Below are 57671 nucleotides of genomic sequence, written 5' to 3' on the forward strand. Positions count from 1 at the left end.
CCAGGCGCGGCCGCTGCAGGCCCCGGAAGGCGAGCCGATGCCGAAGGTCGTCGCCCAGGCGGCGCTGGTCGCCGACGCGCTGGAGCGCCACGGCGGCGCCAACGACCAGGCGCGGCAGGCGGTGACCGGCCCGCTGCTGGACGACGTGGACCTGGACGCGCTGTTCGCCGCGCTGCCGGACGTGATCGAGGCCGATCGCGCGTTTACCGAGATGTTGAAGTAAGGGAAGCCGTGCCGCCACGTCGGTCACACCGCGCGGCGACATAGCGGGAAACTGCGTCTTTCCGATTCTGCCGCACCCTCATCCGGCGCTACGCGCCACCTTCTCCCGGTGGGAGAAGGGGTGGTTTGCGGTGTTTGCCACCGCGCGAGGGCGTCGGCGGCACCGTAGTGGCAGCGCGCGGCTTGCGCGCTTTCGGCGTCTTGGCGGTTGCCGTTTGTGTTGCGCCTTTCTTTTTTGTTGCCGGCGCTGGCGTCGTCGACTTCGCCTTGGTCGTGGCCGTCGTCTTACCCTTGCCCTTGGTCCGCGCTGCCGCCTTCTCCGCCCGCGACGGCGCGCCAGATGCGGAGGTGCGTGTGGTCTTCTTCGCCTTGGCGCCCTTCGTGTTTCCTTCAGCGCCCGCGTCACCGCGCTTCGGCTTCGCCGGCGACGCAGCTGCACCGCGGGCCGGCGCCGCGCCCAGAGCGACCCAGGTCGGCGCATGGTCGCTGGCATGCGGCAGGTCGCGCACCCAGCGGTCCACGCCGGCGTCGCGCAGGCGCGCGGCCAGCGGTGGATTCAGCAGCAGGTGGTCGATGCGCAGCCCGGCATCGCGCTGCCAGTGCTGGCGGAAATAATCCCAGAACGTGTACACGCGGCGCTCGCCGTGCACCTGGCGCAGGCTGTCGGTCCAGCCCTGCGCCAGCAGTTCTGCATAGGCCTGGCGGCTTTCCGGTTGCAGCAGCGCATCGCGCCGCCATGAGGCCGGGTTGTAGATGTCCGCATCGGTGGGCACCACGTTGAAGTCGCCGATCAAGGCGACCGGATGCGGCAGCGCCACCAGGTGCTGCGCATGCCGCTGCAGCCGCGCGAACCAGTCCAGCTTGTAGTCGAACTTCGGACCCGGGCGCGGATTGCCGTTGGGCAGGTACAGACAGCCGACCAGCACGCCGTGCGCCATCGCCTCGATGTAGCGGCTCTGGGTGTCGCGCGGATCGCCGGGCAGGCCGCGCCGGCTCTCGACCGGATCGCAGCCTCTGGCCAGCAGCGCCACGCCGTTCCAGCTCGACTGCCCCATCCACACCGCGCCGTAGCCGGCGGCATGCAGCTCGGCCAGCGGAAAGCCGGCATCCACGCTCTTGAGCTCCTGCAGCCCGACGATGTCCGGCGCCTCGCGCTGCAACCATTGCAGCAGTTGCGGCAAGCGGCTGCGGATGCCGTTGACGTTGTAGGTGGCGATCTTGAGCGTCTTCATCCGGCACGCCTGCAGAACCTTCCATCACCTTGGCCCCGCTACCCTCGCCGCATCGTGAAAACGGAGCCGCCGCATGACCCCGCTCGACAAACCCTTGCGCCGCGCACTGGAGATCGACGGCGTGCACTACACCCTGACCGTGGACCCGGACGGCCTGAAGCTCACCGAGAAAGGTCGTCGCAAGGGCCTGGACTTACGCTGGAGCGCGCTGGTCAGCGGCGACGCGGCATTGGCGACCGCGCTGCAGGCCTCATTGGCCGATCGCCCGGGCAAACGCTGAGCGGGAGCGCGGCCGGCGACATGCCCCGGCCACGCAGGCAGGCACGGCCACCGATGGTGCTATCGTCGCGCCATCGGCAACCAGCAGGGAGCGGGCGGATGCGCAAGCGCAGCGATGAGGCGTTCGAAAACGGGCAGACGCGCCCCCGGCACGCCCGATGGGGCATGGGCGCGCTGCTGCTCGCCCTGCTGCCGCTGGCGGCTTACGCCGCGCCGGACGTGCCGGACAGCCTGCGCGTGTCCAGTACCAACACCTACGCCGCGGGCACGCCCGAATGGCGCCAGGTGCGTGATTGGCTGGCGCAGCATCGGCCATCGGACGCCGGCCCGGCACGGGCCCAGAACCTGGAGCGACTCGGCCCGCTGGTGCTGACCTACGCACGTGCGCTGCACGGCGTGCCGACCCAGGCGCCGGTAGCGCTGCCGCTGCCCGACCAGGGCGCGCCCGGCGACAGCATCGCCATCGCCAGCTGCATCGACGGCCTGCGCCAATCGTGGATCTACGGCGTTGAGGAAGCATCCATGCATGACTGGACGCTGACGTCGTTCGCCATCTCACAGCGTGCGGACTGCACACAGGCGACAGCGCACGCTGAGCCGGCGACCTCAGCAGACTCTGCAGGCGCGGCATCGGCGCACCGCTAGTCACTTGCCATGGCTCGGTGAGCGCGGTTGACTCGCAGGAGCGGCTTCAGCCGCGACGAACGAAGCAGGCCAGCCATCCGTCCCTGGAAGCAGTCGGGACTGAAGTCCCTCCCACAGTGCCCCCAGCCAGCACATCGCCGGTTCCTGTGGAAGCGGCTTCAGCCGCGACGCGCGGAGCAGACAGCACGCCGGACCGCCAGCAGGTCGCCCGTGGATGCTGAAGTACACACGCCTCGGCTACCATCGCCGAGGGCGCGCCGCCGCGCGTGCCGACCGTGCCCTCACCTGCGACCCCGATGCCTTCCGCTTCGCCTCGACATGCTGCAGACGCCGCGATTGGCCGCGTGCGCGCCATCGTCCGACTCGCCGTCTGCATCGCGGCCAGCGTGCTGCTGATCCCGCCACAGTGGCTGCTGATGCGCGTCACCCGCGGCCGCGCCGCGTTCGTGCTGCCACGGCTGTGGTTCGGCTGCCTGCGGCGCGCGTTGGGCATTCGCGTCGAGGTGGTGGGCACGCCGCGCGACGCAGGCGGGACGCTGTTCGTCGGCAACCACATCTCCCACTTCGACATCGTGGTGCTGGGCAGCCTGCTGCGCGCGCGCTTCATTGCCAAGAACGATATGGAACGCTGGCCGGGCATGCGCCACATCGGCGCGCTGGCGCAGACCGTGTTCATCAGCCGGCGCCGCCAGGATGCGGCCGCGGTGGCCGCCGCCGTGGCGGCGCAACTGCGCCCGGATCACGACGTGGTGCTGTTCGCCGAGGGCACCACCTCTTCCGGCGAGCGTGTGGCGCCGTTCAAGTCCAGCCTGTTCTCGCTGTTCCTCAGTGCCGACCCGGGCGCGCGGCAGTGGACGCTGCAGCCGTTCACGCTGGAGGTGCGCAGCGTCGACGGGCACCCCATCGCGCAAGGCGGCGATCGCGATGCCTACGCTTTCTACGGCGAGATGCAGGCCGGTGCGCACGTCGCGCACTTCCTGCGCCTGTCCGGTGCGGTGGTCAGGGTGACCTTCCACGCACCGCTCGCGGTGGCGCCGGGCAGCGACCGCAAGGCGCTGGCTGCGCAGTTGCACGGCATCGTGGCGTCGGCGCTGCCCAGCGCGCCGACGGATGCCGCTGCGGCGGCCTAAACCGCCGCTGCACAACACTGAGCGCGCGCTCCGGCGACGCGCGATGACGCGTCAGTGCGCGGTGTCCGGCACCACCTGCTCCGGCAGGCGCACCACCGCGTACTGCTTGCGGAATTCCATGGCGCCCAGCGCCGGCCAGGTCTCGGCGTAACGGCGCAGGCAGGCCACGCCGTCGGGAAAGTCCTCGCCGTTGACCCGGCAATCGGCCGCGACCTCGCCGTCGGCGTCGCGCGAGGCGAACAGGCGGATCCCGAGCATGCGCTGATCCCGCTGCAGCAACGGCATCAAGGCGTCCAGGCTGTTGGTGAACAGGCAGCACGGGCAGAACGCGTGTTCGGTGTCCTCGCCCGCCGCGGCCCGCGCGGCGTCGCCATTCATGTGCGCCACCGGCCCCAGCACCACCGTGCGCCGCAGCGCCGACTCGGCCGTGGCCGAGGCGGGGAACTCCATCTGCAGCGTCATGCAGCGCGCATCGGCCGGCGCGGCCACCGCCTCCGACAGCGCCACCAGATCGGTGCGCGCCCACGTCGTGAAGCCCGAGGCCAGGCTCGCGTCGGTGTCCTCGCCGATGGAATGCTGGAACTCGACGATCCCGTCGGGGAACAGGGTGCGGTGATGCACGCGAATGCAGCTGGCCGTGCGCACGCCCTTGCGCAGCTCGGCCAGATCCACCAGTTCGGTGAGCAGTTGCAGGCCGTTGCCGAGCACGACCACCTCGTCGTGCAGGGTCGCCGCATGCCCCTCGCGCTGCAGCACCTGCAGCAACAGCTGCTGCAGAGTATGGCGCGGCTGCGCGTCGGGCGCGGGCTCCGGCCCTGCAGCCTCGTGGGCGGTATCGGCCCCGCGTGGCGAGGTGCGGGACAACAGGCGTCGCAGTCGATCGATCATCCTTGCTCCAGGGCGTCCAACGCGCCATTGGTCGCCGGAAGTATGCGCAGTCGCCCGCGGCCACGGCAACCGGCGACGCCACGCTGCCCCGGCGACCAGCGGGCCATGGGACGGCGCCAGGGGCCTGGGTGTCTCTCGCGTCGCACGCCAACCGCAGCACACCCACGGCCACCGCGCCGCCTCTCGCAGCGGCGGACGGCCCCGGTGCAGCGGCCATCGGCGCGCCGCACCGACACAGCGTCTGTCAGCGCCTGGCCGCCTCGCACAGCTTGCGGTTGAACCAGGTGGACTTGGCGATCGGCAGGTAGGCATCCCAGTCGCTGGGCGGCAGCATGGTGCTCTGCTTTTCCAGTTCCGCCTGGAACGAGGCCTCGTCGCGGCTGCGGCCGGCCAGGGTGCCGTCCAACGCCGCCAGGCATTCCTGCGGCCGGCCCAGGCGCAGCAACGTGATGGCGCGGTCGTTGGCGAAGCGGTCGCGATCGAGCCAGTTGAGGAAGCCGCCACACTCGCCTGCGAACGCCTGCATGCCGGCAAGCGCCTTGTCGTAGCGCTTGCCGCGATAGTCCTGCAGATACGCCTCGCGCCGCCGGCTGCTGGCCGCGGCGGTGCAGCCGGCCGGCAACTGCAGGTAGTCGCCCTCGAAGCTGGCGCGCATGCCGCAATAGTCGCGGCAGCTTTCCTCGGTCAGCGCGGCCACGTTGAACCCGCCTGGCACCGGCTTGAAGGCGAGCTTGCACGGCACGTCGCCGGCATCGTTCACCTCCGCCTTGTCGCCCTGCAGCGTGCCCGACAGCGAGCAGGTGTGGCCGTTGGCGCCGACCGACAACAGGTCGAACTGTCGTACGCCGCCCTTGTCGGTGACGCGCATGCTGCCCCAGCCTTCCTTGGTGCTGTATTCGCCGGGTGCGGGGCCGGCCGCCGCCGCGGCGAACGCCACCAGCCCCACCAGCATCGCGCTCCATCCGTATCGCCGTGCCATCGCCTGTTCCTGCCTTCGATCTGAGCCGGCAAGTGTGCGGCATCGCCGCGGCGACGGACCAGTCCCGATGTCGCATCCCGACAGCAACGGCCTATGCGACTCAGCGCAGCGGTACGCGCGAGCGGAACTCGGAAAGAAACAGGCCGCGGAGCCACCGGTGCGCCGCATCGTGCTCCAGGCGCGGATGCCACAACATCGATACGGTGATGGGCTCGGTGACCACCGGCAGCGCGAACGTGCAAGCAGGCTCGCGCAGCATGTCGGGCTGCGCCGCCATGAACGAGGCCGGCACCAATGCGATCAAGTCCGAGCCGCCCGGCTGGGTGCGCACCGACATGGGCGGGCCGCAGGCGCGCCTGTCCATCGACGACAGCATCCCGCCCCTGCTCGACACCATCGATGCCGCCCATGGCCGCGGTGGCCTGCACTACCTGGATTACCTGGGCCGCGTGGTGCCGTGGTAGAGGACGCCGCGTGATCGGCCGCAGGCCTGCATCGGCCAAGTCGTCCATCGATCGCGCTGCGCCCGCAACGACGCCCCGCGGCTCAGCCGGCGTCGGACAGCGCCAGGGCCAGCGCCGCATCCTCCGACAGCGGCCGTGACAGGAAATACCCCTGCACCAGATCGACCTGCAGCTCGCGCAGCGCGTCCAGTTCCTGCGCCGTCTCCACACCTTCGGCCACCACCCGCGTGCCGATCTCGTGGGCGAAGTTGGTCAGCCCCTTGGCCAGCGCGCGGCGGCTGCGGTCGGAATGGATGCACTGGGTGATGCTCATGTCGAGCTTGATGACGTCCGGCTGCAACTGCAGGATGTGGCGCATGCTGGCGTAGCCGGCGCCGGCATCGTCCACCGCCACCTGCGCGCCGCGCTCGCGCAGCGGCGCCAGCGCCTGCGCCAGCGCCTGGTAGTTGCGCACGATGGCGTGCTCGGTGATCTCCAGGATCAGGCGCGTCACCTCGGTGTCGTCGCCGAGCAGCCCCGCCAGGGACGCGGACATGATCAGTTCCGGCGACATGTTCACGCTGAGCCGGTACTGCGGCGGGAAGCGCCGCAGATACGCCAGCGCCTTGGCCAGCACGTGCAGCTCCAGGCGGATGCCGACGCCGGCCAGCTCGGCCTGCTGGAACCACTGCGCAGGCCCACGCTGCGGCACGACGTCGAAACGCGACAGGCACTCGAACCCATGCAGGCGCAGCCCCTGCAGCGCGAACACCGGCTGGAACACGATGCGCGGCGCACCCGCCGCCAGCGCGCCGTCGATCTCGTCGATCATCGCCTGCAGTTCCAGCTTGTGCGCCTCCACCTCGTGCAGGCGCAGCGCGAAGATCTCGGCGAACGCACGCAACATGCCGATGTCGCGCTCGCCCAGGTCGTGCCGCGGCAGGAAACTGAAACAGCACAACGTGCCGTAGATGCGCCCGCCCACCTGGATCGGCACGCTCATGTGCGCGCCGATCGGAATCTGCCACGTCGCCGGGATGCACTGCGCCGCCGGCACCAGGGAGGTATCCGGAATGAGCTGCGGCAACTCGCCGCGGACCACGCCCATGCAGTAGCCGTCGGCGAACGGCAGGATCTGGCCTTCGTGGATCGGCCCGTCGGGCGGCCCGTCCACGTGATCCAGCACGCGGTCGGTCTCCCGGAACCGCGAGAGGAACGCCACGTCCATGCCCAGGTGCAGGCGCACCACGCGCAGGCAGCGACGCAGTTCGCGGTCGCTGATCTCTCCCGACAGCAGCTCGAACAACGGATGAGGTTCTGGCAGATCCTCGGTCGACGCCATCCCGCTTCTCCCCTGAAAGCGTTGCGACCCGCGCGGCGCGCGCCGCACACGGCGCTGCGCCGTGACCGACGTGATCGAGCAGCGGGAACCCCGGACCTTCCCCCGTTTGTCCAGCGGGCGACACGTCCTTGTCATTCGACTGTAAGCCGTGGCGTACGGCGGCGAAAGCGCCGACGTGTTCAGGAATGTAGCTGTCTACGCCAGCGACCGCCTCGGTGAGTCCGCCGCCGCGAATTCAGCCAACGGGCGGGCGACCACCGGCACCGGAGTGATCAGGCATGGTGGCCGACGCCGTGTCGTCGATGGAATGGGCGGCCGGGCTCGCGCATGCCGACGCTTCGACCAGCCGGCGCACGCCCGCCTGCCGGCGCGCGCCCAGCGCATCAGACGTAGACCATCAATCCCAGCAAATCCAGCGCGGCATGCGCCACGATCGCCGGCCACAGCCGCCCGGTGCGCGCCACCCACCAGCCCAGGATCAGCCCTATCACCACGATGGCGATGGTGCCGACCGGCCCCTGATAGAGGTGGTACGACGCGCGGATCGCCACGCTCACGTTCACCGCGAACGCCGGGCTGTGCCGCCGCTCCAGCGCGCGGATCACGTAGGCGCAGACGAACACTTCCTCGAAGATCGGATTGAGCAGCGAGACCAGCACCACCACGCCCGCCGACAGCGGCCCGGCCACCATCGCGTCCATCGACGGATTCACCTCCGCCGCCACGCTGTCGTTCAACAGATTCAACGGATAGGTCGCCACCAGACAGGCGGCCAACAGCGCCAGGCCAACGCCGATGTCGCGCGCCTGCCACTGCAGCCCCAGCGCCTGCGGCGTCCAGCCGCGGAACCACAGCGTCGGCAGCAACAACGCCAGCACCAGCAGCTCGTAGAACACCATGCCCCACAGGTTCGCGTCGGAAAACGACGGCTCCACCACCGGCGCCAGCACCGCCAGCGCACTCCAATAGATCGGCAACCCGAATGCCACCGCCACCACCAGCAGCAACTCGCCCCAACCGCCTGAGGGTTCCCCACGTTCCCGCATCCACACTCCCCTGTCGTTCGCTGCGCGCCGGACCGGCGTCGCCGCCGCTTTCCACCAGGGGCGCACCGTAGCAGGGTGGCATGACCAAGGACATCGGTGGCGGCGTCACACGACGGCGTGCAGTTCAACCCGGCGCAGCGTGATGCGCGCGGCGCGACGCGCATACCAATCCAGTCAAGCTAGTACAGCGCGTCCCGGGTGCGCTGCGGCAACTCCCGGTCGTAGGTCTCGGCGTCGAACGCGCCATCGGCCAGGTGTGCGTGCATGGTGCCGGGGCTGGGCAGGCGATCGCGCGGCAGGTGCCGCGTCGGATCCCACAGCTGCGAGCGCACGAACGCCTTGGCACAATGGAAATACGCCGCTTCGATATGCACCACGATCACGCTGCGCGGCAAGCGCTCGCCGACCGCGAACCGCGCCAGCAGGTCCGGATCGACGCGGATCTCGGCGCGACCGTTCACGCGCAAGGTCTCTCCGATGCCGGGAATCAGGAACAACAGCGATAGCCGCGGATCCTGCAGCAGGTTGCGCAGGGTATCGACGCGGTTGTTGCCCGGCCGATCCGGCAGCGCCAGCGTGCGCGCATCCAGCACCTGCACAAATCCCGGCGCATCGCCGCGCGGCGAGCAGTCCAGCCCCTCGTCGCCGGCCGAGGCCAGCACCACGAACGGCGACGCGTGCACGAACGCTTGGTAGTCGGCGTTCAGGTGGTCGAGTTGCTTGCGCACCGCGCGCTCGACGGGTTGGCCATACAGGGCTTCGAGGGTGTCGAGATTGGTGACGCGATGCGGTTCGGGTGGCTCCTGCGGCGAGGTGGGCGATGCCGTCTCAATTGGCACGTCCGCCTTGGCTGCGCCGGTATTTGCGATCGCAGCAGCAAGCACGCTCTCATATAGGTGCAGACGCAGACGGAAATTAGCGCACAACCAGCTGACCATCCATAGCATGGCCGCGAACATCGCCAGAACTGACAACCACGCAGGCAAGGCCAGCAGATCGTGCCAGTTGCGCAAGACGACGAGCAGCGACAAGCACAGAGGTAGCAGCCCCAGCTTATCCATACCTCCGACAAACAGACCAAGCTTGGCAGCTAGACGTTCCTGTGCCATCTTCGCGTAACGCAATTGGTCCTCCAGCACGTCGCGTGGATACAAAAGCAACCACTGAACTAGCTGACGCAGTTCGCCGACATCATGATCGTGCTGCAAGATCCACTGCCGGCGAGAATTGGAGAACTCGCAAATGATCAGCCATACGGTGCGAATAAAATAAGGTGTAAAGGCGACTGTCAGCGCCAATCCCACCCGCGATAGGCTCACCATCCACAGCTGCGGCGCGAGCCAAATCAACAGCAGCGAAGGCAGCAGCGCGAGCATGGAACCCACCCAACCCACCGCATTGAGCACCCGCATCCAGCGCGGCGTCGACAACGCAGAGACTGGTTCTTCCGGCATAGCCTCGATCTTCTGCTCCAACAGCGCGAATGTCAGCGGAGGCATGATGGCATTCATGACAGCGATCTCGTAAGGTTGAACGTGAAACGCCGACTACTACAGCGTTACCACATCATTTTTGTTGTGCCGATGGAGTTCTACTGCGCAAGCAGACTTGTCCCGCATTAATATGTAGATATTGAATTTAACCTGGCGAATGAAATGCTTGAGCGAATCCGCGATCACTTGAGAGTTATTGCACCAGAAGTGGAGAAGGCACTACTTCCGGCAGCCAACGAACTAGAGATCAACGCACTAAAATCAGCGTTGGGGCGCCCATTGCCTGAGGATCTCGTGGCAGTCTATCGCGAAAGTGCAGGCTTGAATCCTGATGCCACAGCAAATTTCGCTCTAGGATTCTCTTTCATGGATGTGGCAACGGTGACTTTCGAGGTCGAAAGAATCTCCTGCAACGACGATGCAGGAGCTTCTGCCCAATTCGCGGACAAGGGAATCCGCCCTGTGCTGAAACTCGGAAAGGATCGCTTAGTGATTGGAAGCGACTTTTCCCATTGCCGCCTTTGTGTTGACCTGTCTCCTGAAGAGAACGGCACCTATGGCCAGGTCATATTTATAGATCAAGAATGGGGAATAGCCCTTCTATTAGCGCGTTCGATGAATGACTTTCTTCGAAAGTTCGAGCAGGACCTGTCCATGGGGAAATACAGTCTGGCGCAGGATGCTCTGGATGACGGCGTCCAGTGGCTAAGTGCGACAAGAGACATCGATGTTGGCAACTGGTACAACTCGCCAACTTGGTCGTATGTCGACCATCCCCACATTCGAAGGACATAGTTCAGCAACTTGCAGCGTTAGCAGATCGCCGTGCCAGTGTGGGTTTGACTCAAAGGGACTACTAACCAGCCACGCGGCCAAGGCTTTGAACTAGCGTGGATAGCCTGTCCGCTAGCAAAGGAGAGACGTAAGGCGATAGTTTCGGAGGGGAGGATAGCCACAAGGCGCTAGCTCCACCAAAGCCAAAAAAATACTATGTGTACCAGGGACTTGGGTCATATGTAGTCCCGGATTCTGATGGTGCATCATCAGTTCTGAGCCGTCAGGAGAGGATGCCCTATGGGAAGTTCTTCACGGTAGCGCCCGCACGACGCAGTGTCCTCGAGCTGAGCTCAAAGCGTCGAAAGAAATCACCGGGTCCCTTGCCGCCCGCCACGGCCTGAACCCCAAGACGGTGACCAGGTGGCGTAAGCGGACCACGACGACCGATGCGCCGATGGGACCTAAGTCTCCGAGGAGCACGTTGCTGACGCCGGCCGAAGAAGGCATCGTGGTGGTGGCCTTCTGGCAGGAAACGCTGCTGCCTCGACACTGTCTTGGGCTGCCCGCGAGAAGCCATCACCAACCTCAGCCGCAGCGCCCTTGCGTCGCTGTATTCAGCGGCACGACGTTTTTGGCTGCCGGCCCAGGAGACCAAGGCCCAACGCAAGCGGCTCAACACCTACGAGATCGGCTATGTCCACACCGACAGCCGCGAGCTGTCACCACACCGACGGCGAACTGGTGATGTTCTTCGCCATCGAGTTGGTGTCGAAGTTCACCTAGATCGAGTTCCAAGACTGGGCCGGGAAGACGGAGGTGCGACCTTCCTCAAGGCCGTGGCCGAGGTCTTCCCCTAGAAGATGCAGACCATGCTGACCGACGACGACATGGCCCTCGCCGACCTGCCCAAGAACCGCAGGACCCAGCCGCCGTTTCCTCAGCCCGCATATCTCCGACCGCATCTGCGTCGCCAACATCCACACACAGTAGCGCTCGGAGGAATCACCATTCCGGATGATAACGATCCTTGTACTCGTCCTGGATTAACCCACGGTTCACGTAACGATCATTAGCGGCCCCGAATTTCTCTTCCGCGAAGGACATAGCGCCTTCGATCGAATCAAATACCCATTCATCTCCAAATGGGAGGTCGGGATCTAACGCCTCAAACTCGTATACATCAATAAATTCTGGGTTTCCGCCATCAAACACCTCACAAAAACGGACTTTCCAGCCACCTGATCTATTCTTCTCAATAGAAATATAACGAATTACGAGTTGATTCATCTCGTGCCGCTCAGGCAACAACTGCTCAACCTCACGGCCAGCGGCGAGATTGGTTCTCACATCCAGATTGGTTAGGTAACGCATCTATCCTCCAAGAGGGGCAAATACCCGCTCGATCACAGAAGAGACAGCACCGCCTTACTTATCACTGGATCTACTCAGAAAAAACGGAATTTTTTCTGCGACGCAAATTTGATTGAGCGCCTTCTCAAGCTGTTCATATTTCTCTTGCTCCGCCATTAAAATTTCAATTCCTTGATCAATGCCTAGCTTTTTTGCGCATCAACAGAAAGCAAAAGCTCAAGACTCCCACCATCAAATGAGACTTTTCAATCCGCGATAGCATGACTCAGACTCACCTCCAATCTAAAGATGTGAATGATCCATTCAGATCTTATAAACCTCACCCTGCAACTCGCCGCCAGCATTTTTCGCAATATAAATGAATAAATAAAAGAAACAATATTCAGTAACTTGGTCGCACCTTTAAACGGAGCCCTAGTGCATTACTGGAATCACTGCAGCATTTACTTCGATAAACACGCGCAACAGCCAACTAATATCCTTAGCCTGAGACTATGCATCTAGACCATTTAATCCCCAGTGACTTGGATCACCTGATTGAACTGGATCATCCTGCCATTGAAATACTGGACAAATCTCATATTGCCCGGGTTCCTCAATCGTTAGATTTCCGCAGCATGGACATGGCATCGAGGAAAGTCCGATCTCAATTGCGTTCATTGCTCAACCTCTTCGCCCGACGCATAACGCCAAGGTCCTGACGTCTGGCCGTCATAGCGCCCTTCAATTCCCTCGAGCCATTTCTCTAGATCGTTGAGAAACCGAGCATGATCAAAGTCCTTGAACTTTCGTTTGTTCAACTGTTCTGACAGCTGCTGAAGAAGCTCACGAGAAACGTAGTGCATTTTCTCCTTCATCGAAAGCGGGACGATGATTGGCAGATCCAACATGACGTCGGTATAAAACTCCGCGCTTTTAGAAGAAAACCGAACTCTTCGTTTAAATTTTATGGACGGATCGCGGCACATGAAAAGTAGAGACACCGTGGTCACCTCACTGCCGTAAGATCGATGGATAAAATCCTCTGCATTGCGCGCATAGTGACTTTTGATCCTATCGATCCGCGCCTCCCAGTCGTAGTCGGCCGTAAAATCTAGCTTCATCGCAACCTACCTTCTGACCTTATTTCCTGGCGGGAGTTGACCATTCTGTAAATGGAAGTTATCGATCTTCATTTGCTCAAGCATCAGCGCTTGGGTCCTAGTGCCGTCAAACTCCTTCGCCATATCGACGCCACCGGTTCCAATGCCTTGCAGATATTGCTTAGGATACCTTTTATTCGGATTCTGAGTCGTACCAAATTTCCACACTTCACCTTCGGATAGCCAGACTTGCGAAGTTGGACTCTTACTCCCCCTCGTCATAACAGGATACCAGCCATCCGCTTTTGCTCGAAGCGAATATTGATAGACCTTCTTTGAGCCAGAGCCGTATCCCCCCCCTGGTGCCACAAGGCCCACACCGAATCCAATCGCAGCGATCACCTTGGCTTCGGTGGTTTCGCAGGGATCGAGTAGTGTTCTCCCCGTGTCGTATGCGTCGTACAGGGAAATTGCGACTTCAATTCCACCCCAGATCAGTGGAAGTAATACAAACCACGCAATGTGCCCCGAAGAATCGTTGTAGCTGATCGGGTTGCCCAGCGCGTAGGCATAGAAGTTCGCATCGCCGGAGGCGAAGCCGTAGGAGTCCTCGCTGATGAAGCGGCCCATGTCCGGGCTGTAGTAGCGCGCCCGATAGTAGTACAGCCCGCTTTGGTCCTGCTCTCTGCCGGTGTAGCGGTAAGGATTGGTGGACCCGCTTGGTGCGTTCTGCAATTGCCCGTAGGGCGTGTAGTCGTAGCGCTCGACAAGATCGCCGGACGCGTTGGTCAGCCCGCGCGTGCTGCCCAACTGGTCGGTCAGGTAGTAGGTTCGACCGCCGGCGCCGTTGCGAGCGAAACGTTGATCGACCCCGAGTCCGCTCAGGATCGGATTGGCGCTGTTGCCAACCGCTTCCTGCACCGCGTTCTGGCCGTCGTACAGGTACTGGGTGGCAACGCCTCCTTCGGTGCGTGCGACCCGCCGGCCGAGCGGGTCATAGCCGAATGCAGCGATGGTGGTAGTCCCTTCGCGGATTTCCACCAACTGGTTGCGAACGTTCCACACATAGCTGCGGGCCCCATCGCTGACGAGGTTGCCGTTGTCGTCGTAGGTCAGCGTGCGACCGTTGTGCGTCAGCTGGCGATTGGCGTCGTCGAAGCTACTTGTGCCCGTCGTCGCCATCGGCAAGACCTGGCTGGCAAAGCTGCCGCTCTGGCTGACGACCTGTCCGTTGCCGTCATAGTCGAAACCCAAGGCACCGATCGCCGGCTTGCTGGGTTTCTGCCAGGCCAGGCTGGTCAGCTGGTTGCCTTCATCGTAGCCGTGTACGGCCTCGACGCCATTGGGCAGCGTCAACGTCCCCAGACGGTCCACATCGTCGTAAGCGAACTGGACCCGCTCCATCCCTTGGTCCAGTTGCCGCAGGCGGTCGCCATCGTCATAGGTGTAGATGACCTGGGCCTGCGCGCCTGCACGCATTTCCTTGCGACGCCCGGCGCCATCGTAGGCGTACGCGACGGTTCCCTGCGGACCGGATTCGGCAATGACCGCGTCGAAGTCGTCGTAGTCCCAGTTCAGCGTGCCGACCGCGCCCGTGTCCGTCAGCGCCCGCAGACGATTGCCGGCGTCGTAGGTATAGGCGGCCTTGGTACCATCCTGGAAGGTGGTGGTCTTCGGTCGTCCCAACACGTCGTAGGTGTTGATGACGGTGCGCTGCATCCTGTCGACGTGGCTGGTGACGCGATCGGCCAGGTCGTATCCCCACTGCTCGACCTTTCCAGCCGCGTCGGTACGGGTCACCGGGCGGTCGCGGCTATCGTAGGTGTAGGTGATGCCATTGCCGTTGGGCAGCAGCACGGCGGCGACATTGCCGTTGGCATCGAAGCCATACTCCAATGCCGTGCCATGCGCGTCGATCAGCTTCTTGACCCGCCCCATCACGTCGTACTCGCGGCGGACGAGGTTGCCCTGCGGGTCCTCCGTTGCGATCACGCGTCCCAGCGAGTCGATGCGATAGTTGGTGCGACGCCCCAGGGGATCGGTGACCCCGACCAGGTCGAATCCGTCGTAGTGTAGCTGTAGTGTCCGTTGCAGCGGATCGGTGGCGCTGATCATCTGGCCAGCGGCATTGCAGCGATAGAGCGCGGTTCGATTGAGCGTATCGGTCACCGAGCTCAGGCAGCGGTTCTGGTAGCCCAGCCGCGTGACCCTGTTCAGTGGGTCGGTGATGGAGGTCAGGTCGCCATCGGCGTTGTACGTCATGCTGACGGTCCGGGCCTTCGCCGTGCCCGCCATCGCTACGATCTGTGTGGTCTGGCCGTCCGCGTTGTAGCTGTACTCGGTCTTTCGTCCCAGCGGGTCTGTACTGCGAATCAGCTGGCCGTTGCTGTTGCGCTCGTAGGTGAAGGTCTGCGCCTCCGCAGTCCCATACGCCAATGTCTCCGACACCGGGTAAGGCGTGCCATCGGCGAATACGATCCTGCGCTTGCTGCCATCGACCTCGGTCACCAGCGTGCCGGTCACCCCGTTGTCGACGTGGGCGTAGTCGATGCTGATCTCGCCACCATCGGCCTGGGTCTGCTTGATCACCCGCCCGGTCGAGACGCCATTGACCGTCTCGAAGTGGTTGAGCAGCAGGCGATGCCCGCGCTGGTTCGTGATCGACTCGATGCGGTGCTGAGCCAGGGTCCCGTTCTGAACACGCGTCTGGAATGCGTACTGACGGGACGTCGCATCCGGGTATGTTGTCTTCGAGAGTAAGCCGTTGCTGTCGTAGCTGTACGACCACTCGCGGCCGGTATGGTCGCGCAGGGTCTTGATGCGGTTGCTGCCGTCGTAGGCAATGGCGACGGAGCGGCCGCTGGGCGAGATGATCTCCGACACCAGGCCCGCGTTGTAGAGCAGCGACGTCCGGTTGCCGTGACGATCCTCGATCCAGCGCACGCGGATGTCGTTCCAACTGGAGAACTGCATCCGGGAACCGTCACGCAGGGTCAGCAGGAACGCACGCCCCCAGGGCTGGGTGGGATCCGAGTCGTAGACGGTCTTGATCAGCGCGCCGGCGAAGCGAGTGTTGGAGCCGGCTTGCCGCCACTCGCCCTGGTTGCCAGTGCCGGAAATCCTGTCGAACCGCAACGATGCGCCGTTGGGCTGCACCAGTTCCAGGACGTCGTAGTTGTCGGTGCTGGGGCGATTGAGGGTGTAGCCCCAGTTCCACGACATGCCAATGCCGAAGACGCCCCGCTTGAGGTCGTTGGGCCGATAGTTGCGCCCCACGGTGATGGGCACGATATCGTCGATGGAAAGATCGGTCTCGGCGTGGGTGAACTCGCCGGTCCTCAGGTCGATCGGATCGCCGGCGACGGCAGCATCGCCGCTGCAACCGCATTGCCCGGAGTTGTCCGCGGCCAGGTTGGGTTCGCTGGCGCCGTTTCCCCCAGGAACGCTGTACATGCCGCCCATGGTTTCGTGCAGGGCGACGCCCTGCTCCGGCACGAAATGGCGTCCGTCCTTTGAGACCGTGCCGCGCCCGTACACCCGCCAGCCATCGGTTGGATCGTAGATCCAGAAGTCGGCCTCGGTTCCCTTCTTGTAATTGTCGTAGTTCGGATAATAGACACGGATGCCGTTGCGCGCGTCGGGATCCAGCCCGCGTACCTGAGACGCGCCGGGCTCGACCGTGAACGCCATGGGATGGTTTTCCATCACCGGGAACGGCGCCCTGTTGACCGGCGTCGGCACGATCGCGATCTCGTTGACCAGCCGCCCCTTGCGGTCATGAATGACCGTGCCTTTGGGGATGTGCAGCTCCAGCCCCGGGATGTCCGGATGGCCGATGACCAGGTCCTGCTTCAGCGGGGACGCGATGCGTACCTTGTCCCGCGCGCTGATCTTGGGCAGGTGCATCAGGTACGGCAGTTCGTTGAGGCGACCGGGCTTGATATCCACGCCGACCACGAACTGCCCATACTGGTCGGCACCGACATTGGCGGTGCTGCCGTCGACGTACAGTTCCTGATGCCCCTTGGGCAGGTCGAACAGCGCGAACCAGCCATCGGCATTGGTGCGGGTCGTGATGCTGCCGATGCTGACCTCGACATTGGCGACCGGCATCTGGTCCACGCGGACCACGCGGCCGCGCAGCGCGGTCAGTTGGTAACGCGCGGCCATGACGGCCGAGTACTCGGCCCGCTCGACGCGCTGCTCATCGCTGTAGATGCGCCACCGGCTATCGGTGTTGTCACGGCCGGGGTACCAGATGCCGCTGTCGACAAAGCCGTGTGCCCGACAGGGCTGAGCGGCGCTTCCCGCCTGATCGCAGCCGCTCTGGTGACGCACATCCCCGGTGATGACACGCTCGCTCACTGGATCGAGAGCGGTGTCGGTGGCGTCGGTCGTGCTTCCCGCGGCGTCAAGGGCGGCGGTGCCGAAATCGATCGCCACCAGCGGCTGTTGCCTTCCCTCCCGGGTACGCACACCGTCAACCATGAGGGTGTAGTGGGAGGCGGGGAATAGCGACCGTTTCGGCGAGACGAACAGCAGGCGGCCGCCCTCGGCCGGCATGATCTCGACGGGCGCGACGCCGCCCGGGCCGATCAGGGTGACCGATGACGCGGACAGATCGGCCACGTTGACCGGTTGCGCGAAGCGCACCGACAGGCGCTGTGCGGGCAGCACGTCCTTGCTACCCTGGGCCGGGATCGAGCCTGCCAAGCCGGCCGGACGACGGTCATGCTGCGCAAGCGCATTGGAGAAACGCCCGTCGACCTGGCTGTAGACCAGATCCGTCTCCTGGCGTGTTCCGTGGCGATCGATGCCACCGGCGATGCGCACCTGTCCGTCGCTCTGCAGCAGTGCCGTATGCCCACGGCGCGCGACGCTGGTCTCGTCGGCAAGCGCCAACGCACGGTTGCTGCGCTCGTCCCAAAGTTCGGCAGGCATGCCCGCCGACGCGGTGTCGCCGCCGGCGAACAGGACGCTGCCATCCGTCAGCACCGTTGCGGTGTGGCCTGCACGCGCAGACAGGGTCAAATCGCTGGCGATCGAAAGCGTGTCCAGCGCAGGGTCGTACCAGAGTCCATCGCGTCGCAAGACACCGTTCCCATCGGTACCGCCCCAGATCAGCACACGGCCACTCGGCAGTAGCGTCAGGCTGGGGTTGATGCGCGCTTCCGGCAGGTCCAAGGCCTTCGAAGGCGCCTTGCTCGCATCCTCCTTTTGAAGCTGCGTGCCGGCGGCGTTCAGCCGCAGCCAGCGGCCATCCTTCAGCTGGGTGCGCTGCTCTCGTGGCGCCAATGGCCGCAGCACGTCGTCGACGGCACTGTCCACCGCGCTGGCCTGGGCGGACGGCAACAAGCCCCCGTCCAGGTGCCACAGCGAACCGGCCATCGACAACGCCCCCAGCAGCACGCCCATCGCAAAGAGCTTGGGGCGCATGCCACTGACTGCCTGGACCTTGGAGATTCCATTCTTCATAGTCGTGATCTCTTCGCTGACGGCGCTTAGGGCGAGGTCGAGACGGAAACGGTCGCGCTGGCCGACCGGCCAAAATCCGGATCGGCCAGAATCCAGTACGTTCCGGCTTCCGGCAGCGTCAGGTTCAAGCTGGCTGCTGTGGTTGGGTTGGTGGTGCCGATCGCGTAACCGCGACGCCGGTCACTGGGCTTGAATACGCGGTAGACGACGCGGCCACCCGCAGGTTGCGTGGCTTGCGCGGCAACCTGCAGGGTCACCTTCTCCCCTTGGGATCCGGCGAAGGTCAGCAAGCCATCCTGGCCACGGCGCGAGAGCTCAACGTGAGCCGCCACACCGCGTTGCAGGTCAGCTCGCATATTGGAGGACAACGTTGCAGTGAACTGCATGGTCTGTCCGTTCGTGTCAGGCTGCACCAAGATGCTGTAGTCGCCGGCAACGCTGTTGTAGAAATCGATGTCGCAGCCACCGTCACTCACATAGCAGTAGGACGTGTCGGCGACGCTGGTGCCATTGGGTGCATAGGCGTACACCCGCACGTAGCTGCCTTCGTTCAGGCTCAGGCCGCTGATGGCAAAGCCCAGGTGACTGCCGGCCGTCGCAGGGAACCGGAAGTGCGCCGATTGCCCTTGTTTGGTCGAGGCGAACTGAGTTGGCGAGCCATCCTGCACAAGCGGGTTCGCGCTCCCGGTGGACAAGGTCACCTGAGCGTTAGTGGTTGCGCCTGTGTCAGGGTCCACCCAAAGCCAGTAGGTCCCCGACTCCGGAAGGATCAGGTTGGTCGATCCCCCTGTCGTGGCTGCAATGACGTCGAGTTCGTAGGAGCGTCGGCGCTCACTGGGCTTGTAGATGCGATAGCGGACTGTCTTCGCCGCGGGAACGGTGGATTGGCCGGCGACAAGCAGTGCCACCGATTCCCCGGCATTGCCGGTGAAGGTCACGACCGCATCCTTGCCGCGACGATCCAGTTGCAGGTTCAGCGGCACGTCGCTTGCCAGTGCCGGGGCGGCGCTACTGCTCAAGCCAGCTTTGAATTGCATGGTCTGACCGGCTTCCGCGGCGGACACGATGATGCTGTATGTCCCGGCTACAGGGTTGTAGATATCGATGTCGCAACCACCGTCGGCCACATAACAATAGGATGTATCGGCGATGCTGTTCCCATTGGGTGCATATGCAGAGATCCGCACATGGTTGTTCGCGCTGACGGCCAGATCGCTGACAGCGAATCCCAGGTGTTGGCCTGCTGTCGCATTGAAGCGGAAATGCGCTGATTGTCCGGGCTGCGTGGAGGCGAACTGGGCCACCGCACCATCGCGCTCCATGCCACTGACGGTACCGGTGGACAAGGTGACGTGCGAGCGGCTGGTGGCGCCTTTGACCGGATCCGCCCAGATCCAATAGGTTCCCGTTTCCGGCAACACCATGTTCACCGATCCGCCTGTCTCGGCGTTGAAAGAGTAAATGTAGTAGCCGGACCGGCGATCGCCTGGCTTGAAGACCCGATAGGTCACCTGGCGATCTCCAGGCACGGTCGTCTGGCCAGCGACCAGGAAAGCGAGATTCTCGCCCTGGGTGCCGTTGAACGTCATCAAGCCATCCTGGCCGCGGCGCGTCAGATCGAGCACAGCCGGAACATCGCGCTCCAGGGCGACACCCGCGCTGGACGAGAGCGTCGCATTGAACTGCATCGCCTGATCGCCGTGCTCGGGCACGACCATGACGCTGTAGGTGCCGGTGACGGGGTTATAGATGTCGATGTCGCAGCCGCCATCGGCGACATAACAGTACGAGTCGTCCTGGATGTTGTTGCCATTCGGCGCATAGGCGTAAATGCGCACCAGCGTTCCACTGCTCACCACCAGGTCGCTCAGGCCGAAGCCGAGGTGCTGGCCGGCTGTTGCGTTGAAGCGGAAGTAGGCGGTCTGACCAGGCAGGACAGTCTCCACTCCTACCGAGCCGCCGTTCTGGTTCAGCCCGCCGGCTGTACCGCTGGAAAGCGTGATCTGTGCACTTACGGCAGCACCGTAGTCGGGATCGGCCCATATCCAGTAGGTACCGGTCTCGGGCAGCGACATATTGACCGCCCCCCCGTTCTGGGGAAAGACTTCGGCAACGTGGTAGCCACGCCGGCGTTCGCTCGGCTTGAAGATCCGGTAGCGCACCGTATTGCCAGCAGGAGCGCTTGCTTGACCGGCGATCTGCAAACCGACGGTGTCACCTTGATTACCGCTGAAGGTCAGCATTCCATCCTGGCCCCGCCGCGAAAGCTGCAGCATGGCGGGGGTGTCCAGCGCCAGCTCAGCGGGAGCACTGCTGGACAGCGTAGCGGTGAACTGTATGCGCTGCCCAGCCACCGATGGCACGACCACCACGCTATAGCTGCCGGCGACAGGGTTGTAGATATCCACGTCGCAGCCACCGCGCTCCACGTAGCAGTACGAGTCGTCCTCGATGCTGTTGCCGTTCGGCCCATAGGCGTAGATCCGCACATAGGTTCCGTCGGAGACGCTCAGGTCGCTGACCGCAAAGCCCATGTGCTGCCCGGCGATCGCGTTGAAACTATAGTGGGCCGTCTGCCCTGGTTGGTCGGCGGCGAATGCCACAGACGCGCCATCCCGCACCAATCCGCTGGTGGTTCCCGTGGACAAGGTGATCCTCGCCGCCGCGGCTGCGCCAAACTGAGGATCGGCATATACCCAATACTCGCCATTCTCCGGCAATCGAATGTTGAGGGCGCCGCCGGTCTCCGGCGCGATGCTCGCGATGTGATAGCTGCTGCGGCGTTCGCTGGGCTTGTAGACCCGGTAGGTCACGGTCCTACCCGCGGGCAGGCTCGACTGGCCGGCGATCTGCAGCGCCACCGTTTCGCCGGCGAGCCCATTGAAGGTCATCAGCGCGTCCTGGCCACGCCGGTCCAGGCTCAGATTGAAGGGAACATCGCGGGACAGCGTCGCGCGCAACGCAGAGGACAGCGTCGCCCTGAACTTCATCGTCTGCGTGCTGCTCACCGGCCGCATCACGATGCTGTAGGTACCGCTGACCGGGTTGTAGAGCTGGACGTCGCAGCCGCCGTTGCTCACGTAGCAGTACGTCTCGTTTCCAACGCTGGCGCCGCTCGGCGTATAGGCGTAGATGCGTACGTAAGTGCCACTGTTCACGCTCAAGTGGCTGATGCCGAACCCGAGATGTTTACCGGCAACCGCGTTGATGGCGAAGGACACGTCCTTGCCTGCGGCGCCCTCATACTCGCCGATGCTGCCATCCAGTTCCATTTGCCCCAGCACGCCCGCCTCGAGAGTCAGCGTCGCGGTCGTGGTCGCACCGTTCTCGGGGTCGACGAAGATCTGATAGGTCCCGGCGACGCTGGTGTCGATCAGCAGGGTCTTGTCGCCTGCGGCGTAGCCGGAAGTGACGGTCACACCATCAGGACGGAGTGCACGGAAGTACACGCCGGCGGCGGACGGCTGCGTGGTCTGGCCGGTGATCTTGAGTGCGACGACTTCATTTGCAGCGGCGGTGAATGCCAGGCGCGCATTTTTTCCATGGCGCGGCAAGTTCAGAGAGGTCGGGTTTGCCCTGGCCATGTTCATGGCGACATCACGGGAGACCGTGGCGTCGAACTGCATGGTCTGCGCCGGATCCAGCGGCACCACCTCCACGCCGTGCACGCCGCCCTCCAGCGAAGACAGATTGAGATCGCAGCCAGCATTTGCTGCATGGCAGGTGGTATTGGCCAGCAGCATGCCGTTGGGGCGGTATATGTTCACGGCCGCGCCGCTGCCGTTGGCGATCGTCAGGCCGCTGATGCCCAGGCCAAGGGAGTCGCCGGACGATGCCGTGATCTGGAAGTAGGCTGCCTCACCCGCACGTGCTGCGACGTGTGTCGATGTGGCGCCGTCGATGACGGGACTTCCCTCGTTGCCACGCAGCAGCACCTCCGTGGCGAGTGTTTCACCGTATCCGGCATCGACGAAGACCTCATAGGTCCCTGTAACCGGGAGTGCGAGGTTCAACACCAGCCCGCTCGAAGCTGCGACGGACTTCCAGAGCGTGCCGTCCGGACGGTTGACGCGGTAATAGACGCTGCGGCCGGAAGGAAGGGTGGCCTGTCCGGCGACCAGCAGGCCGAGCACTTCGCCCGCGGTTCCGGTGAAGCGCAGCCTGGCGTTCTGGCCTGCACGCGCAAGGGAAAGAGCCAGTGGCGTACCGCGCGCCAGGGTGTGTTGCGCATCGGTCGATAGAACCGCCTGGAACGCAAGAAGGCGGGTTCCAGAAGCGGCGGGGGTGATTAGAACCGCATGTCTACCCGTATTCAATGCGGAAAGATTGAGACTGCATCCATTGTTCGCTTGCGTGCACTGCTGGAAACCCGCCTGGCCTCCATCTGGCCCCTGCACGGTCACCGTCGCCGAGCCCCACGCCGGAGGCCCGGTCTTTTCCGCCAATCCCATGCCAAGCGGCAACCCCTTGCTTGCATCGAACACCAGCCGGCGACTCTGCCCTGCGATGCTGGTGCTCACATCCTGAGCGGCGCCGTCGATGTTCAGGACGGCGGATCGCTCGAGTTGCAACTTCCACGTCAGCGGGCCTGCCTTGGGGGTCAACACCAGCAGATGGGTCCCGGTCGACTTCAGTGCGGGCATATGGAAGCTCGGCGCATTGGCCGAGACCGTCCCCGCGGCGAGGCGCTTGTTGCCGATGCCATACAGGGCATAGTTCAGTTCGCTGGCCAGTTCGGAGAACTGCGCACTGATGTAGTCGCCGCCTTGCGCGTCGAACAGGATCGCCACGCTTTGCCCGGCGGACGCCGTCGAAAGATCGTTGAGTTGCCCGTCGACGGCCAGTCGCTTCGCCGTAGCAATGGCCTCGTCGTCGACTCCCGCAGGCACGACAAGCACGTCGTCTGCGCTGACAGCGCTGCCGTAGGGGGTGGTGACCCTGATCCGGCCACTGCTCGCGCCGCCAGGAACTTCGGCCTGCAGCGTCGTGTTGCTGGCCTGGCCAAGGACCAGTGGTGCCAGGCCAAGGCGCGCGCTGGTCTGCCCATCGAGCGGCAGCAGCGACTGTCCGCTGATGGTGAGGGCAGCGCCGACCGAGGCGATGTGCGGGCTCACGGCGGTGATGAGTGGCGCACGCGGCTGGGCGTCGACCACGAACGGGACGTCGCTGCTGGCCGTCTGAGTGCCCACGGTAACGGTCAACACGCCCGTGGTGGCGGCGGATGGGACGATGGTGGTCAGGCTGCTGGTGCTGGCGGCCACCACGTCGGCGACCACCCCATTGAAGCGAACGACGTTCTGCGCCGCGGTTGCACTGAAGCCCTGCCCTTTCAGCGTGACCCTGTCGCCGGCGCCGCCGTGGCGCGGGGCAAAATCGAAAATGGCGAGCGCACCCGATGGCAGACGCTGCACGCGCGTGATGTTGCCCAAGCCATCGTAGTGGTAGCGGGCGGTATCCCCGACGTCATTGGTGACCGCGATCAGCCGCCCGTTGGCGTCATAGACATAGGCGGCGGCCAACGCCGATTCGCTGCCGACGAGCAGCGCGACGAACCCGGCAATGCGTAGCCCGATGCGGCGCGCAAGGCCGAGATCGGCGGTGGAAATCCCGAGAAGCGAATAGAGCCAACCTGCACGCCTTACGACGCGGTCTTGCGGAACGTCCATATCCTTTGGCCCCATCTGCTTGTGCGCACTGTTGAGCATCAGCACGTAGGCCAGCTTGCGTGGCCAGGCATGCCTTCCGTTGGCAGTTTTTCAGCTTCATCATTTGTTGCATAATGTGATCGTGCATGTCAAGCAATGACATAAAACAGCGACGGAGCGCACGCACAGCATGAAAATACGACATTTTCTTGTCATTTCCGCTGCCGTTTTCGCCACCGTTGGGTTGGCGGGATGCGAACAGGGCGCGCGAGTTCCGGCAGCACAGGGCGACGCGGACAGGATCGCGCTGGGGCGCGACCTCTTCCTCGATCGCAGCTTGAGCGCGGATGGCGCAGTCAGTTGTGCGGACTGCCACATCCCGGCGAAGTCGTTCACCGATGGCCGCAAGGTCTCGCTCGGCGTGCACGGCAATGCAGGCACGCGCAACGCGCCTGACCTGGCCGATGCCGGCGTCTACTCCACGCTGTTCTGGGACGGCCGCGAGCACGACCTCAGCGTGGTGGCGCTGCAGGCGTTCACCAATCCGCGGGAGATGGGGTTGGCGAACATGGAGACGCTGCTGGCGCGCATCAACGCGCAGCCGCACTATGCCAAGTATGCGGATGGAAATCGACTGGACCAATCGGCGGTGGCGGACGGTCTAACGCATTATCTGCGCTCAATGCCCCGCCAGCCGACGCGCTACGACCGCAGCATCGACGAGCCGTCGCTACTTGATGCAGACGAGCGTGCCGGCCTCGCACTCTTCACTGGCAAGGCGGCCTGTGCGGAATGCCACCAGCTTGCCGGCAGTCCAGTTACCTTGACCGACCAGAAGTTCCATCATGCCGGCGTCGGTTTTGAACAGATCGCCGGCGATGTCACTGCGCTGCTGGAACGGTTGGAGCAGGCCAGGCGCACGAATCAGCCACTGGGCGCATTGGTGTTGTCCGATCGAGAGGTCGCCGAATCGGGGCGCTTCGCGGCGACGCGCAAGCCAGCCGACCTGGGCGCGTTCCGCACTCCCAGTTTGCGCAATGTCGCGCTTACCGCGCCGTACATGCACGATGGAAGTGTGGCCACGCTGGACAAGGCGGTGGAGCGCGAAATCTACTACCGCAGCCTTGGACGCGGTCGGCCCGTGAACCTGACGGTGACCGAGCAGAGGCAACTGACAGCCTTCTTGCGCGCCCTTTCCACCGAGGATCAGCTTGCCGGCCCCGGTGCGGAAACATCGATATCGCGGGTACCCAGCAAGGAGCCGCCCAGACTGACTTCGAGCAGGTAACGCCCAGGCTCCCATTCCCGGCGATCCTTTGGGTTCAGAGTCAAGGTGGCGCGCCGGTCGGTGACGGCGCCGGACCCTGTGGACACCACCTGGCCGGTCGCCAGGTTGATGAATCGCGCTTCGATCGCGCCGGCATCTGTCGGCGGAGCCGAATTCAATGCGATCTCGATGGTCAGCGCATCCAGCACAGTGATCGGCTGCGCAAGAACGCCATCCGGCGCCTTGTTGCTACCAACTGTCAGCGACTGCAGCGAGATGGAAGCAGCTGCCGGCTGTGCGTGCGGCTTGCCGGCGCGATCGCAGGCAACTGCCGCAACCAGTATCAGAAACAGTATAGGGAGAGTGCGTGTCTTCATCGAGCGCTATGCCTTTCCATGACTGAGCTGGCTCGAGTATGGCACTGCGGACGCCCGTATGCGATGACGGGAAACCATGCGAGGAAATGCTCATCACCCACCGGCCTTGATCCGGCGCCCCCGATTCGCCGTTCGTCGCTTCTCAATGCCGGTAGGCGTCGGCCACAAAGTCGATGAACATGGCCGCCGCTGCGACCGCTAGCTGGGCGTGGCGCTGCACGCCGCGATGTCCAAATGATCACGAGACTCGTAGGCTAGGCCACTCTTCCATATCAGCCAAACCTGCTAATTCGGGTAGCGTGACAGGTCTTGAGGCAAGTGCCTCAGCAGCTGCCAATTCGCGACTTGTGTCATCCCAGGCGTACTTGACTCGCCAGTTACTTGTGGGGCGATAGAAGTTATCTTGCCCTAGATCGATGAAGCCAGTTGAAAGCAGATAGGAGCCCAGCTTTGGGTTTTGTACCGATTGGACGTATATCGCATGCCAAGGAACAAGTTGATCGGCCAAGTCCAGGAAGCACTTAAACCAGCCATTTCCCCGCAGCTTTGGCGCGAGAAAGACGCTGGCAACGTCCAAGGTCGTTGCGTCCCTTCCAACAAGTGGAAGGGACCAGCATGTTGACCGACGAATATACGGGTTGTAGCCCCGCTTTCTAAGATCAATGCAGCGCGAAATTTTCCATCATCTACGAGCTGCACCCATGCAAAGAACTGCAGCTCAACGGAAGGAAGACGACGAATAGCCGTTTCGTTTTTCCAAGTATCATCCGATACATTGATCACTTCGCCCCCCGCAAATGTATTACTGTGAAGTATCGTTCAATCCCCTAGAATTACGCTCGGACGCCCCAGCAGTCGTGGATCAACAACTCCAAGACGGCATCACCATCACGCCGATCCGGTCCTCATTTTCGCACAGGAACTCCGCGTGACGAAGCTGGCTACCTCGTATGGAACGATGACCTCGTGGGCCTTGTTGGGCCAATGCAAGCAACCCGAATGTACACGCGTGCTGGCGTACGAAAGAAGGCTCGAGATCAGCGCGGAAGCGTTGATGGATCTGGAACGCATCCTCACCAACGCCTAGCCCGGATACTTCGGGAACTTCTCGTCCGGGTGATTGGCCTTCCATTGCTTGTAGGCAGCGGTGCCCTCCCACGCCGTGAAGGCACGCGGGGGACGACCCCGGCCGCTCCATGTCTCATGGGTATGAGGCAGCCAATACTTGGGGGCGACTTCCTTCCTGGCCGGGGCGGGAGCGGCCTTGCGGCCACGGCCCGGGCTGCTGGCGCCAACGGCCACCGCCAGTTCGGCCTTCTGCTTCGGAGTGAAGTACTCGCCGTATAGGCTCAGCAAGCCCGTGATTTCCGCGACTGCCGCGGAGGCCTGTTCTTGGCGGAGCGCCGCTTCCTGCTCTTCCAGCTTGCGGAGTTCCCCTTCGATCTTGGCCTTGGCGGAAACAATCGACTCCAGGGTCTTCTTACTCATTCAGCTAATGCTCTCTTATAAATACGGGGTTTATCCCGAGACTCCAAGAGTCTAATGGAATTGGCTACTAGCCCCTCAATGACTGCGCTCAACTTTGGCTAGCATTGAGCGCACGCAGGCATCATTCCTTGGTCGTGGCGCACGGTAGTCACTGTTCTTCTACCGAATGGCCGTAGCTGGTGAGTGAAGCTGGCAAAGATTCCGCGTGGGGCAAGTGATGTCTTTCGATGCAGCAATTAGCTCCCGCGAAATATCTTCCCCTCCTAGCCACTGCCGCGCATCTCAGTCCCACCGAACGTCCCCTGCTAACAGGGGAGCAAGGATGATGTTACGCCGGCACGTCGAACTCCGGAGGCAGGCCCAGATAGGCGTCCAACTAGGCGTTGAGCCCTCATCCGAACACAAATATGGGCGCAACTAGACCTTTATGGGCTCCGCGCTAGCGCCTTATGCGCACTGAAATAGCGCCTTTTGGGTGTTCCCACACAGGCACTCAAGCCTGGCGGCCATGCGAGTCGATCACCCGCACTTCGAATACCCACAATTCAAACATGTCGCACATCCGTCCATGATGACCAGCGCCTTGGTATTGCACTTGTGGCACATCGTGGCCGACGGTGGGAAGCTCGCGCCGTCGCCGGTGACGGCGATGTCCTCTTCGTGGTCGGCGGTGGAGTCGGCGGACACCGCACCCTCGTCCGCCCTGCGGCCACCTTCTCCCGCAGGAGAAGGAACCGCCTTGCTCACTTCACTGTTTTTTTTTGAGCGCTCTTCGTACTGCTTGCGCTTCTCGGCGATCAGCGCGCGCTGGTGGTCGCTCATTTCCGGGTCATGCAGCAGGCCGATCGACTTCATGTGCTCTTCGACGATGCTGCCCAGTTCGGCGACCAGCGACGGCATGTACACGCCGCCGGCCTTGAAGTAGCCGCCCTTGGGGTCGAACACGGCCTTCATCTCGTCGACCAGGAAAGTGACGTCGCCGCCCTTGCGGAACACGGCGGACATGATGCGGGTCAGCGCCACGATCCACTGGAAGTGCTCCATGGACTTGGAGTTGACGAAGATTTCGAACGGGCGGCGCAGTTCGTGCTCGGTGCCGGCATTGAGCACGATGTCGTTGAGGGTCACGTACATGGCGTGTTCCACCAACGGCGATTTGATCTTGTAGGTGCTGCCGATCAGCACGTCCGGGCGCTCGATGCGCTCGTGCATGTGGATGATGTTGTCCGCCGGCGCTTCGGCCTCGGCGGTGGCGCGGTCGATCGACGAGGCGGGCACCGCGGCGGCGGCGTCGCGCGCCTTGTCCTCGGGGGTGACGACGGCGTAGCCCTTGATTTTCTGGTCGATCTTGATGGCCATGAGGCGTGCGTTCCTGGAAGGCGAGCGGGGCGGGCGTGGGGCCCGGCCTCTCTCCCGCGCACGGGAGAGAGGGTGCGTCGGGACGGCTTACTTCTTGGCGCGGGTGGCGGCGGCCTTCTTGCCGGCGGCCTTGCGCACGGCCGTCTTCTTCACGGCGGCGCTCTTCTTGGCGACCTTGGCGGTGCTCTTCTTGACCGCCTTGGCGACCTTCTTCACCGCTTTCTTGGCGACGGCCTTCTTCGCTGCAACCTTCTTCACTGCCTTCTTGGCAACGGCCTTCTTGGCGGCGACCTTCTTGACCGCCTTCTTCGGCGCGGCCTTCTTGGCGGTCACTTTCTTGGCGGTCACTTTCTTGGCCGGCGCCTTCTTCGCCGCGACCTTCTTGGCCGCGGCCTTCTTCGCCGGCGCCTTCTTCGCAGCCGCCTTCTTGGCGGTCTTCTTGCCGCCCTTGGTCAGCGCGGCCGCTTCGGCCTGGGCGCTGGCCTTGGCCGCTTCCAGCTTCTTGCGAGCGCTGGCGACGGTCTTCTTGACGGCCTTGCCGGCCTTTTCGGCGCGCTTGGCGACTGCCTTCTCGGCCTTCTTCACCGCCTTGCGGGTCTTGGCGACCTGGTCCTGCACGCGCTTCTGCACGTTCTCGGCGGTCTGCTTGACCGTGGCGACGGCCTCGCTGGCGGTGGCGGCGATGGTCTCGCCGACGTTGGTGGCGGTTTCTTTCACGTTCTCGGCGACCTGCGTCAGCGTCGCCGTGACGCCATTTCCATTGCTCATAAAACCCTCCTCAGGGTGTCAGTGTTTATGTCACGCGGGCGATGCTATACCGATTGCAGCGAAGCGGGGAGCCGGAAACGGCGACATTCGGCGGACGGTGGGGAAGCGTTGGGGAAGCACGGCGTGCCGCGCTCCAGGGCTTCCACCGCCGCCCTCCCCTCCGCCGGCGCGAAGGGGAGACGGGACGGCGTCAGAACTTGCCGTAATACCCTTCTTTCAGCGCATCGAACAGGTTGGCGGCGGTGTGCATCTCGCCGTCGTATTCGATCTGCTCGTTGCCCTTGACCTCGACCACGCTGCCGTCTTCCAGCTCGAAGCGGTAGGTGGTGTTCTCCAGGTCCGCCTCCTTCACCAGCACGCCCTGGAAGGCGGCCGGGTTGAAGCGGAACGTGGTGCAGCCCTTCAGCCCCTGCTGGTGGGCGTAGCGGTAGATGTCCTTGAACTGCTCGTAGGGATAGTCGGTGGGGACGTTGGCGGTCTTGGAGATGGAGCTGTCCACCCACTTCTGCGCGGCGGCCTGCACGTCCACGTGTTCCTTGGGGTGGATGTCGTCGGCGGCGATGAAGTACTCCGGCAGGCGCGCGGCGGCGTCCTCGGCGAACGGCATCGCCTTGGCGTTGACCAGGTGGCGGTAGGCCAGCAGCTCGAAGGAGAACACGTCCACCTTCTCCTTGCTCTTCTTGCCCTCGCGGATCACGTTGCGGCTGTAGTGGTGGGCGAAGCTCGGCTCGATGCCGTTGGAGGCGTTGTTGGCCAGGCTCAACGAAATGGTGCCGGTGGGGGCGATGGAGCTGTGGTGGGTGAAGCGCGCGCCCACCTCGGCCAGTTCCTCGACCAGCGCCGGCGCCACCTCGGCGATGCGCTGCATGTAGCGGCTGTACTTGGCGTGCAGCAGCCGGCCCTCGATGCGCTCACCGACGCGCCAGCCATCGCGCACCATCTCCGGGCGCTGCCGCAGCATCGCCGCGGTGACCTCGAAGGTCTCCTGCATGATCGGCGCCGGGCCCTTCTCCTTGGCCAGCGACAGCGCGGTCTCCCAGCCGGCCACGGCCATCTCGCGGGCGATGGACTCGGTGAACTCGCAGGACTCGGCGCTGCCGTACTTCATGCGCAGCATGGTCATGGTCGAGCCCAGGCCGAGGAAGCCCATGCCGTGGCGGCGCTTGCGCATGATCTCGTCGCGCTGCTGCTGCAGCGGCAGGCCGTTGACCTCGACCACGTTGTCGAGCATGCGGGTGAACACCCGCACCACTTCCTTGTATTCCTCCCAGTCGAAGCGGGCGCGCTCGGTGAACGGCTCGCGCACGAAGGTGGTGAGGTTGATCGAGCCGAGCAGGCAGGCGCCGTAGGGCGGCAATGGTTGCTCGCCGCAATTGTGGGCGTGCAGGCCGTTGCCGTCGAAGGTGTTGATGCCGGGGACCTGCACGTCGTAGACGTCTTCGATGCCATCGGCGGCCACCGACTGCACGGTCGCCACGAAACGCTCGCGGTTCAACTGGCGACGATAGCCGGACAGCAGCGCCTTGAGGCGGTTGGCCTTGGCGGTGTCGGCAAAGCCCACCCGCTGGGCGAAGGCATCGAGGTTGTCGCCGCTGACGACCAGTTCGTGCTGCGCCTTGGTGACGTAGGCACGCGTGCCGCCGTGCCCGTCGGGCAGCAACGCGGTGCCGGCGGAGCGCCGGTCGCGGTAGATCTGCGAGGCGATGCCCAGCCGCAACAGCATGCGCTGCGCTGCCTCCAGCCGCGCCAGGTCCGACTGTGCCAGGCGCACGCTGACGCCCTTCTCCTGGCTGCCCTGCACCGAGCCGTCGGTGTCGAACAGGCCGCGCAGGAAGCCGCGATGGAAATCGCTGGAGGTCTTCTCGACGGCCGGGGTGATCGCCTTGTCGCCCGGACGCAGGCCCAGCTCCAGCGCCAGGTCGCGCAAGGCGGCCGACTTCAGGCGGTACTCGCCACGGTCGCGCACCTCGCTCCAGCCGGCGAAGTCGGCACGGTGCGGCAGGCTGCGCGCGCAGCGCAGGGCTTCGTCCATCAGCGCCACCGGTGCCAGCGGCGCCGCATTGACGGCGGCGGCCTGCGACCAGACCGAGACCACGGCGGCGTCCTGCTTGAGCGTGCCGTCGCCCACCAGCATGCCGAGAAGGAAACCTTCCTCATAGCTGCGCGCGCCGCCCCACTCGGCACCGGCACGGTGATTGTTGAGCAGCACCCGATCGCCTGCGACCAGTTGGTCCGCCTGGCACCATTGGGTGTCCAGCGACCAGCGGGTCTGGCGCACCACGCGCCGCACGCGGTGGTCTGCGGTCAGACGCAGCGCGTAACCTTCCTGCGTCTGCAGTCGCACCACCTGCTTGTGCGCGGTCTTGAAGAAACCCTCCGCACCGGTGGCATGGTCGCCGCCATCGACCCGCGCCAGGAACGGCGTTCCCAGCAGATCGGCGACCTGACGCGGCCCCTCGGCGGTCTGCACCCAGGTATCGGCGGTCACGCAGGGATTGGTCGCGCGGATGTTCTCGCACCACCAGTTGTTGTTCATTTCGTTGACGCGGTCGATCAGGATGAAACCCGGCTCGGCGTAATCGTAGGTGGAGACCATGATCATGTCCCACAGGTGGCGGGCGCGGATGTGCCCGTACACCTTGCACGCGACCAGGCCGTCGTCGCGCACGATGTAGTCCTTGTGCGTGGGCCAGTCGCGCCACACCACGGCGCTGGCGTCGGCCAGGTCCACGTCGGCCTCTTCCTTGCGGTTCACCGGGAACACCAGCGGCCAGTCGGCGTCCTGCTCCACCGCCTGCATGAAGCCGTCGGTGATCAGCAGCGACAGGTTGAACTGGCGCAGGCGCCCGTCCTCGCGCTTGGCGCGGATGAAGTCCTTCACGTCCGGGTGGGACACGTCGAAGGTGCCCATCTGCGCACCGCGGCGGCCGCCCGCCGAGGACACGGTGAAGCACATCTTGTCGAAGATATCCATGAACGACATCGGCCCGGAGGTGTAGGCGCCGGCGCCGGCCACGAACGCGCCGCGCGGGCGCAGCGTGCTGAACTCGTAGCCGATGCCGCAGCCGGCCTTGAGGGTCAGCCCGGCCTCGTGGACCTTCTCCAGGATGCCGTCCATCGAGTCGGTGATGGTGCCCGACACGGTGCAGTTGATGGTGCTGGTGGCCGGCTTGTGTTCCTGCGCGCCGGCATTGGAGGTGATGCGCCCGGCCGGGATCGCGCCGCGGCGCAGCGCCCAGGCGAAGCGCTCGAACCAGTAGGCGCGCTGCTCCTCGCCGACCTCGGCATCGGCCAGCGCCCGCGCCACGCGCAGGTAGGTGCCGTCGATGTCGGCATCCAGCGGATCGCCCTGCTTGGTCTTGAGCCGATACTTCTTGTCCCAGATGTCCTGCGACGCCGGCTGCATCGGGATGGGGTCGTGCTTGGATCCGGTCTGGACGACTTCCAGGCGCACCGTACTCATTCTGCTGTGTTCTCCTCGAACCTGTCCCGATGGGGCGGATGGGTGGTCATCCGCCGTGTGTCTTGTCTCTATCGCACTTGCGCTGCACGGCAGCGACGGCCGCGGCAGCGCACGCGGCGCCTACCCTCGACCGACCGAAATTCCCCGAATCCGCGACGTCCATTGTCACCGTCCCGTCATGCAACGCCGAGCGCGCCCCTGGATGTGAAGTCCCGGTGAAGAAAACCCTAGCTCTAGTGCCGTACCGAATCGATACCGCTACATGTAGTGGCTAATGCAAGCGTGAACGCTAACGCCGGGCAGGCCGACTGTCAACGTCGTCGCGCGCCGATCACGTGCCGTCGAGCGGGTGTGCACGCGGGGTGCCGTGGCGGCCTTGCGCAGGCGGCGTCGGAACGCTTTCACTGGCGGTTAAACGCCGCGCGTTCATCTTGATTTACGCGCACGCGCGCCCATCTGCCCCACGTCTCCCGCGTTCCCCGGAAACCGACCTCATGCGACCGCTGCCCACGCTGCTGACCCTGACCGCCGCCGCTGCCTTCGGCGGTTTCGCCGCCACCGCCATCAATGCGCAACTGGACAACCGCGCCGAGGCCGCGCCGGTCGCGGCGCCGCCGTTGTCCGGGGCCGCGCGCCTGCCGTCCGCGGTGGCCGGCGAGCCGCTGCCGTCGCTGGCGCCGATGCTGCAGAAGGTGATGCCGGCGGTGGTGAGCATCAACACCAAGCAAGTCGTGCGGGTGCGCAATCCGTTCTTCAACGACCCGATCCTGCGCCGCCTGTTCCCGGACATCCCGCAGGAGCGCATCAACGAATCGCTGGGTTCGGGCGTGATCATCGACGCGAAGAACGGCTACGTGCTGACCAACCACCACGTGGTGGAGAACGCCGACGACGTGCAGGTGACCCTGGCCGACGGGCGCAGCTTCAAGGCCGAGTTCATGGGCTCGGACGCGGACACCGACATCGCGCTGATCCGGATCAAGGCCGACAACCTCACCGAGATCCGCCTGGGCGACAGCGACAAGCTGCGCGTGGGCGATTTCGTCGCGGCCATCGGCAACCCGTTCGGCTTCACCCAGACCGTCACCTCCGGCATCGTCTCGGCGATGGGCCGCAACGGCATCCGCGGCCTGGGCTACCAGAACTTCATCCAGACCGACGCCTCGATCAACCCCGGCAACTCCGGCGGCGCGCTGGTGGACCTGCGCGGCGAACTGGTCGGCATCAACACCGCCAGCTTCAACCCGCAGGGCAGCATGGCCGGCAACATCGGCCTGGGCCTGGCGATCCCGTCGAACCTGGCGCGCGCGGTGGTCGACCAGTTGATCAAGAACAACGGGGTGATGATCCGCGGCACCCTGGGCATCGAGACGCAGAACCTGACCACGCAGATGGCGCAGGGCCTGGGCCTGTCGGCGCCGCGCGGGGCGCTGGTGACGCGGGTGCTGGCCGGCTCGGCGGCCGCGGCCGCCGGGCTGCAGCCGGGCGATGTGATCACCGGCGCCAACGGCGAGCGCCTGGACAGCGCCGAGGCGCTGCACAACTACGAGGGCCTGCAGCCGGTGGGCAGCACGGTGACCCTGGACGTGCGCCGCGACGGCAAGCCGCTGCAGCTCAAGGCCACGCTCAAGGAACAGCCGCGCGCGATCAGCGGCGAGTCGCTGGATCCGCGGCTGAGCGGCGCCACCTTCGCCGACCTGCCCGAATCGCTGCGCCAGTCCGGCATCTCCGGCGTGCTGATCGGCAACGTGGCGCGCGGCAGCCGTGCGGCGCGCAACGGCCTGGCCAGCGGCGACATCGTGGTGGCCGCCTCGGTCGGCGAATTCGCCGACCTGGCCAGCTACCGCGCCAACTTCGCGCGCAAGCCGGCGCAACTGGTGCTGCGCGTGGTGCGCGGCGGCGCGCAGGCCGACCTGGTCATGCAGTGAGCCGGCACGCTCAGTCCAGGCGCGCGGCGTAGTCGTCGCGCACGTGCTGGTTCAAGTAGGTTGTGAGGCCGCGCCCGGCCGCGGCCAGGCGCTGCATCTCCATGACCTGGAGCAGGCCGGGATGCTGGCGGTCGTAGCGGTAGGTGGCGCCGTCGGCGAAGCGCAGCACGATCCAGTCCGGGCCGCTGTCGTAGGCGACCACCCCGGCATGGCCGCTCCGGTTGCCGTACGCATGCATGACAGTCACTCCGGGACTTGGCCGCTCGGCGGCGAGCGCCGACACTATGGCGCACTGCCTGCGGCGACGAGCTAACACCCCGTACACCCCGCCGATGGTATTGGTGTCGCCCCGTTCTGCGCAGCGTCCGCGATGGCGGACGGCAGGCCCCCAAACCCCAGAGGAGACATGCCCATGAATGCCAGCCCGACCAATACCGAGAACCTCAAGGACAACCTGAGCGAAGCCGGCGCGCACCTGAAGTCCGCGGCCAGCTATGCCGGCGACGCGATCAAGGGCGCTGCCGGTGCCGCCGGCGAAGAACTGAAGCTGGGCAAGGCCAACGTCAAGGCCGAGCTGTCCGACAGCGCGCTGTCCGGGTTGGCGGCGGCCGAGTTCGGCGGTGCGGCGGCGAAGGAGCAGGTGGACGTGCTGCTGGACAAGGGCCGCGACCTGATCGACAGCGCCGCCGAGCTGATCCGCGAGCGTCCGTTGGCCTCGTTCGGCATGGCCTTCGCCACCGGCTGGATCATCGCCAAGCTGGCGCGCAGCGGCGGCGACAAGTAAGTCGCGCGTGAGCCAGGAGCAGGCCCGCACCGACGGCGCCGCGGCAGACGCCGCGGCCGCACCGTCGCTGGAGGAATCCTTCCGCGCGCTCGGCACGGCCGGGCGCGAAGGACTCAATGCCACCCTGGACACCGGCCGCGCGCTGCGCAAGCTGGTGGCCGCGGACTTCGCCCTGGCCCGCGCCGCACTGGCGCGGGCGCTGGTGTGGTTGACCGTGTCGGTGGCGTTCGGCGCCTCGGCCTGGATGCTGCTGATGGGCGCGATGATCGCCCTGCTGCAGCGCATGGGCTGGTCGTGGCTGGCGTCGATCTCGGCGACCGCGGCCTTCAGCCTGGTGGTCACCGCGCTCGGCGCCTGGCAGGCGCTGCGTTACTTCGACATGAGCAAGCTCGACGCCACCCGCCGCCAGTTGGCCAAGCTGGGCATCGGCGGCGACGACGAGGACGGCGACGAGGATGTCGCCAAGCGCGAGGCCACACCATGACCCTGCGGCAATTGCAGCACCGCATCGCCCGCGCCGAAGCGGTGCTGGAAGGACGCCAGGAGCAGGTGCGCACGCACTGGACGACCCTGCAGCAGGTCTGGCGCGAAGGCTGGACACCGTGGCGGATCGTGATCGTCGGCCTCGGCACCGGCTTCCTGGTCGGCCGCGCCGAACCGGCGGCGGTGGTCGGCAAGCTCGGCGGCGCGCGCTGGCTGCAGATGCTCAGCGCGCTCTCCAGCCTGATCAACGCCACCACCGCCAAGAGCGCGTCCGATGACGCCGAGCGCGCCTCCGACGATGCCGAGGAAGCGGCGGACACCGCACAGGATGCGGCCGTGGATGCCGCCACCCAGGCCCCGCCTCCCGTTGCACCCGTTCCCCCATCCGCTGTCCGCCCGCAGCCGCCGCGGCCGCCGATGGCCTCGCGCCCCGGGCAACCCGCCGCGGCCGAAGCGGCCACCGACCTGTCCGAGCGCCAGGGCAAGGACTGACGTTCCTGGGATCGGCGCGTGGCTGGCATGGGCCGCCACGCCGCGCGCACGCGGCGGCCACGCCGCCTTGATATCGCGCCGGCCACGATCCGGCCTACACTTCGCTTCCTTTTCGACGCCGTTCGGCGCGTGCACTGCGGCGCGCGCCGCGGCCACTGCATCGCAGGTCCGATGAGCACAGTTCCCGATCCCGCGGTCGTCGCCGACGACGCCCCGCACGGCCCCCTGCCGCCGCCGCCCGCTCCACGCCCGCGCGGACCGGTCTCGCTGGTGGTGCTGGCCACCCTGGCGGTCTGCTACACGCTGTGGGCCGCGCAGGACGTGATCCTGCCGATCCTGCTCGCCGCCTTCTTCGCCCTGGTCGGCAACCCGATCCTGCGCATGCTGCAACGGCTGTACCTGCCGCGCTTCCTGGCCGCGCTGCTGGTGCTGCTGTCGGGCATGGCGGTGGCGACGACGCTGACCGTGCAACTGGCCGGCCCCGCCGCCGAGTGGGCGCAGCAGGCGCCGGCACAGCTGCGCCATCTGGCCACCCAGGTGCGCGACCTGACCAAGCCGATGCAGCAGGCCAACCAGGCCGCGGAAAACTTCGCCCGCGCCGCCGGCGGCGAAAGCGGACGCCGCGTGCAGGTGATCCGCACGCAGATGGACGACCCGTACAAGGCACTGGTGCGGACCCCGCGGGTGGCCGCCTCGGCGCTGGCGGTGGTGTTGCTGACGTTCTTCTTCATGGTGTTCGGCGAGAACCTGCAGCGCCATGCGATCGCGCTGCTGCCCAGCCGCCAGCAACAGAAATTCACTACCGAGATCCTGCGCTCGATCGAACGCGAGGTCTCGCGCTACGTTCTGACCATCACCGTGATCAATACGCTGGTGGGCCTGATCTTCGCCGGCATTCTGATCCTGCTGGGCATTCCGCCACAGGAAGCGCTGCTGTGGGGCACGGTGGTGGCGCTGCTGAATTTCGCGCCCTACGTGGGGCCGCTGATCGGCGCGGTGCTGATGCTGCTGATGGGCTTCGTCGCCTTCCGCGAACCGCTGAGCGCGGCGCTACCGGCGATCCTGTACCTGGCGCTGCACACCCTGGAAGGCCAGGTGGTGACGCCGATCGTGCTCGGCCGGCGCATGGCGATCTCGCCGTTGATGCTGATCCTGGCGCTGATGCTGTTCGGCTGGCTGTGGGGCATGATCGGCCTGCTGCTGGCGGTGCCGCTGCTGGTGTGCATCAAGATGGTGCTGGCGCGGGTCGAAGGCATGCAGCGTTGGGCGCGGTTGCTTGAGTGAAACGGGATTCGGGAGTCGGGATTGGGGATTGGTGGAAGCGCGCGGGTACTGTCTACCGGGCACGGCCATCGTAGGCCTCGGCGCTTGGCGTAAAATGCGCCGGTGACTTCCATGCCCTCCTTCCCCGTCCGCGCGATCACGCTGGATCTGGACGACACCCTGTGGCCGTTCGCACCGATCGGCGCGCGCATCGAGCAGGTGCTGCACGACTGGCTGCTGCAGCACAGCCCGGCCACCGCCGCGCGCTTCCCGGTCGCGGCGATGCGACAGCTGCGCGAAGAAGTGTTCGCCGCGCATCCGCACCTGCACCACGACCTCAGCGAACTGCGTCGGCTGACCCTGCGCCGTGCGCTGCAGGACAGCGGCGCCGATGAAGCGTTGCTGGAACCTGCGTATGCGGTGTTCCATGCCGCGCGCAATCAGGTGGAGTGCTATCCGGACAGCATCGCCGCGCTGGAGCGCATCGCCGCGCGCGTGCCGGTGGTGGCGCTGAGCAACGGCAACGCCGACCTGGCCACGATCGGCCTGGACCACCATTTCGCCTTCCAGCTCAGTGCCCGCGAACACGGTGCGGCCAAGCCGGACCCAGGCATCTTCCGCGCCGCCTGCGCGCGCCTGGGCCTGCCCTGCGCACAGGTGCTGCACGTGGGCGACCATATCGAGATCGACGTGGTCGGTGCGATGCAGGCCGGCCTGCGCGGTTGCTGGATCAACCGCGAGGCGCAGGCCTGGCATCCGCCGACCCCGCCCGATCTGCACTTCGACACCCTCACCGGCCTGGCCGACTGGCTGGACGCGACCCAGCCGGCCGACGCGGCGCGCGCCTGATCCGCGCCCTCTCGCCCACCGGTCTTCTCCCTCTTCCAAGGATCCGCTGATGTCCCTGCCGACCGGCTTCACCGACGCCTCCACCCACGCACTGCCGCTGTACGTGCTCGACCGCGAGCACCTGGCCGAATGGCGCGCGGCGCAATCGCCGGCGTGGGTGGCGTGGATGGACACCCAGCAGTTCATGGCCGCGCCGGGCAGCGTGCTGCTGCTGCCGGGTGCCGACGGCGTGGCGGCGGCGGTGCTGGGCGTCGGCGATCGCGGCGATGCGTATGCCTACGCGCATGCGCCGTTCGCGCTGCCGGCCGGCAGCACCTGGCGCGTGGACAGCGCGCTGGACGCCGACACGCTGGCGACCCTGCACCTGGGCTGGGGCCTGGGCAGCTACCGCTTCGCCCGCTACAAGCAACCGCCGCGGCTGCCGGCACAGTTGCTGGCCACGCCGCAGGCCGAAGTGTGCGACCTGATCGCCGCCAGCCTGCGCGTGCGCGACTGGGTCAACACGCCGACCGAGCACATGGGGCCGGAGCAACTGGAAGAGGCCGCACGCGCGATCGCGCAGGAACACGGCGCGCAGTTCGAGAGCATCGTCGGCGACGCGCTGCTGGAGCAGAACTTCCCGGCGATCCACGCGGTCGGCCGCGCCTCGCACCGCGCGCCGCGGCTGCTGGTGCTGCGCTGGGGCGAGGAAGCGCACCCGCACGTGGCGCTGGTCGGCAAGGGCGTGTGCTTCGATACCGGCGGCCTGGACCTGAAGCCGGCCGACGGCATGCGCAACATGAAGAAGGACATGGGCGGCGCCGCACACGCGCTGGCGCTGGCCGGGCTGGTGATGGCGCAGCGCCTGCCGCTGCGGCTGACCGTGCTGCTGCCGGCGGTGGAGAACGCGGTCGGCCCGAACGCGTTCCGCCCGGGCGAGGTGATCGCCACCCGCCAGGGCACCAGCGTGGAGATCGACAACACCGACGCCGAAGGCCGCCTGGTGCTGTGCGATGCGCTGGCCTACGCCGGCGAGCAGCGCCCCGACGCGATCCTGGATTTCGCCACGCTGACCGGCGCGGCGCGCATCGCCCTGGGTCCGGATCTGCCGGCACTGTTCTGCAACGACGACACGCTGGCGCAGGCCTGGATCGCCGCCGGCGAGCGCACCCGCGACCCGGTCTGGCGCATGCCGCTGTGGCGTCCTTACCTGCGCTATCTCACCAGCTCGGTTGCCGACCTGGCCAACGCCGGCTCGCGCATGGCCGGCGCAGTGACCGCGGCGCTGTACCTGGAGCGTTTCGTGCCGGCGCGGCAGGCCTGGGCGCACCTGGACGTGTACGCCTGGAACGACAGCGACCGCCCCGGCCGCCCGGCGGGTGGCGAAGCACTGGCGCTGCGTTCGGCGTATGCCATGCTGAAGGCGCGTTACGCGGGGTAAATCCGGCAGGAGCACGGCGCGCGACCTAGATCTTGTCGAGGACAGCACCTCGCGCCATTCGTTTCGAATTCCGAGGCGCGGAACCGGTCATGCCGCCAGCGCGTCTATCAGAGATTTAGCTGTCGACACAATCATAAGATCTGCGTTCTCGACCACATCCTCTTTTGTTCCATGGCCGAGACTGAACAAATAGAGTTGCGCGCCTTCCCGACGCGCAAACTTCATTGCAGGAATGAAGTCACTGTCTGCCGTGACAAGTACGATGACTTCCACATGCTTTTTTAGAGTCAAGGCAGCGATATCCATGCCGATACGCATGTCCACGCCTTTTTGCTTGATGACCGGTTTCAGGTCCGAGCTTTTCAGCTTCAACGTGTCAGACCCGGCATCGTAGTTCCCCGCGCTCTTCAGCGACTTGAACTTTGCCATCCAACCATCGTGGCTGCATTCGCCCTGACGAAGCGCAAAATGGGGAAGCTTGGCAACATCATGGGGAAGCTTGGCAACATCCCTCACCAAGGCCACGTTGGATTGGAACACAGGCGTCTTGTCGTACTCGATGACCTCGCCAGTGACAGGCTGCTCAACCGATCTTCCAAGTGGCGCAGCGTCGTAGTAGTAGACGCGATGCAGAAGGCAATCCTGAAGGCATTCGTGCTTGCGAATTGCCTCTACAAGTTGCTGTATGCGGTTGGCGGAAACTTCACCGCTCGACTTCAATTTTCTTTTGACGAATCCCGCATCCAGCAGGACGGCAAAGCGCCGATGCATGCCCATCTCCCTAGGCAATAAGATGGCCGGATGCAGGTGGGGGTCAAGCCCCGCTTATATGTCACCTGCAAACGGCCGGTTTTCGGTTCAAATACTGATACCAATCGACGGTACCGTCAAGTGAAACCCCTACCAGTGACGCCGGCAGTTTCAAATCAGGCGACATCATTGGTGGTGCAACCAAAACTCGGACATCCAGAGACAAGTAGCCACGACGTCGGACATCGTCCTTGTCTTACCGCCGTTGACAACAGGAACACAGCTGTCAACCCGCCAACGCCTCCAGCGAATCGCGCTCGATACCGGCGTAGATGGCGAACTCGTCGTGCACTGTCGCGCCCAGCGCCTGCTCGAACGCGGCGCGGTTGGCGTGCGCGGCGTAGGCGCGCTGTTCGCCGCCGCCGAGGTTGGACTGGAAGATGCCGGCGGCGCTGACAGGCAGGAAATCCTCGTAGACGATCGGGTCGGCGCTGACCAGGCCGTCGGCGATCAGCGCTTCGGCTGGCTTGCCGGCCAGGGCCGCAGCGCCGGCGGCGCGACCGGCATCGGTGAGGGCGTAGCGGAAATAGCCCAGGCCCTCGCGACGCAGGGTGGCGTAGTCGTCGGGGAAGTCGGCGAAGGCGGCCTGCAGGCGCGTGGCGTAGTCGGCACCGGCGCTACCGTCGGCGGCGCGTGCGCGTTCCAGCAGCGCGTCGTACAGCGCGCGGCCCTTCGGCGTCAGGGCCAGGCCGCGCTGCTCGATCTCGCCGAACCGCGCGGTGTGGGTGCCGGCCTCGGCGCCGTCCGCGCCGGCGGGGAAGCGCACGGTTTCCTCCAGCGCCTTGAAGCTGGTCTGGCGCAGCAGGATCGGGCAGGCGCGACGCGGCGGGCCTTCGATCACCGCCTTGGCGTCGATGCCCCGGCGCAGCATTTCCGCCTGCGCCGCGTCGATGTCCAGGGTGCGCGGGGTCAGGTGGTTGATGTGCGGGCCATGGAAGCTGACCACGTCGGCGATCAATTTGTGCGCTTCGCTCAGCGCGCGGTAGGTCGGCAGGCTCACGGTCGCGTCGCTGTGCCAGCGGAAGGTTTCCAGCGCCTCGGCGACGAAGCGCTGCGCGTCGGCGTCGGCCAGGCCGCCGTCGCGTTCGCACTGCGCGATCAACGCGAGCGCGCCGTCGGTGAAGATGCGCCGCTTGGCGAGGATCTGCGCCGCCTGCTCGCGCAGCGCCGGGTCCTCGATCAGCTCCAGCCGCAGCAGCGAGGTGAACACGCGGAACGGATTGCGCGCCAGCGCCGCCGCCTCCAGCGGGCGGAACGCGGTGGAGTGCACCGGCACGCCGGCCACCGACAGGTCGTAATAGCCGACCGGCGCCATGCCCATCACCGCGAACAGGCGGCGCAGCGTGGCCAGTTCCTCGGCGGTGCCGACGCGGATCGCGCCGTGCCGCTCCTGGTCCAGGCGCGCGCGTTCGTCGTTGCGCTGCAGCTGCGCCTCCAGTGCCGGGTCCGCAGCCAGGGTCTGCGCATTGACCTGCGCCACCAGCTCCATCAGCGTGCCATACAACGGCACCTCGGTGCGGTACATGTCGGACATGGCCTGCGCGAACAGGCTGCGGATAGCGTCGGGCGAAACGAAGGCGTTGGTCATCGGGCGGTCCGGAGCGGCGGTGGCGCCGGCAGCAGGACCGGCAGAACGCCTATTCTCGCGCCGCGACGGCGGCGCGGCCAGTGTGGATGAATGGGCGGCGCGTACCGGTGCGGCACGGGAGTGGCCGGCACCGCTGTCTCCTTCTCCCGCCGGGAGAAGGTGCCCCGCAGGGGCGGATGAGGGTCCGGGCGCAGCCTCGTGCACCCAAACTGCCTGGGGCGCTGCGCGCCCAGACCCTCACCCCAACCCCTCTCCCGGGGGGAGAGGGGCTCGTGCGCGCTGAAGTGGATGCATAACGTCGCCTGCGTGCCGTGCAGGCAAAACGGGACGTTCGCGCAGCGACATGGGCGAACGTGCAGGCGGCCGCTCTGTGTCGTTGTGCTCCCCCGCGCTTAGTGCGTGCGCGCAGATCCGTCCTGCGGCTGTGTCGCGGCGCGATCGCGTGCGGCGCGGTCGCCCAGTTGCCGGCGCAGCAGCGCGTCCAGCACGATCGGCCGATCCCAGTGGTCGTAGCTGGCGACGATGGCATGGCGCAGCGCGCGGTAGGCCAGCGAGCCGGGCGGCGCGTCCATGTCGCTCGCCACCACTGCCCAGCCGGCCGGGACGCCGGCCGCGGTGCGGGCGCGCACCACCTCGCGGTAAGGCCGTCCCGCGGCCTTGGCCAGGAACGCGGCGACATAGACATCGCGCGGCGGCCAGCGCCGATCGCGCAGCAGCACTTCGGCATAGCCGCGCGGCATCTGCGCGTAGCGCGCGACCTCGTCGAGGAAGCTGTCGGGGTAGCGCGCGGCGTAGCGGTCGATGTCCAGCAACTGCCGATCGATCCAGGCATCGTCGGTACCGGGCACCTCGACCGGTGCCGTTTCCCCGCTCTCGGAGGCAGGGGCGCGCGAGGGCGCTACCGCCCCCTGCGCCAGCGCCGGGCCGGCAGCCAACAGGGCGGCGCTCAGTAACAGACCGGCAGGAGACGGAAGCGGAGGCATGCGTCGATTCTGCCGGAGGCAGTGGGCGCTGTCAGTGCGGCAAGGCAGGACGACAGCCGGCAGGCACGCGCAGCGCAGGCTCGGCGGTGTCGCGGCTGAAGTCCCTCCTACGCGACAAGGCCAGAGGCCGGTACACCACGCCGCCTGACGCGGCAGCGGCTCAGCCCCGCTGCAGGCCCGCCGCATGCCGGTTGAGATCGGCCACCGCCTGTGGCCAATCCGCGGCCGCGGCCACTTCGCGCAGGCGTGGTTCGTCGGCCGACAGCCCGTGCTCGGCCTCGTGCGCCCAGGTGGTGGTGTATGGCGTATGGATGCCCCAGCCGCCGAGCGCGATCACCGGCTCCACGTCCGAGCGCAGCGAGTTGCCGATCATCACGAAGCGCTCGGCGCCGATTCCGAACTCGGACAGCACCTTGGCGTAGGTCTTGGGATCCTTCTCCGACACCACCTCGATACGCGGAAACAGCTCGCCCAGGCCGGACTGCGCGATCTTGGCTTCCTGATGGAACAGGTCGCCCTTGGTGATCAGCACGATCTCGAACTCGGCGGCGATCGCCGCCACCGCCTCGCGCACGCCGGCGATCACCTCCACCGGATGCTGCAGGGTGGCGCGGCCGATCTCGATGATGCGCCCGATGTCGCGCGCGGAAATGCGCGCGTCGGTCAGCTCGATCGCCGCCTCGATCATCGACAGGGTCATGCCCTTCACGCCATACCCGAAGACCTTGAGATTGCGGCGCTCCACCGCCAGCAGATGCTGCAGGGTGCCGGCATCCTGCAGGTCCAGGTACTGGCCGAGGATGGCTTCGAACGCGGCCTCGGCGTCGCGGTAATAATCCTCGCTCTTCCACAGGGTGTCGTCGCCGTCGAAGCCGACCAGGGCGATGGGAGAGGAACGCAAGGCGGTAGGTGTCGGCATCATCCGCCAAGCATAGCAGCGGGTCGCCGACCAATAGACGACAGGCACTGCCCTGACGCACAACGCACGACGGCGGCCCAAGGCCGCCGTCGTGGTGAAGCGTCAGCGTGCACCACGAGACTCGTGGTGCACCAGGGTCGGCCCCGGCCAGGCGGCGCGCGTCCTCATCGCCGCGCGACCGCCGTGCCGGTACCGCTCCGGTTACTGGCCGCCGTTGCTGTCGCTGCCGGTCGCCGCGCCGCCCTGCTGCTTGGCGACGTAGGCCTTGTACTCGTCCGGGGTCAGCTTGCCGTCGTGGTTGGCGTCGGCCTGCGCGAAGATCTGGCTGAGGCCGGCGTTGACCTGCGCCTCCTGCTTGCTGATGGCGCCGTCCTTGTCGGCGTCCACGTCGGCCCAGGTCTGGGCACCGCCGGAGGCCGCGCCGGCCTGCCCGCTCTGGCCGGTGGCGCTGGTGGACGACTGCGTCTGCGCCTGCGCGGCGGCATCGGCTTGCGCGTCCTGGGCGAACGCCGGCAGGGCCAGCGCGGCGGCGAGAAGGGCGGCGGTACCGATCAGCGGGGTGCGAGTGCGAATGTTCATGGGTGGATTCTCCTTGGCTCTCTCGGTGTGGCATGTCCGGTCGATTCCGGAACACGGCGCTACCGTGCCGGTCTCAGACTGAATCCATTCCCTGTCGAAATTCGCCGCAAAACGCTTCGTTAACCACGGCGTGCGCGCAGCACGCTACTGCGCCGGTTAGGGATCGGTGAGCACGCGGTAAGGCGACCATTCAAGACGTTTGGATTGCAGAAAGAAAACGTCTGTTTCAGCGTGTTTCGTGACCGCCGTCGCCGGCGTTTTCGCTTGAACGCGCCCTGAATACGACCCACGCCAGGGCCACGCCGGAGAGGGCGCCGGCCACTTCCAGCACCACCCGCGAACCCAGTTCGTCCGGATCGTGGATGCTGGCCAGGGCGATGCGCGCATACAGCGGCGACTCCAGGCGCACGATGCTGGTGTAGAACAGGTTCCAGCAGTCGATGCCGGCCGCCACCGCCACCGCGATCAGGCAGGCGCCGCCCAGCTGCTGACCCTCGGACCAGCCCAGCCGCCGGCCCAGCCATTGCCACAGCGCATACACCAGGAAGCCGACCACCAAGGCGATCAGCCCGGCTTCCAGCGAGCCCAGCAGGCCGAAGTGCAGCGGCAGGTTCATCGGGTGTCCTCGGTCGGCAAGGCCGCAAGTCTAGAGGCTGTCGCGCATCGGCGTGCGCCGCGCCACGCCAGCATGCGAATCAACTGGCGTTTTCGGCGATCGCGCTCACCACCGGCGCGCCGTCCTCGTCCCAGCGCACCGTCATCAGCATCGGCTTGCAGCACACCTGGCAGTCCTCCACGTACTGCTGCACGTCCACCGACGGATCCAGCGCGACGTCGATCCACTCGCCGCAGTAAGGGCATTGCAGGTCGACGAACTGGTGCGTGCCGGTCATGGGTGGTCCGTGGCGAAGGCGAGGAGGCGCTAGCGCACCGGCACGTCGAAGGCGACGCCGGGGCTGGGCTCGGGCTGGAAGGTGTAGTGCCACCATTCCATCGGATAGTTGACGAAGCCGCGCGCGGCCATCGCCTTCAGGAGCTGCTGGCGATGCCCGCGCTGGGTGGCGTCGATGGCCGGCGTGTCGGTGTGCGCGCTGGGGTCGAAGAAGTCGAAGCCGGTGCCCATGTCCACTGCGCGGCAAGCGCCCTGGCGGCAGTCCAGCAGACCCAGATCGACGGTGGCGCCGCGACTGTGGCCGGAGTGTTCGGCGATGTAGTCGCCGAGCAGCACGCCCTTGTCGAGCTTGGGGTAGTAGCGCGCCTTGGCGACCTGATCCTGCGGATCGCGCGCCCAGGCGACGAAGGCGTGGACCGAGCGCTGCGGCCGATAGCAGTCGAACACCTGCAGGCGGTAGCCCTTGGCCTGCAGGTCGCGTTGCACCTGCGCCAAGGCCTTCGCGGCCGGCGCCAGCAGATAGCACTTGGGTGCGTCGTAGCCGGGCACCGGGCGACCGGTGAAGTTGTCGTGGCCGGCGTAGCGGATGTCCATCGCGATGTCCGGCGCCAGCGTGTGCACGTCGACCAGTCCCGCCTGCTCCGGCGTGGTCGCCGGTGAGGTGGTCGGTTCCACCGCGAACGTAGCAGGCACGACGGCGAACGCGAGCGTCAGGCCCACTGCGCGCAGCACGCCAGCCCGGCGCCCGGGGCGCGACGGAGAAAGGTGGCGGCAGAAGCGGTCATGCGACATGTGTGCAGCATAGGCCATGGCCGCGGCCGCTGTCCTGCCGCGCGCCTGCAACGACGCGCGATGCGAACTGCGCAAGGCAGGGCGGCCACCGGCGCGTGCCGATGACCGCCCTGCGCGGCGCGACTCAGCGCCCGGGGGCTTGCGACTGGGTCTGGGTGCGCTGCTGGTCCTGCACCTGCCGCTCCTGCGCCTGGCGCTGGGTCTCGGCCGCCAGTTGCTGCTGGCTCTGCTCCAGCGGCACGGTCGCCGCCTGCTGACGGTCGACATACGCGCGATGCACGTCGTGCGCGTTCTCCGGATTGCGCTGCACCGCGATCATGCCGCGGCCATCGGTGCTGGCGACCAGGTCGTCGATGCGCGACATGCCGCTGACCTTGGCCTCGAAGGCCAACTGCCCGGCCGCACGCTGCATGGACTCGCGGTCGCCGTAGCCACCGTTGCGCCCCTGCTTTTCCAGCTGCGCGACCGCCTGGTCGAACAGCGGACTGTCGCGCCGCAACTGCTCCACGCCCTGCTGCCGCTGCACGCTGCGGTCGATCGCGCCCAGCGTCTCCGGGCCGGCCTTGCCGTCCACGCCCTTCAGGTGCTGGTCCTGCTGGAACTTCTCCACCGCCGCTTCGGTCTTCGGGCCGTAGGTGCCGATCGCATCCTTGGCCTCCAGGTAGCCGAGCGTGGCCAGTTTCTCCTGCAGGCCTTTCACCGCCTCGCCCTGCGCATTGCGCGCCAGCACGCCGTTGTGCGCGGCCGGCTCGCGATGGCCGTCGTGCGGCTTCGGCGCGGTGTGCCCGTCGCGCTGCTCGCCGGGCTTGGCCACGGTCTTGCCGAGGTCGGCCAGCTTGAGCAGGTCGGCCTTCTCGTTCTCGGCGCGGTTCTCCAGCGAGTCCAGGGTCTTCTGCTTGTGCACGCGCGGGAACAGCTCCTTGACGTGCTCGGCCTTGTAGTCCTGCACCGCGCTGACGATCTCCTTGTCGGAAATCTTGGACAGATCCGCCTGCTTGCCGAACTTCTCTTCCATGGCGCGCAGGAACACGCCGGACCCGCCCGGCTTCTTGTCGCTGCCCGGACCGTACTGGACCGCGGTGCTCCACATCGCGTCCTGCACCGCCGGGCCGCGGTCGGACAGGTCCATGCCCTTGTCCTTGAGCCGGTCGACCAGTTTGTCGAAGTGGGTGCGCTTGATGTAGTCGTGCTGTTCCTGGCCGAAGCCGGGGTCGGTCTTGGCCAGTTCCTTCCACTTGGCGCTGAACTCGGCGGAACCCGGCGTGAGGCCGGCGAAGTCGTCGCTGTACTTGCTGTCCTTGACGAACGCGGCGACGGTGCCGCCGTTGATGACCTTGCCCTCACGGGTCGTCGTCTGCGAGGTCATCTGGTACGAGCCGTAGGACACGCCGCCCGGGTCGTCGACGCCGGAGGACACGGTCGACGCGCCGCGGCCGCCGGTCTCGTAGTGTTTGGAGGTCTGGCCCAGTTCCCAATCCTTGTCGCTCATCGCGTTCTCCTTGGCAGGACGCGCGGCGTGGAAAGCGCCGCGCGTCGGGTTCGATACAGGGGTGGTCAGTGCGCTTCGAGTTCGTCGGCGCGGTGCGCGGTCATTTCCAGCCGGCATTCGGCCGCATCCACGCGCTCGGCCTGGCCGCCGTCCGGATCGGCGACGCACTTTTCGTCGCGCTCGGCGATCCACTTGCGCTGCCGCTCGCGCAGCGCGTGCTGCTCGGCCTCGCTCAGTTTGGCCATCGCCGCCTTGTAGGCGGTGTTGAGGCGCTGGTCCTGGTAGGCGTGTTCGTCGGAAATGCAGTCCAGCATCGCCGGGGTCGCGCCGCCGGCGGCGGTGATGCAGGTGTCGTAGGACGGTCGCAGCACGGGGGAATCTCCTGAAGCGGTGGAAGGGGCGGGTGCCGCAGCCGATGCAACCGGTGTGGCCGCGCCCGCATCGGCCTGGGTACCGGCATCGTGCGCGGCGGCAGGGGACGCCGCGGCCGCAGCGTCTGCCGCCGGAGCGGCCGGTGCCTGCGTCTGGCCGGGGGTGGAAGACGGCGCGCTGCACGCGGCGGCGGCCACGCACAACAGCAGCAGGGAAGAGCGTTGGAACGCCTTGGCGATGGCCATGGTCGGAATGCGTCCTTGTCGTTTGCGCGAGCGGGAAGGCGAGGTTCTAATCGATCGTCGTGGACACTGTCCATCGCACGCCGCGATGGCAGGCGATCGTGTTTGGCCGGCGTTGGGCAATGTCGCGCCGGCGCATGCGCGGCGGTCTTGCGCAGCGCTCGACATCGCCACGCACGACCACCGCCGCGCAACGCGCGACGGCGGCCGTTGCCGCGAGACCGATCAGCGCGGCGCCTGGGTCTTCTCGCGCTGCGGATCCGGCTGCTGCTGCTCTTGCGCCTGCCGCTGGGTTTCTGCGGCCAGCTGCTGCTGGCTGCGCTCCAGCGGCACCGCCGCGGCCTGCTGCCTGTCCACGTAGGCACGATTGACGTCGTGCGGATTGTCGGGATTGCGCTGCACGGCGATCAGGCCGCGGCGGTCGCCGCTGAGCACCAGGTCGTCGATGCGGTTCATGCCGCTGACCTTGGCCTCGAACGCGACCTGGCCGGCGGCGCGCTGCATCTCTTCGGCGCTCTTGAAGCCGCCGTTGGGTCCCTGCTTCTGCAGGTGGTCCATGGCCTGCTTGTACAGCGGGTTTTCGGCCAGCGTCGCCGCGTCGGACTTGGCCTGCGCCGGCTGCTTGGCGATCGCCTCCAGGGTGGCCTTGTCGGCGATGCCGGTCGCCGCCAGGCCCTTCTCGCGTTGCAGGTTGGCGACCACCTGCTGGGTGCGATCGCCGTAGTAGCCGGTACCGCTGAGCAGCTTGCCCTGGTCGTCCTTGACGCCCAGCTCGATCAGGCGCTGCTGCATCGCCTTGACGTCGGCGCCCTGCTCGCCCGGCTTCAGCGCCGTGCGCGGCTCCTGCGCGCCCTGCGTCTGCGCCTGGGTCTGCTGGCGGTCCTGCAGCAGGTCGCGGCCCTTGGCCAGCGGATCGGAGGCGAACAGCTTGGCGTTCTGATGCGTGGCCAGGTAGTCGTCCAGCGGCATGGTGTTGACGCCCTTGCTGCCGGTGGACTGGCTGACCAGCAGTTCGCCGCTCTTGGGGTCGCGCACGACCATCATGATGTGGTCGATGCCCTTCCAGTGCTCGTGCGCGGTCTTGCCCGAATCCACGCCGATGACCATGCCTTCCTTCAGCGCGCCGGGCTTGAACACGTCCTTGCCCTCCAGCAGCACGCCGGAGCTGTCGTAGGCCTTCTTGACGATCTCGCCGGAGCCGGTCATGCCCTGCACCAGCATGTCCTTCTGGGCGAACACGTCGCGACCGGCCTTGCGGTTGATCTCGTTCATCGTCGCGTTCTGCAGCTCGGTGACCCAGCCGGAACAGTCGATGTAGCCCTGCGACAGATGCTTGCCGTCCACGCCGGGGTGGTAGTACTTGCTGCTCTTGACGTTGATCGCGTACTTGACGTCGTCGTGCTTGACGCCCAGGTCGTAGGCGGCGGTCAGCGCGATGCCGTCATGGCCGCCCTGCTTGCCGCCGGCCGGTGCCGGCGTGCGCGCGGGCGCCTGGGCGGCCTGGCCCTCGGCGAGCGGCTTGATGCCCTTTTCCGGGATCGCGATGTGGTCGTACTTGGCGTCCCAGTACTTCACGAAGGCCTTGGCCATGTCCTGGTCGGACAACTTCTTGAAGTCGGCCAGCGAGGTGCCGGTGTAGGCCTGGAACTGGCGCGCGCCCTGCGCATCCTTTTCGCCGGGGACGTTGTTGAGGATGTTGGCGCGGGTGCCCTTCAGCTCGAAGTGGCCGGTGGCGATCGCGGCCTGGATCGAGCGATAGCCGCCGGCGCCCTGCTGGTGCGCCATGTACATGTCCAGGCCGTCGGGCTGCGCCTTGCCGGACAGGTAGGCGCGGCCGTCGCGCTCGTGCTGGCGGGTCAGGCTGTTGCGATTGTCCTGGTACATGCGCGCGGCGGCATCGGTGTTGGCCACCGCGTCGAGCTCGCGACCGCGGATGCCGTAGGCGCTGGCGGCGCCGGGCGTGAACTGGAACAGGCCCTTGGCGCTGTTGGGACCGCGGCTGGCCTGCTCGTCGAAGCGGCCGCCGGTTTCGATGTAGGCGAAACGCATGAAATCGTCGACCGGAATCTGCCGCTGCCTGGCTTCCCGCTCGATGATGTCGAGATTCTCTGCCTTGGTGGTATCGCGTGCCATCTCGTGTAACTCCTTGAGGTTGAGGTACGGCCATCGCGGCCGCCTGGGTCAACCGAGCTCGTCCATGAGCTTGTTAGTGCGCGGTCAACAGAACGATTGCGTACTGCGGAACATCGGGTGCTGCGTCACCGGCGCGCCGCCGCGCGCCGTGGAGTCATGCGACGGGCGTCGGCTGGTACTGGCCGCTGTCCGGGTCGTAGGCGTACTGCAGGACGTCGCTGCCATCGAGCAGGCGCGCGCGGCCGGGACCGGCGATGGCGGTGCCGTGCAGCGCCACCCGCAGCGCCGGCATGCGCTGGCCGGGCACCGCCTGGAATTCCAGAGCGCCGGTGCTGGACACGTGCGGCACCACGCCGTCCGGGTCGCTGGCCGCCTCGTTGTCCTCGCCGGCCGCCACCGTGCCGCAGTAGACCCAGCTACGGTAATCGCCGAGGTCGTGCCGGTTCGGATCGAACACGAACATGGCGAAACCGGCTTCGGTGATGCCGTTTTCGAAGCGGGTGGTCGGCACGGCCAGCAGCAACCGGCCATCGCCCAGCGCATGCTGCTGCGGCGCGCGGGTGGTATCGAACGCATCGGCGCGCGCGTAGGCGCCGAAGCTGCCGACGTAACGCTGCGCATGCAGCACCATCCACGGCCGCTCGCCGCCCGGGGTGGTCAGCTGGAAGGTCGCGGCACCGAGCGAGACGCCCTCGCCGGGGTTCGGGAAGGTTTCCGCATCGTCGATGCCGTACCGGCCCGGCGTGGCGTAGCTGAAACCGGTGTAGTACTGCTTGCCGTCCAGCTCGAAATGCCGGCCGCCCCAGAAATTCACCACGGCACCGTTGTCGATCTCGTAGGACACGGCGCCATCGCCGTCCCAGCCGTAGATCAGGTACAGCACGCTGCCCGCATCGGGTGGCACTTCGGGAGCGGCGCGCTTGTTGTCGTTCGACATGTCCAGAACATCCTGTATTCGGTGAAGAAGCCGGAAGAACCCACCTGCACATTCCGATGCGCCCCGCTACCGCGGCCGGCGTGACGCAGGCGGCGCACGACGCGGACGCGGCGCGCTGCACGGAGAGCACACTCCCCGCAGGCGCAGCTTCGGACGGAACAAGGTGACGTGCACGCCGGCCCCGAGCAGGGGCGGTGATGGCGGTCGCGCATGGCGAACCGCACGCCGGCAATCCACGCCGGCATTTCGGGCGAGTGCAGCATCCCATGCCGCTCGCGAATGACTCGCCTGATCATCAGGCCCCGTGGGGCGCATCTTAAACCAGGTCCCGCGCCCGAAACCACCGCTGCCGCGCGCGCCGCGTCACATCCGCGCGCCGTCCGTTCAGCGGTCCAGCGGCGGGGTGTAGTGCTGCTTGGCGGGGTCGTAGGTGTAGGTGACGGCGTCGGCCGGGCCCAGCGTGCGGACCTTGCCCGGCCCTTCCACCACCGTGCCCTGCAGGGCGATCCGCAGCGACGGCACATTGCCGCTGGCCGGCGGCACGAAGCTCAGCGTGCCGGTGCTGGTGGCGCATTTCATGGTGCCCTGGTCGTCGCACGCGGCGCTGTTGTCCTCGCCGGCGGCGACCGTGCCCAGGTAGACCCAACCCTTGTAGTCGCCCAGGTCGTTCTTGTTCGGGTCGAAGGTGAACACCGCGAAGCCGGCACTGGTGATGCCGTCGGCGAAACGGGTGGTCGGCAGCGCCAGCAGCAGGTGGCCATCCTTGGTCTCGGTGCTCTGCGGCTTGCGCTGTTCGTCCAGGGTGTCGGCCTTGCCGTCGGAGCCGAAATCGCCGGCCCAGCGCTGCGCGTGGAACAGGGTCCAGGCCGGCTTGCCGCCGGCGCTGTCGAGCACGTAGGTGGCCTGGCTGATGCTGACCGTGGCGGCCGGGTCGGGCAGGTCCTGGTCGCCGGCCTGGTCCCCGGGCTTGTCGTACTTGCCGCCGGTGGCATTGGCGAAACCGGTGTAGTACTGCTTGCCGCCGAGGTCGAAGCGGTAGCCGTACCAGAAGCTGGCCACCGCGCCGTTGTCGATGGCGTAGGACGCCGAGCCGTCGCCCTTGGCGCCGTAGATGTCGGCCAGCACCTTGCCTGGTGCCGGCACCTCGGCGGCGGCCGGCTGCGCCGCGGCGCTCGCGTCTGCGGGCGCGGCGGATGCGGGCGCGCTCGCCGTCGCCGGGGTCTGCGCCGCGGCCGGCGCATCGGCGGCCTTGTCCTTGCACCCGCCCAACAGCAGGAAGGTTGCTGCCCACAGGGCCGTGGTTCCTCGCCTCATCGCACTGCGTCCTTTGGAGTCCGTTGGCGCGCGATGCTACCAAGAACCGCGGCGGCGCCAAGTGACAGGCGTGCACGCCGCCAAGACCGACGCTGGCGGCGCAGCGCCCCGGCTCAGGGCGCGTCCGGCTCCATCGCCGGCACCGGCTGCGGGCGCGCCAGCAGCGGCTGGGTCAGCGCGTACAGGATGCGCAGGTCTTCGGCGTCGAAGGCGGTGGCGTCGTTGCCGCGGTAGTGGTGGTGGAAGGCGCGCAGGGTCGCCGCCCGGTCGTCGACCGGATAGCCGATCAGCGCCAGCGCCTGCCACGGATCGAAGCCGGGGGGCGCCGGCGGCGTGTCGGCGGCCGGCCAGCGGCCGAAGCCGGCCTCGGCCAGTCGCTTCCACGGGAACAGCGGGCCCGGGTCGACCTTGCGCGAGGGCGCGAAGTCCTCGTGGCCGACCACCTGGGTACGCGGGATGCGCAGGCGCGTGCACAGGTCCTCGAGCAGCACCAGCAGGCTGTCGATCTGTTGCGGTGCGAATGGGGTCTTGCCGTCGTTGTCCAGTTCGATGCCGATCGAGGCGGAGTTGATGTCGGTGATGGTGCCCCAGCGCCCGGCGCCGCCGTGCCAGGCGCGGTCCTGGTCGGCGACCAGTTGGTAGCGCGTGCCGTCGCGGCCGATCAGGTAGTGGGCGCTGACCTTGCCCTTGCTGTTGTGCGAGCGCAGCGTATCCAGGCTCTGCTGCACCGAGTGCTGGTCGGTGTAGTGGATGACGATCAGGATCGGCCGGCGCGCGTCGTAGTTCGGCGACGGCACCCAGGTGGCCAGTGGATTGCGCTGCGGCGCGTGCGCGCAGGCCCCGAGCAACGCGAGCGTGGCCAGCAGCAACAGCCGGCGCACGGCGGACAGGGACGGCACGGGAACACGGGTCATGGACACTTCCTGGTCGGCGACGCACAAGCGTACGCAATCGGCGCGGCGACGGCGTGCAGGGACGCGCCGACGCTCACCGCCGCGCACTCAGAAGCGGTAGTTGAAGTTGACGTACCACTGCCGGCCGATCGCGCTGTACACCCGCGGGAAGTACGGCCAGGTGGTGTAGGTGTCGTCGCGCGGGTGCAGCGCGTCGAACACGTTGAGCACGCTCAGGCCGATGGTCGCCTTGTCGGTGATCTGCTTGGCGAGGTCGAGGTTCCACACCAGGTAGGGTGCTACCCGGCCGCGCTCGGCGTAGTCGGGCCGCGAGCCGTAGCGGTAGCCGTACACGCTGGCCGACCAGTCGCCGCGGTTCCAGTTCGCACGCCAGTTGCCGCGCGTGCGGAACGCCAGGTAGTCGACGTCGTTCATCACGTCCACCGGGCGCGCGCCGGCGAACTGCGCCACCTCCATCCGCAGCACCCGGGTCAGGCCGCCCTGCAGGCCGAGCGTGCCCCAGGCGCCGAGGTCGAGGTCGTAGCGCAGGCTGGCGTCGATGCCGTCGGTGCGCATCAGCGACTGGTTGATGGGGAAGGTCTTGAACGCGGTGATCTGGCCTTCGCTGGTCAGGTCGGTGCCGGGGCTGCGCGTCACCGCGTCCAGGTAGAAGCGGCAGGCCACCGAGGCGGTGTCCACCGCGGCGCCGGCGCGGTCGCGGCCGAGCAGGCAGTTGGCGTTGTTCTCCAACAGGGTTTCGCTGGAGATGGCTTCGACCCTGCCCTTGAGTTCGATGCGGTAGTAATCCAGGCTCAGCGACAGCGCCGGCAGCGCATCCCACACCACGCCGAGCGTGGTCGACTTGCCGGTCTCCTCGCGCAGCAGCGGGTTGGAGGCCTGGGTGGAAAAGGTCTGGTATTCGTGCGCGCTCGCGCAGGCCGCCGACAACGGATCCAGACCGTCGCGGCGGCACAGGTATTCGTCGACCACGGTGGGATTGTTGGCGCTGGTGCCGGCGTAGATCCACAGCAGGTCTGGCGCGCGGAAGCTGGTGGCGTGGCTGCCGCGCAGCAGCAGGGTGTCGAACGGGCGCCACTCCAGGCCGACCTGCCAGGTGGCCGCGCCATCGACCGCGGTGATGTCGTGGTAGGCGTCGTAGCGCGCGGCCAGGGTGGCGCTGAGCCGACTGGCGATCGGCACGCGCAGCTCCAGCCCTGCGGCGTAGCGCTTGCGCGGGCCGCCGCCGGGCGTCTGGGTGAGGTTGTAGATGCGCTCGCTGCCGGTGTAGTCGACGGTGGTGCGCGGATCGGGCTGCAGGTCGTAGGTCTGCCGCGCGGCTTCCAGCACGGTGGCGATCTGCACCATGCCCGCCGGCAGCTCGAACAGGTCGCCACTGACCACGAACTGCGCCTGGTCGGTGGCCGATTCGCCGCGGCTGGTCACCTCGGTGGTGAGCTGCTGGTACAACGCCGGGCTGCCGGGCGCGAACAACCGGTCCGGGCGCACACGGCGGATTTCGGTGCCGTCCGGCCGATAGCCCAGCACCGGCCCGAAGTAGTAATCGCGCACCGCGTTGGTGAGGAAGCGCGGGCGCCGCGTGGTGATGTCGTAACGCGACAGCGACACGCTGGCATCCCAGTCGAAGCGCCCACCGAAGGCCTTGCCGCGCACGCCGGCGTTGAGGTTCCAGCTGCGCTCGTCGTAGTCGATGGTCTTGATGCCGCCGACCTCGTCCGGCAGGAAGATGCGCTGCGCGGTGACCAGCCCCAGGTCCGGATCGTAGGCGGTGAACGCGCCTTCGCCGATGTAGTAGTGGGTCTGGCTGGAGCTCTTGTCCTGCGCGCGGTTGGCCAGCAGTTGCGCATAGGCGACCACGTCGTGGCCGAGTTCGGCATCGCCGGCCAGGTAGGCCGAGGTCTTGCCGTAGCCGTTCTGCACAGAGCGCCCGGCGTAGTAGTCGAACGCGCCGCAGCGGTTGGGCGCGGCCAGGCTGTCGCTGGTGCGGTACGGACGAAACGCCGGATTGGTCGCGGCGCAGGCCGCGGCCAGCGCCTGCGGCGAGGTCGACAGCGTGCCCGCCTGCGGCCATAGATAGGTGGTGCCGCGGCGCAAATACACGCCGGAGATCGACACGTTGGGCGAGCTGGGATCGGCCTTGTTGGCCGGATGGTCGTCGTAGGAATCCATGAAGTCGCGCTGGCGGGCGACGATGGGTTCGCGGTCCAGCCGCTCGAAGGCGTAGGTGACGCTCCAGCCGTCGCCGCGGCGCCCGCCAGTCCACTGCAGTTGCCCGCTATCGCCGCCGCCGCGGGTGGTGGTGCCGGCACGCACGCGCAGGCTGTCGCCCTGGAAATCGCGCTTGGTGATGATGTTGACCACGCCGGCGACCGCATCGGAACCGTAGATGGCCGAGGCGCCGCCGCTCATCACCTCGATGCGCTCCACCGCCGCCGCGGGGATGCTGCCCAGGCTGACCGCGGTGCCGTTGGCGCCGTAGGGCTGCGGATAATCGGCCATGCGCTTGCCGTTGAGCAGGATCAACTGGTAACCCGGCCCCAGCCCGCGCAGGTTGAGATACTGGCCGTTGGGCGAACTGCCGGTCTGGTCGCTCTCGTTGAAGGTGCTGCCGCTGAACTGGGTCAGCGTGCCCAGCGATTCCCACACCGTGGCGAAGCCCTGCTTGCGGATGTCCTCGGCGGTGATGACGGTGACCGGCGCCGGGCCTTCCACCTGCGCGCGGGCGATGCGCGAGCCGGTGACCAGTACCGCATCGAGATCGCGCGGCGTCGCCGCCTGTTCCTGCGCCGCGGCCGGCAAGGCCCCGACCAGCGTCGCCAGCGACGCCAGCGCCACGCGCACGGACCGCAAGGGAAAAGGACGACGAACGATTCGCATGGGCACGCGGCTCTCCTGCTGGCGCGGGTGGATGGCGCGAACGCCGCGGGCGCGGCCACGGCCGAGCGCCTGTCCCTGGCGTCCACGCACACGGCGATGACCCGTGCGCGGCACGCGGCCATCGTGTTGCGGGTTCCTGCATCTTGCCGAGCGGACGCGGCGCTGCCGTGCGGTGCCTGCACGTTCCCCAGCGCCATCGCCACGCGCCCCCTGTGCAGCCGGGTGTAACACGCGCTCGCAAAACCTGTCAACGCAGCGCCTTGACAGGAAAAAACCGGGAATCGAAGATCCTGGCGTCGGCGTGTAGCACACGCCAACCTTCTTTCCAGACAGTGGGTTCCCATGATCACGATGCGCGGCCTGTGCCTGTTGCTCGCCGCGGCGGCGAGCGGCGCCATCGCCACGGCACGCGCCACCGAGGCCATGCCGCTGCAGGCACAACCGGCGCAGTTGCAGGCCGAACACTGGATCGCGCGGCTGCCGGCGGCGTCGCCGCCGCTGCTGGAGGCGACGCAGCGCGCCGCGTTCAACGCCCGGCTGCTGCGCGACGACACGTCGATGCACGACCTGACGGCGCTGCCGACGCAACTGCCCGCCGCGCAGGTGCGCGCGCAGATCCTGGCGCTGTCGGCGCCACCGACGCGCACGCTCTACGACAGCCAGGGCGGCGTACTGGACGCCGCGCGATTGCAGGCGCTGCAGCGCGCGCTGGCGCTGGACGCGCTGCCGGCGCAGGTGCAGCCGCGTTACGCGCTGGTGGTGCAACGCGCCGACCTGCGGCGCTTCCCGACCGCCGAGCGCGTGTTCAGCGACCGCGCCGATCGCGACATCGACCGCTTCCAG

Annotated in this window: 47 protein-coding genes and 1 pseudogene (2 of these 48 cut by a window edge); 16 read left to right on the plus strand and 32 right to left on the minus strand. The window is 66.5% G+C overall.

The annotated features are described in order from the left end of the window. A protein-coding gene (locus tag CEK65_RS01375) for an HDOD domain-containing protein (RefSeq protein ID WP_017913176.1) crosses the window boundary here: on the plus strand, positions 1–223 show its 3' portion. 596 nt of this gene lie to the left of the window's left edge; the window shows 223 of its 819 coding nt (coding positions 597–819); the start codon falls outside the window, past its left edge; it ends in the stop codon at positions 221–223. An 88-nt stretch (positions 224–311) separates the two neighbouring features. Here the strand turns inward: CEK65_RS01375 and CEK65_RS01380 are convergent, their stop codons facing one another. After that, positions 312–1454: an exodeoxyribonuclease III gene (locus CEK65_RS01380; protein ID WP_152180522.1), complete on the minus strand. Its 1143-nt coding sequence runs from the start codon at positions 1452–1454 to the stop codon at positions 312–314. 73 nt (positions 1455–1527) lie between these two features. Here CEK65_RS01380 and CEK65_RS01385 point away from each other — a divergent pair, with 73 nt between their 5' ends. The 3 genes from CEK65_RS01385 (at position 1528) to CEK65_RS01400 (ending at position 3508) form a co-directional block, all read left to right on the plus strand. Next, positions 1528–1734 (plus strand): hypothetical protein, encoded by a 207-nt coding sequence (locus CEK65_RS01385; protein WP_017907475.1) that lies wholly within the window; start codon positions 1528–1530, stop codon positions 1732–1734. A gap of 98 nt (positions 1735–1832) precedes the next feature. After that, complete coding sequence (locus CEK65_RS01390; RefSeq protein WP_226980434.1) at positions 1833–2378, plus strand: hypothetical protein; 546 nt, start codon at positions 1833–1835, stop codon at positions 2376–2378. Positions 2379–2722: 344 nt separating this feature from the next. Beyond that, positions 2723–3508 (plus strand): lysophospholipid acyltransferase family protein, encoded by a 786-nt coding sequence (locus CEK65_RS01400; protein WP_152180524.1) that lies wholly within the window; start codon positions 2723–2725, stop codon positions 3506–3508. A gap of 51 nt (positions 3509–3559) precedes the next feature. On the opposite strand, the gene CEK65_RS01405 is transcribed toward CEK65_RS01400, so the two are convergent. The 3 genes from CEK65_RS01405 to CEK65_RS20910 all read right to left on the minus strand — a co-directional run bounded on the left by CEK65_RS01405 (position 3560) and on the right by CEK65_RS20910 (position 5652). Continuing rightward, entirely contained in the window at positions 3560–4396 is an 837-nt protein-coding gene (locus CEK65_RS01405; RefSeq protein WP_152180525.1) for a DUF6348 family protein, read from the minus strand. Positions 4397–4640: 244 nt separating this feature from the next. Further along, entirely contained in the window at positions 4641–5375 is a 735-nt protein-coding gene (locus CEK65_RS01410) for a hypothetical protein (RefSeq protein WP_193314656.1), read from the minus strand. A gap of 100 nt (positions 5376–5475) precedes the next feature. Then, the gene (locus CEK65_RS20910) at positions 5476–5652 is read right to left on the minus strand and encodes a hypothetical protein (RefSeq protein ID WP_017916390.1); all 177 of its coding nucleotides are present in this window, start codon (positions 5650–5652) and stop codon (positions 5476–5478) included. Here CEK65_RS20910 and CEK65_RS01415 point away from each other — a divergent pair. Then, on the plus strand, positions 5651–5839 hold the full coding sequence (locus CEK65_RS01415; protein ID WP_223875653.1) for a hypothetical protein: 189 nt from the start codon (positions 5651–5653) through the stop codon (positions 5837–5839). The two genes, CEK65_RS20910 and CEK65_RS01415, sit on opposite strands and share 2 nt — an antisense overlap. Positions 5840–5921: 82 nt before the next feature. On the opposite strand, the gene CEK65_RS01420 is transcribed toward CEK65_RS01415, so the two are convergent. The 3 genes from CEK65_RS01420 to CEK65_RS21090 all read right to left on the minus strand — a co-directional run bounded on the left by CEK65_RS01420 (position 5922) and on the right by CEK65_RS21090 (position 9717). Beyond that, the gene (locus CEK65_RS01420; protein ID WP_152180526.1) at positions 5922–7160 is read right to left on the minus strand and encodes an EAL domain-containing protein; all 1239 of its coding nucleotides are present in this window, start codon (positions 7158–7160) and stop codon (positions 5922–5924) included. Between the two features lie 383 nt (positions 7161–7543). Then, the gene (locus tag CEK65_RS01425) at positions 7544–8206 is read right to left on the minus strand and encodes a CPBP family intramembrane glutamic endopeptidase (protein ID WP_043094427.1); all 663 of its coding nucleotides are present in this window, start codon (positions 8204–8206) and stop codon (positions 7544–7546) included. A gap of 179 nt (positions 8207–8385) precedes the next feature. Next, a complete protein-coding gene (locus CEK65_RS21090; RefSeq protein WP_226980435.1) occupies positions 8386–9717 on the minus strand; it encodes a pyridoxamine 5'-phosphate oxidase family protein in 1332 nt (443 codons plus the stop codon). A gap of 144 nt (positions 9718–9861) precedes the next feature. Between CEK65_RS21090 and CEK65_RS01435 the strand changes: the two genes are divergently transcribed. Next, positions 9862–10494 (plus strand): SMI1/KNR4 family protein, encoded by a 633-nt coding sequence (locus CEK65_RS01435; RefSeq protein ID WP_152180527.1) that lies wholly within the window; start codon positions 9862–9864, stop codon positions 10492–10494. Positions 10495–10741: 247 nt separating this feature from the next. Continuing rightward, positions 10742–11451: pseudogene (locus tag CEK65_RS21095) on the plus strand (IS481 family transposase); the annotation flags it as partial. 27 nt (positions 11452–11478) lie between these two features. On the opposite strand, the gene CEK65_RS01440 reads toward CEK65_RS21095, so the two are convergent. The 4 genes from CEK65_RS01440 to CEK65_RS01460 all read right to left on the minus strand — a co-directional run bounded on the left by CEK65_RS01440 (position 11479) and on the right by CEK65_RS01460 (position 24109). Further along, positions 11479–11847 carry a hypothetical protein gene (locus CEK65_RS01440; RefSeq protein WP_152180528.1) on the minus strand — a complete coding sequence of 123 codons (369 nt, stop codon included), beginning with the start codon at positions 11845–11847 and terminating at the stop codon, positions 11479–11481. A 656-nt stretch (positions 11848–12503) separates the two neighbouring features. Further along, positions 12504–12950, minus strand: coding sequence for a hypothetical protein (locus CEK65_RS01450; RefSeq protein ID WP_152180530.1), 447 nt, complete (start codon positions 12948–12950; stop codon positions 12504–12506). Between the two features lie 6 nt (positions 12951–12956). Continuing rightward, positions 12957–18365, minus strand: coding sequence for an RHS repeat-associated core domain-containing protein (locus CEK65_RS01455; RefSeq protein WP_226980436.1), 5409 nt, complete (start codon positions 18363–18365; stop codon positions 12957–12959). 65 nt (positions 18366–18430) lie between these two features. Next, the gene (locus CEK65_RS01460; protein ID WP_226980439.1) at positions 18431–24109 is read right to left on the minus strand and encodes an IPT/TIG domain-containing protein; all 5679 of its coding nucleotides are present in this window, start codon (positions 24107–24109) and stop codon (positions 18431–18433) included. A gap of 130 nt (positions 24110–24239) precedes the next feature. Here CEK65_RS01460 and CEK65_RS01465 point away from each other — a divergent pair, with 130 nt between their 5' ends. Beyond that, positions 24240–25337 (plus strand): cytochrome c peroxidase, encoded by a 1098-nt coding sequence (locus tag CEK65_RS01465; protein ID WP_152180533.1) that lies wholly within the window; start codon positions 24240–24242, stop codon positions 25335–25337. On the opposite strand, the gene CEK65_RS01470 is transcribed toward CEK65_RS01465, so the two are convergent. The 5 genes from CEK65_RS01470 to CEK65_RS01490 form a co-directional block, all read right to left on the minus strand. Then, positions 25256–25693, minus strand: a complete 438-nt coding sequence (locus tag CEK65_RS01470; protein ID WP_152180534.1) for a hypothetical protein — start codon at positions 25691–25693, stop codon at positions 25256–25258. The genes CEK65_RS01465 and CEK65_RS01470 overlap by 82 nt on opposite strands. Before the next feature lie 1083 nt (positions 25694–26776). Beyond that, entirely contained in the window at positions 26777–27181 is a 405-nt protein-coding gene (locus CEK65_RS01475) for an H-NS family nucleoid-associated regulatory protein (RefSeq protein ID WP_152180535.1), read from the minus strand. A gap of 519 nt (positions 27182–27700) precedes the next feature. Beyond that, positions 27701–28540: an NrdJb gene (locus CEK65_RS01480; protein WP_152180536.1), complete on the minus strand. Its 840-nt coding sequence runs from the start codon at positions 28538–28540 to the stop codon at positions 27701–27703. 87 nt (positions 28541–28627) lie between these two features. After that, positions 28628–29308, minus strand: coding sequence for a hypothetical protein (locus CEK65_RS01485; RefSeq protein ID WP_152180537.1), 681 nt, complete (start codon positions 29306–29308; stop codon positions 28628–28630). Between the two features lie 190 nt (positions 29309–29498). Continuing rightward, entirely contained in the window at positions 29499–32771 is a 3273-nt protein-coding gene (locus CEK65_RS01490; RefSeq protein WP_152180538.1) for an LAGLIDADG family homing endonuclease, read from the minus strand. Between the two features lie 494 nt (positions 32772–33265). On the opposite strand from CEK65_RS01490, the gene CEK65_RS01495 reads away from it, so the two are divergent. Continuing rightward, complete coding sequence (locus tag CEK65_RS01495; protein WP_152180539.1) at positions 33266–34699, plus strand: Do family serine endopeptidase; 1434 nt, start codon at positions 33266–33268, stop codon at positions 34697–34699. A 10-nt stretch (positions 34700–34709) separates the two neighbouring features. Here CEK65_RS01495 and CEK65_RS01500 read toward each other — a convergent pair whose 3' ends face one another. Further along, on the minus strand, positions 34710–34937 hold the full coding sequence (locus tag CEK65_RS01500) for a hypothetical protein (protein WP_043094420.1): 228 nt from the start codon (positions 34935–34937) through the stop codon (positions 34710–34712). A gap of 174 nt (positions 34938–35111) precedes the next feature. Here CEK65_RS01500 and CEK65_RS01505 point away from each other — a divergent pair, with 174 nt between their 5' ends. The 6 genes from CEK65_RS01505 to CEK65_RS01530 all read left to right on the plus strand — a co-directional run bounded on the left by CEK65_RS01505 (position 35112) and on the right by CEK65_RS01530 (position 39990). Continuing rightward, positions 35112–35483, plus strand: a complete 372-nt coding sequence (locus tag CEK65_RS01505) for a hypothetical protein (RefSeq protein ID WP_152180540.1) — start codon at positions 35112–35114, stop codon at positions 35481–35483. 7 nt (positions 35484–35490) lie between these two features. Further along, positions 35491–35967 carry a hypothetical protein gene (locus CEK65_RS01510; RefSeq protein ID WP_043094419.1) on the plus strand — a complete coding sequence of 159 codons (477 nt, stop codon included), beginning with the start codon at positions 35491–35493 and terminating at the stop codon, positions 35965–35967. Then, a complete protein-coding gene (locus tag CEK65_RS01515) occupies positions 35964–36458 on the plus strand; it encodes a hypothetical protein (protein ID WP_152180541.1) in 495 nt (164 codons plus the stop codon). The genes CEK65_RS01510 and CEK65_RS01515 overlap by 4 nt, the downstream gene beginning before the upstream one ends. A gap of 171 nt (positions 36459–36629) precedes the next feature. After that, complete coding sequence (locus CEK65_RS01520; protein ID WP_017910745.1) at positions 36630–37742, plus strand: AI-2E family transporter; 1113 nt, start codon at positions 36630–36632, stop codon at positions 37740–37742. Positions 37743–37853: 111 nt separating this feature from the next. Next, entirely contained in the window at positions 37854–38570 is a 717-nt protein-coding gene (locus CEK65_RS01525) for an HAD family hydrolase (RefSeq protein WP_152180542.1), read from the plus strand. Positions 38571–38619: 49 nt separating this feature from the next. Beyond that, positions 38620–39990 (plus strand): leucyl aminopeptidase family protein, encoded by a 1371-nt coding sequence (locus CEK65_RS01530; protein WP_148829544.1) that lies wholly within the window; start codon positions 38620–38622, stop codon positions 39988–39990. Positions 39991–40077: 87 nt separating this feature from the next. Here the strand turns inward: CEK65_RS01530 and CEK65_RS01535 are convergent, their stop codons facing one another. The 15 genes from CEK65_RS01535 to CEK65_RS01605 all read right to left on the minus strand — a co-directional run bounded on the left by CEK65_RS01535 (position 40078) and on the right by CEK65_RS01605 (position 56828). Beyond that, a complete protein-coding gene (locus tag CEK65_RS01535) occupies positions 40078–40761 on the minus strand; it encodes an NYN domain-containing protein (protein ID WP_193314657.1) in 684 nt (227 codons plus the stop codon). 265 nt (positions 40762–41026) lie between these two features. Further along, positions 41027–42388: a VOC family protein gene (locus CEK65_RS01540; protein WP_152180544.1), complete on the minus strand. Its 1362-nt coding sequence runs from the start codon at positions 42386–42388 to the stop codon at positions 41027–41029. A gap of 392 nt (positions 42389–42780) precedes the next feature. After that, complete coding sequence (locus CEK65_RS01545; protein WP_193314658.1) at positions 42781–43371, minus strand: hypothetical protein; 591 nt, start codon at positions 43369–43371, stop codon at positions 42781–42783. A gap of 160 nt (positions 43372–43531) precedes the next feature. Continuing rightward, positions 43532–44290 (minus strand): HAD family hydrolase, encoded by a 759-nt coding sequence (locus CEK65_RS01550; RefSeq protein ID WP_152180545.1) that lies wholly within the window; start codon positions 44288–44290, stop codon positions 43532–43534. A 201-nt stretch (positions 44291–44491) separates the two neighbouring features. Continuing rightward, positions 44492–44869 carry a hypothetical protein gene (locus tag CEK65_RS01555; protein WP_017910738.1) on the minus strand — a complete coding sequence of 126 codons (378 nt, stop codon included), beginning with the start codon at positions 44867–44869 and terminating at the stop codon, positions 44492–44494. 226 nt (positions 44870–45095) lie between these two features. Further along, on the minus strand, positions 45096–45485 hold the full coding sequence (locus CEK65_RS01560; protein ID WP_152180546.1) for a hypothetical protein: 390 nt from the start codon (positions 45483–45485) through the stop codon (positions 45096–45098). Positions 45486–45564: 79 nt separating this feature from the next. Further along, positions 45565–45762 carry a CPXCG motif-containing cysteine-rich protein gene (locus CEK65_RS01565; protein WP_010340161.1) on the minus strand — a complete coding sequence of 66 codons (198 nt, stop codon included), beginning with the start codon at positions 45760–45762 and terminating at the stop codon, positions 45565–45567. Positions 45763–45791: 29 nt separating this feature from the next. Continuing rightward, on the minus strand, positions 45792–46481 hold the full coding sequence (locus CEK65_RS01570; protein ID WP_152180547.1) for a M15 family metallopeptidase: 690 nt from the start codon (positions 46479–46481) through the stop codon (positions 45792–45794). Between the two features lie 196 nt (positions 46482–46677). Then, on the minus strand, positions 46678–48042 hold the full coding sequence (locus tag CEK65_RS01575) for an XVIPCD domain-containing protein (RefSeq protein WP_152180548.1): 1365 nt from the start codon (positions 48040–48042) through the stop codon (positions 46678–46680). A gap of 65 nt (positions 48043–48107) precedes the next feature. Further along, positions 48108–48413 carry a lysozyme inhibitor LprI family protein gene (locus tag CEK65_RS01580; RefSeq protein WP_017910734.1) on the minus strand — a complete coding sequence of 102 codons (306 nt, stop codon included), beginning with the start codon at positions 48411–48413 and terminating at the stop codon, positions 48108–48110. Between the two features lie 468 nt (positions 48414–48881). Then, positions 48882–50789, minus strand: coding sequence for a peptidoglycan-binding protein (locus CEK65_RS01585; RefSeq protein WP_152180549.1), 1908 nt, complete (start codon positions 50787–50789; stop codon positions 48882–48884). Positions 50790–50943: 154 nt separating this feature from the next. Then, positions 50944–51726, minus strand: coding sequence for a hypothetical protein (locus tag CEK65_RS01590; RefSeq protein WP_152180550.1), 783 nt, complete (start codon positions 51724–51726; stop codon positions 50944–50946). A 384-nt stretch (positions 51727–52110) separates the two neighbouring features. Next, positions 52111–53040: a hypothetical protein gene (locus CEK65_RS01595; RefSeq protein WP_152180551.1), complete on the minus strand. Its 930-nt coding sequence runs from the start codon at positions 53038–53040 to the stop codon at positions 52111–52113. 113 nt (positions 53041–53153) lie between these two features. Beyond that, complete coding sequence (locus tag CEK65_RS01600; RefSeq protein ID WP_152180552.1) at positions 53154–53954, minus strand: N-acetylmuramoyl-L-alanine amidase; 801 nt, start codon at positions 53952–53954, stop codon at positions 53154–53156. A gap of 87 nt (positions 53955–54041) precedes the next feature. Continuing rightward, positions 54042–56828, minus strand: coding sequence for a TonB-dependent receptor (locus CEK65_RS01605; protein ID WP_226980437.1), 2787 nt, complete (start codon positions 56826–56828; stop codon positions 54042–54044). 342 nt (positions 56829–57170) lie between these two features. Here CEK65_RS01605 and CEK65_RS01615 point away from each other — a divergent pair, with 342 nt between their 5' ends. Then, positions 57171–57671 carry the beginning of an SH3 domain-containing protein gene (locus CEK65_RS01615; RefSeq protein WP_152180554.1) on the plus strand. It continues 894 nt past the right edge of the window, so the window shows 501 of its 1395 coding nt (coding positions 1–501); the start codon lies at positions 57171–57173; the stop codon falls past the right edge of the window.

This window comes from Xanthomonas sp. LMG 12459, assembly GCF_009192905.1.
Taxonomy (GTDB): Bacteria; Pseudomonadota; Gammaproteobacteria; order Xanthomonadales; family Xanthomonadaceae; genus Xanthomonas_A; species Xanthomonas_A sontii.

What these genes read in the sequence shown, in the direction of transcription:
- CEK65_RS01380 (WP_152180522.1), bottom strand. Translation starts at nt 1,454, where the DNA reads ATGAAGACGCTCAAGATCGCCACCTACAACGTCAACGGCATCCGCAGC.
- CEK65_RS01385 (WP_017907475.1), top strand. Translation starts at nt 1,528, where the DNA reads ATGACCCCGCTCGACAAACCCTTGCGCCGCGCACTGGAGATCGACGGC.
- CEK65_RS01390 (WP_226980434.1), top strand. Translation starts at nt 1,833, where the DNA reads ATGCGCAAGCGCAGCGATGAGGCGTTCGAAAACGGGCAGACGCGCCCC.
- CEK65_RS01405 (WP_152180525.1), bottom strand. Translation starts at nt 4,396, where the DNA reads ATGATCGATCGACTGCGACGCCTGTTGTCCCGCACCTCGCCACGCGGG.
- CEK65_RS01410 (WP_193314656.1), bottom strand. Translation starts at nt 5,375, where the DNA reads ATGGCACGGCGATACGGATGGAGCGCGATGCTGGTGGGGCTGGTGGCG.
- CEK65_RS01415 (WP_223875653.1), top strand. Translation starts at nt 5,651, where the DNA reads ATGAACGAGGCCGGCACCAATGCGATCAAGTCCGAGCCGCCCGGCTGG.
- CEK65_RS20910 (WP_017916390.1), bottom strand. Translation starts at nt 5,652, where the DNA reads ATGGCGGCGCAGCCCGACATGCTGCGCGAGCCTGCTTGCACGTTCGCG.
- CEK65_RS01420 (WP_152180526.1), bottom strand. Translation starts at nt 7,160, where the DNA reads ATGGCGTCGACCGAGGATCTGCCAGAACCTCATCCGTTGTTCGAGCTG.
- CEK65_RS01425 (WP_043094427.1), bottom strand. Translation starts at nt 8,206, where the DNA reads ATGCGGGAACGTGGGGAACCCTCAGGCGGTTGGGGCGAGTTGCTGCTG.
- CEK65_RS21090 (WP_226980435.1), bottom strand. Translation starts at nt 9,717, where the DNA reads ATGAATGCCATCATGCCTCCGCTGACATTCGCGCTGTTGGAGCAGAAG.
- CEK65_RS01435 (WP_152180527.1), top strand. Translation starts at nt 9,862, where the DNA reads ATGCTTGAGCGAATCCGCGATCACTTGAGAGTTATTGCACCAGAAGTG.
- CEK65_RS01440 (WP_152180528.1), bottom strand. Translation starts at nt 11,847, where the DNA reads ATGCGTTACCTAACCAATCTGGATGTGAGAACCAATCTCGCCGCTGGC.
- CEK65_RS01450 (WP_152180530.1), bottom strand. Translation starts at nt 12,950, where the DNA reads ATGAAGCTAGATTTTACGGCCGACTACGACTGGGAGGCGCGGATCGAT.
- CEK65_RS01455 (WP_226980436.1), bottom strand. Translation starts at nt 18,365, where the DNA reads ATGCGCCCCAAGCTCTTTGCGATGGGCGTGCTGCTGGGGGCGTTGTCG.
- CEK65_RS01460 (WP_226980439.1), bottom strand. Translation starts at nt 24,109, where the DNA reads ATGCTCAACAGTGCGCACAAGCAGATGGGGCCAAAGGATATGGACGTT.
- CEK65_RS01465 (WP_152180533.1), top strand. Translation starts at nt 24,240, where the DNA reads ATGAAAATACGACATTTTCTTGTCATTTCCGCTGCCGTTTTCGCCACC.
- CEK65_RS01470 (WP_152180534.1), bottom strand. Translation starts at nt 25,693, where the DNA reads ATGAAGACACGCACTCTCCCTATACTGTTTCTGATACTGGTTGCGGCA.
- CEK65_RS01475 (WP_152180535.1), bottom strand. Translation starts at nt 27,181, where the DNA reads ATGAGTAAGAAGACCCTGGAGTCGATTGTTTCCGCCAAGGCCAAGATC.
- CEK65_RS01480 (WP_152180536.1), bottom strand. Translation starts at nt 28,540, where the DNA reads ATGGCCATCAAGATCGACCAGAAAATCAAGGGCTACGCCGTCGTCACC.
- CEK65_RS01485 (WP_152180537.1), bottom strand. Translation starts at nt 29,308, where the DNA reads ATGAGCAATGGAAATGGCGTCACGGCGACGCTGACGCAGGTCGCCGAG.
- CEK65_RS01490 (WP_152180538.1), bottom strand. Translation starts at nt 32,771, where the DNA reads ATGAGTACGGTGCGCCTGGAAGTCGTCCAGACCGGATCCAAGCACGAC.
- CEK65_RS01495 (WP_152180539.1), top strand. Translation starts at nt 33,266, where the DNA reads ATGCGACCGCTGCCCACGCTGCTGACCCTGACCGCCGCCGCTGCCTTC.
- CEK65_RS01500 (WP_043094420.1), bottom strand. Translation starts at nt 34,937, where the DNA reads ATGCATGCGTACGGCAACCGGAGCGGCCATGCCGGGGTGGTCGCCTAC.
- CEK65_RS01505 (WP_152180540.1), top strand. Translation starts at nt 35,112, where the DNA reads ATGAATGCCAGCCCGACCAATACCGAGAACCTCAAGGACAACCTGAGC.
- CEK65_RS01515 (WP_152180541.1), top strand. Translation starts at nt 35,964, where the DNA reads ATGACCCTGCGGCAATTGCAGCACCGCATCGCCCGCGCCGAAGCGGTG.
- CEK65_RS01520 (WP_017910745.1), top strand. Translation starts at nt 36,630, where the DNA reads ATGAGCACAGTTCCCGATCCCGCGGTCGTCGCCGACGACGCCCCGCAC.
- CEK65_RS01525 (WP_152180542.1), top strand. Translation starts at nt 37,854, where the DNA reads ATGCCCTCCTTCCCCGTCCGCGCGATCACGCTGGATCTGGACGACACC.
- CEK65_RS01530 (WP_148829544.1), top strand. Translation starts at nt 38,620, where the DNA reads ATGTCCCTGCCGACCGGCTTCACCGACGCCTCCACCCACGCACTGCCG.
- CEK65_RS01535 (WP_193314657.1), bottom strand. Translation starts at nt 40,761, where the DNA reads ATGCATCGGCGCTTTGCCGTCCTGCTGGATGCGGGATTCGTCAAAAGA.
- CEK65_RS01540 (WP_152180544.1), bottom strand. Translation starts at nt 42,388, where the DNA reads ATGACCAACGCCTTCGTTTCGCCCGACGCTATCCGCAGCCTGTTCGCG.
- CEK65_RS01545 (WP_193314658.1), bottom strand. Translation starts at nt 43,371, where the DNA reads ATGCCTCCGCTTCCGTCTCCTGCCGGTCTGTTACTGAGCGCCGCCCTG.
- CEK65_RS01550 (WP_152180545.1), bottom strand. Translation starts at nt 44,290, where the DNA reads ATGCCGACACCTACCGCCTTGCGTTCCTCTCCCATCGCCCTGGTCGGC.
- CEK65_RS01555 (WP_017910738.1), bottom strand. Translation starts at nt 44,869, where the DNA reads ATGAACATTCGCACTCGCACCCCGCTGATCGGTACCGCCGCCCTTCTC.
- CEK65_RS01560 (WP_152180546.1), bottom strand. Translation starts at nt 45,485, where the DNA reads ATGAACCTGCCGCTGCACTTCGGCCTGCTGGGCTCGCTGGAAGCCGGG.
- CEK65_RS01565 (WP_010340161.1), bottom strand. Translation starts at nt 45,762, where the DNA reads ATGACCGGCACGCACCAGTTCGTCGACCTGCAATGCCCTTACTGCGGC.
- CEK65_RS01575 (WP_152180548.1), bottom strand. Translation starts at nt 48,042, where the DNA reads ATGAGCGACAAGGATTGGGAACTGGGCCAGACCTCCAAACACTACGAG.
- CEK65_RS01585 (WP_152180549.1), bottom strand. Translation starts at nt 50,789, where the DNA reads ATGGCACGCGATACCACCAAGGCAGAGAATCTCGACATCATCGAGCGG.
- CEK65_RS01590 (WP_152180550.1), bottom strand. Translation starts at nt 51,726, where the DNA reads ATGTCGAACGACAACAAGCGCGCCGCTCCCGAAGTGCCACCCGATGCG.
- CEK65_RS01595 (WP_152180551.1), bottom strand. Translation starts at nt 53,040, where the DNA reads ATGAGGCGAGGAACCACGGCCCTGTGGGCAGCAACCTTCCTGCTGTTG.
- CEK65_RS01600 (WP_152180552.1), bottom strand. Translation starts at nt 53,954, where the DNA reads ATGACCCGTGTTCCCGTGCCGTCCCTGTCCGCCGTGCGCCGGCTGTTG.
- CEK65_RS01605 (WP_226980437.1), bottom strand. Translation starts at nt 56,828, where the DNA reads ATGCGAATCGTTCGTCGTCCTTTTCCCTTGCGGTCCGTGCGCGTGGCG.